General features: G+C 63.1%; 53 protein-coding genes. 36 read left to right on the forward strand and 17 right to left on the reverse strand.

Annotation, left to right across the window (positions count from 1 at the left end; translation table 11 throughout):
- Positions 1 to 314: 314 nt before the first annotated feature.
- Positions 315 to 1001, forward strand: coding sequence for a GNAT family N-acetyltransferase (locus tag PPA02S_RS12590; RefSeq protein WP_028633797.1), 687 nt, complete (start codon positions 315 to 317; stop codon positions 999 to 1001).
- Between the two features lie 33 nt (positions 1002 to 1034).
- Here the strand turns inward: PPA02S_RS12590 and PPA02S_RS12595 are convergent, their stop codons facing one another.
- The 5 genes from PPA02S_RS12595 to PPA02S_RS12615 form a co-directional block, all read right to left on the reverse strand.
- Positions 1035 to 1790, reverse strand: a complete 756-nt coding sequence (locus PPA02S_RS12595) for an ABC transporter permease (RefSeq protein WP_028633796.1) — start codon at positions 1788 to 1790, stop codon at positions 1035 to 1037.
- Complete coding sequence (locus PPA02S_RS12600) at positions 1790 to 2995, reverse strand: ABC transporter substrate-binding protein (RefSeq protein ID WP_028633795.1); 1206 nt, start codon at positions 2993 to 2995, stop codon at positions 1790 to 1792. Before PPA02S_RS12600 ends, PPA02S_RS12595 begins: the two co-directional genes overlap by 1 nt.
- Positions 2982 to 3803, reverse strand: coding sequence for an ABC transporter ATP-binding protein (locus tag PPA02S_RS12605; RefSeq protein WP_028633794.1), 822 nt, complete (start codon positions 3801 to 3803; stop codon positions 2982 to 2984). Before PPA02S_RS12605 ends, PPA02S_RS12600 begins: the two co-directional genes overlap by 14 nt.
- Positions 3800 to 4864: an acyl-CoA dehydrogenase family protein gene (locus PPA02S_RS12610; RefSeq protein WP_028633793.1), complete on the reverse strand. Its 1065-nt coding sequence runs from the start codon at positions 4862 to 4864 to the stop codon at positions 3800 to 3802. The genes PPA02S_RS12605 and PPA02S_RS12610 overlap by 4 nt, the downstream gene beginning before the upstream one ends.
- Positions 4865 to 4963: 99 nt before the next feature.
- Positions 4964 to 5527, reverse strand: a complete 564-nt coding sequence (locus tag PPA02S_RS12615) for a carboxymuconolactone decarboxylase family protein (protein ID WP_028633792.1) — start codon at positions 5525 to 5527, stop codon at positions 4964 to 4966.
- A gap of 102 nt (positions 5528 to 5629) precedes the next feature.
- Between PPA02S_RS12615 and PPA02S_RS12620 the strand changes: the two genes are divergently transcribed.
- Positions 5630 to 6541 carry an AraC family transcriptional regulator gene (locus tag PPA02S_RS12620; protein ID WP_028633791.1) on the forward strand — a complete coding sequence of 304 codons (912 nt, stop codon included), beginning with the start codon at positions 5630 to 5632 and terminating at the stop codon, positions 6539 to 6541.
- 202 nt (positions 6542 to 6743) lie between these two features.
- Positions 6744 to 8369 (forward strand): methyl-accepting chemotaxis protein, encoded by a 1626-nt coding sequence (locus PPA02S_RS12625; RefSeq protein WP_028633790.1) that lies wholly within the window; start codon positions 6744 to 6746, stop codon positions 8367 to 8369.
- 55 nt (positions 8370 to 8424) lie between these two features.
- Here PPA02S_RS12625 and PPA02S_RS12630 read toward each other — a convergent pair whose 3' ends face one another.
- Positions 8425 to 9825 (reverse strand): purine-cytosine permease family protein, encoded by a 1401-nt coding sequence (locus PPA02S_RS12630; protein ID WP_028633789.1) that lies wholly within the window; start codon positions 9823 to 9825, stop codon positions 8425 to 8427.
- Between the two features lie 314 nt (positions 9826 to 10139).
- On the opposite strand from PPA02S_RS12630, the gene PPA02S_RS12635 reads away from it, so the two are divergent.
- The 10 genes from PPA02S_RS12635 to PPA02S_RS12680 all read left to right on the forward strand — a co-directional run bounded on the left by PPA02S_RS12635 (position 10140) and on the right by PPA02S_RS12680 (position 19223).
- Entirely contained in the window at positions 10140 to 10625 is a 486-nt protein-coding gene (locus PPA02S_RS12635) for a flavin reductase family protein (RefSeq protein ID WP_028633788.1), read from the forward strand.
- A 75-nt stretch (positions 10626 to 10700) separates the two neighbouring features.
- Positions 10701 to 11741, forward strand: coding sequence for an LLM class flavin-dependent oxidoreductase (locus PPA02S_RS12640; protein WP_028633787.1), 1041 nt, complete (start codon positions 10701 to 10703; stop codon positions 11739 to 11741).
- Positions 11742 to 12017: 276 nt separating this feature from the next.
- Entirely contained in the window at positions 12018 to 12614 is a 597-nt protein-coding gene (locus PPA02S_RS12645) for an amino acid synthesis family protein (protein ID WP_003256068.1), read from the forward strand.
- 68 nt (positions 12615 to 12682) lie between these two features.
- Positions 12683 to 13516, forward strand: a complete 834-nt coding sequence (locus PPA02S_RS12650) for an alpha/beta fold hydrolase (protein ID WP_028633786.1) — start codon at positions 12683 to 12685, stop codon at positions 13514 to 13516.
- On the forward strand, positions 13513 to 14994 hold the full coding sequence (locus PPA02S_RS12655) for an aldehyde dehydrogenase (protein WP_028633785.1): 1482 nt from the start codon (positions 13513 to 13515) through the stop codon (positions 14992 to 14994). Before PPA02S_RS12650 ends, PPA02S_RS12655 begins: the two co-directional genes overlap by 4 nt.
- 13 nt (positions 14995 to 15007) lie before the next feature.
- Positions 15008 to 15493 carry a flavin reductase family protein gene (locus tag PPA02S_RS12660; protein WP_028633784.1) on the forward strand — a complete coding sequence of 162 codons (486 nt, stop codon included), beginning with the start codon at positions 15008 to 15010 and terminating at the stop codon, positions 15491 to 15493.
- Positions 15494 to 15555: 62 nt separating this feature from the next.
- The gene (locus tag PPA02S_RS12665; RefSeq protein ID WP_028633783.1) at positions 15556 to 15945 is read left to right on the forward strand and encodes a carboxymuconolactone decarboxylase family protein; all 390 of its coding nucleotides are present in this window, start codon (positions 15556 to 15558) and stop codon (positions 15943 to 15945) included.
- Positions 15946 to 16034: 89 nt separating this feature from the next.
- Positions 16035 to 16787, forward strand: coding sequence for a GntR family transcriptional regulator (locus PPA02S_RS12670; RefSeq protein ID WP_028633782.1), 753 nt, complete (start codon positions 16035 to 16037; stop codon positions 16785 to 16787).
- A 2-nt stretch (positions 16788 to 16789) separates the two neighbouring features.
- Positions 16790 to 17353, forward strand: coding sequence for an NUDIX hydrolase (locus PPA02S_RS12675; protein WP_028633781.1), 564 nt, complete (start codon positions 16790 to 16792; stop codon positions 17351 to 17353).
- Between the two features lie 73 nt (positions 17354 to 17426).
- Entirely contained in the window at positions 17427 to 19223 is a 1797-nt protein-coding gene (locus tag PPA02S_RS12680; RefSeq protein WP_028633780.1) for an ATP-binding protein, read from the forward strand.
- Here PPA02S_RS12680 and PPA02S_RS12685 read toward each other — a convergent pair.
- Positions 19220 to 21391, reverse strand: a complete 2172-nt coding sequence (locus tag PPA02S_RS12685) for a response regulator (RefSeq protein WP_042141713.1) — start codon at positions 21389 to 21391, stop codon at positions 19220 to 19222. The genes PPA02S_RS12680 and PPA02S_RS12685 overlap by 4 nt on opposite strands.
- A gap of 85 nt (positions 21392 to 21476) precedes the next feature.
- The gene (locus tag PPA02S_RS12690; protein ID WP_028633778.1) at positions 21477 to 22109 is read right to left on the reverse strand and encodes a LysE family translocator; all 633 of its coding nucleotides are present in this window, start codon (positions 22107 to 22109) and stop codon (positions 21477 to 21479) included.
- 379 nt (positions 22110 to 22488) lie between these two features.
- Between PPA02S_RS12690 and PPA02S_RS12695 the strand changes: the two genes are divergently transcribed.
- Positions 22489 to 23901 carry a purine-cytosine permease family protein gene (locus PPA02S_RS12695; RefSeq protein WP_028633777.1) on the forward strand — a complete coding sequence of 471 codons (1413 nt, stop codon included), beginning with the start codon at positions 22489 to 22491 and terminating at the stop codon, positions 23899 to 23901.
- A gap of 9 nt (positions 23902 to 23910) precedes the next feature.
- Here the strand turns inward: PPA02S_RS12695 and PPA02S_RS12700 are convergent, their stop codons facing one another.
- A complete protein-coding gene (locus tag PPA02S_RS12700; protein WP_028633776.1) occupies positions 23911 to 24615 on the reverse strand; it encodes an NUDIX hydrolase in 705 nt (234 codons plus the stop codon).
- 138 nt (positions 24616 to 24753) lie between these two features.
- Here PPA02S_RS12700 and PPA02S_RS12705 point away from each other — a divergent pair, with 138 nt between their 5' ends.
- The 3 genes from PPA02S_RS12705 (at position 24754) to PPA02S_RS12715 (ending at position 27524) form a co-directional block, all read left to right on the forward strand.
- The gene (locus tag PPA02S_RS12705) at positions 24754 to 25404 is read left to right on the forward strand and encodes an isochorismatase family protein (RefSeq protein WP_028633775.1); all 651 of its coding nucleotides are present in this window, start codon (positions 24754 to 24756) and stop codon (positions 25402 to 25404) included.
- The gene (pncB, locus tag PPA02S_RS12710; RefSeq protein WP_028633774.1) at positions 25401 to 26600 is read left to right on the forward strand and encodes a nicotinate phosphoribosyltransferase; all 1200 of its coding nucleotides are present in this window, start codon (positions 25401 to 25403) and stop codon (positions 26598 to 26600) included. The genes PPA02S_RS12705 and pncB overlap by 4 nt, the downstream gene beginning before the upstream one ends.
- 114 nt (positions 26601 to 26714) lie before the next feature.
- Complete coding sequence (locus PPA02S_RS12715; protein WP_028633773.1) at positions 26715 to 27524, forward strand: class I SAM-dependent methyltransferase; 810 nt, start codon at positions 26715 to 26717, stop codon at positions 27522 to 27524.
- Positions 27525 to 27551: 27 nt separating this feature from the next.
- Here PPA02S_RS12715 and PPA02S_RS12720 read toward each other — a convergent pair whose 3' ends face one another.
- Positions 27552 to 28334 (reverse strand): IclR family transcriptional regulator, encoded by a 783-nt coding sequence (locus PPA02S_RS12720; protein ID WP_028633772.1) that lies wholly within the window; start codon positions 28332 to 28334, stop codon positions 27552 to 27554.
- A 151-nt stretch (positions 28335 to 28485) separates the two neighbouring features.
- Between PPA02S_RS12720 and PPA02S_RS12725 the strand changes: the two genes are divergently transcribed.
- The 5 genes from PPA02S_RS12725 to PPA02S_RS22670 all read left to right on the forward strand — a co-directional run bounded on the left by PPA02S_RS12725 (position 28486) and on the right by PPA02S_RS22670 (position 32451).
- Positions 28486 to 29244, forward strand: a complete 759-nt coding sequence (locus PPA02S_RS12725; protein WP_028633771.1) for an ABC transporter substrate-binding protein — start codon at positions 28486 to 28488, stop codon at positions 29242 to 29244.
- Between the two features lie 45 nt (positions 29245 to 29289).
- Complete coding sequence (ehuD, locus tag PPA02S_RS12730; protein WP_028633770.1) at positions 29290 to 29946, forward strand: ectoine/hydroxyectoine ABC transporter permease subunit EhuD; 657 nt, start codon at positions 29290 to 29292, stop codon at positions 29944 to 29946.
- On the forward strand, positions 29943 to 30686 hold the full coding sequence (locus tag PPA02S_RS12735) for an amino acid ABC transporter ATP-binding protein (RefSeq protein ID WP_028633769.1): 744 nt from the start codon (positions 29943 to 29945) through the stop codon (positions 30684 to 30686). Before ehuD ends, PPA02S_RS12735 begins: the two co-directional genes overlap by 4 nt.
- Positions 30683 to 31969: an NAD(P)/FAD-dependent oxidoreductase gene (locus PPA02S_RS12740; protein ID WP_028633768.1), complete on the forward strand. Its 1287-nt coding sequence runs from the start codon at positions 30683 to 30685 to the stop codon at positions 31967 to 31969. The genes PPA02S_RS12735 and PPA02S_RS12740 overlap by 4 nt, the downstream gene beginning before the upstream one ends.
- Positions 31970 to 32052: 83 nt before the next feature.
- On the forward strand, positions 32053 to 32451 hold the full coding sequence (locus PPA02S_RS22670; RefSeq protein ID WP_080667859.1) for a GFA family protein: 399 nt from the start codon (positions 32053 to 32055) through the stop codon (positions 32449 to 32451).
- Positions 32452 to 32488: 37 nt separating this feature from the next.
- Here the strand turns inward: PPA02S_RS22670 and PPA02S_RS12745 are convergent, their stop codons facing one another.
- Positions 32489 to 33382: a LysR family transcriptional regulator gene (locus PPA02S_RS12745; protein WP_028633767.1), complete on the reverse strand. Its 894-nt coding sequence runs from the start codon at positions 33380 to 33382 to the stop codon at positions 32489 to 32491.
- A gap of 109 nt (positions 33383 to 33491) precedes the next feature.
- On the opposite strand from PPA02S_RS12745, the gene PPA02S_RS12750 reads away from it, so the two are divergent.
- The 6 genes from PPA02S_RS12750 to uvsE all read left to right on the forward strand — a co-directional run bounded on the left by PPA02S_RS12750 (position 33492) and on the right by uvsE (position 40920).
- Positions 33492 to 34553, forward strand: a complete 1062-nt coding sequence (locus PPA02S_RS12750) for a YeiH family protein (RefSeq protein WP_028633766.1) — start codon at positions 33492 to 33494, stop codon at positions 34551 to 34553.
- 103 nt (positions 34554 to 34656) lie between these two features.
- Positions 34657 to 36030 (forward strand): nucleotide 5'-monophosphate nucleosidase PpnN, encoded by a 1374-nt coding sequence (gene ppnN, locus PPA02S_RS12755; RefSeq protein ID WP_028633765.1) that lies wholly within the window; start codon positions 34657 to 34659, stop codon positions 36028 to 36030.
- Positions 36031 to 36185: 155 nt separating this feature from the next.
- Positions 36186 to 36692 (forward strand): (2Fe-2S)-binding protein, encoded by a 507-nt coding sequence (locus PPA02S_RS12760; RefSeq protein ID WP_028633764.1) that lies wholly within the window; start codon positions 36186 to 36188, stop codon positions 36690 to 36692.
- Positions 36689 to 37690: an FAD binding domain-containing protein gene (locus PPA02S_RS12765; RefSeq protein ID WP_028633763.1), complete on the forward strand. Its 1002-nt coding sequence runs from the start codon at positions 36689 to 36691 to the stop codon at positions 37688 to 37690. The genes PPA02S_RS12760 and PPA02S_RS12765 overlap by 4 nt, the downstream gene beginning before the upstream one ends.
- The gene (locus PPA02S_RS12770) at positions 37687 to 39879 is read left to right on the forward strand and encodes a xanthine dehydrogenase family protein molybdopterin-binding subunit (protein ID WP_028633762.1); all 2193 of its coding nucleotides are present in this window, start codon (positions 37687 to 37689) and stop codon (positions 39877 to 39879) included. Before PPA02S_RS12765 ends, PPA02S_RS12770 begins: the two co-directional genes overlap by 4 nt.
- Positions 39880 to 39906: 27 nt before the next feature.
- The gene (uvsE, locus tag PPA02S_RS12775; protein WP_028633761.1) at positions 39907 to 40920 is read left to right on the forward strand and encodes a UV DNA damage repair endonuclease UvsE; all 1014 of its coding nucleotides are present in this window, start codon (positions 39907 to 39909) and stop codon (positions 40918 to 40920) included.
- 20 nt (positions 40921 to 40940) lie between these two features.
- Here the strand turns inward: uvsE and PPA02S_RS12780 are convergent, their stop codons facing one another.
- From PPA02S_RS12780 to PPA02S_RS12790, 3 genes are all read right to left on the reverse strand, one after another.
- Positions 40941 to 41162, reverse strand: a complete 222-nt coding sequence (locus PPA02S_RS12780) for a hypothetical protein (RefSeq protein ID WP_042141717.1) — start codon at positions 41160 to 41162, stop codon at positions 40941 to 40943.
- Between the two features lie 141 nt (positions 41163 to 41303).
- Positions 41304 to 42008: an SDR family oxidoreductase gene (locus PPA02S_RS12785; protein ID WP_028633760.1), complete on the reverse strand. Its 705-nt coding sequence runs from the start codon at positions 42006 to 42008 to the stop codon at positions 41304 to 41306.
- An 80-nt stretch (positions 42009 to 42088) separates the two neighbouring features.
- Positions 42089 to 42994, reverse strand: a complete 906-nt coding sequence (locus PPA02S_RS12790; RefSeq protein ID WP_028633759.1) for a LysR substrate-binding domain-containing protein — start codon at positions 42992 to 42994, stop codon at positions 42089 to 42091.
- Between the two features lie 403 nt (positions 42995 to 43397).
- Between PPA02S_RS12790 and PPA02S_RS12795 the strand changes: the two genes are divergently transcribed.
- Both PPA02S_RS12795 and PPA02S_RS12800 read left to right on the forward strand, forming a co-directional pair.
- Positions 43398 to 43847, forward strand: coding sequence for a GNAT family N-acetyltransferase (locus PPA02S_RS12795; RefSeq protein WP_028633758.1), 450 nt, complete (start codon positions 43398 to 43400; stop codon positions 43845 to 43847).
- 120 nt (positions 43848 to 43967) lie between these two features.
- Complete coding sequence (locus PPA02S_RS12800) at positions 43968 to 45821, forward strand: ABC transporter ATP-binding protein (RefSeq protein ID WP_028633757.1); 1854 nt, start codon at positions 43968 to 43970, stop codon at positions 45819 to 45821.
- Positions 45822 to 45838: 17 nt separating this feature from the next.
- Here PPA02S_RS12800 and PPA02S_RS12805 read toward each other — a convergent pair whose 3' ends face one another.
- Positions 45839 to 46609, reverse strand: a complete 771-nt coding sequence (locus PPA02S_RS12805; RefSeq protein ID WP_028633756.1) for an IclR family transcriptional regulator domain-containing protein — start codon at positions 46607 to 46609, stop codon at positions 45839 to 45841.
- Between the two features lie 152 nt (positions 46610 to 46761).
- On the opposite strand from PPA02S_RS12805, the gene PPA02S_RS12810 reads away from it, so the two are divergent.
- The 4 genes from PPA02S_RS12810 to PPA02S_RS12825 are packed head-to-tail and all read left to right on the forward strand — an operon-like array spanning position 46762 to position 51330.
- Positions 46762 to 47571, forward strand: coding sequence for a shikimate dehydrogenase family protein (locus PPA02S_RS12810; RefSeq protein ID WP_028633755.1), 810 nt, complete (start codon positions 46762 to 46764; stop codon positions 47569 to 47571).
- Between the two features lie 4 nt (positions 47572 to 47575).
- The gene (locus PPA02S_RS12815) at positions 47576 to 49309 is read left to right on the forward strand and encodes an FAD-dependent oxidoreductase (protein ID WP_028633754.1); all 1734 of its coding nucleotides are present in this window, start codon (positions 47576 to 47578) and stop codon (positions 49307 to 49309) included.
- Positions 49294 to 49614 (forward strand): NIPSNAP family protein, encoded by a 321-nt coding sequence (locus tag PPA02S_RS12820; protein WP_028633753.1) that lies wholly within the window; start codon positions 49294 to 49296, stop codon positions 49612 to 49614. The genes PPA02S_RS12815 and PPA02S_RS12820 overlap by 16 nt, the downstream gene beginning before the upstream one ends.
- 36 nt (positions 49615 to 49650) lie before the next feature.
- Positions 49651 to 51330, forward strand: coding sequence for an FAD-dependent oxidoreductase (locus PPA02S_RS12825; protein ID WP_028633752.1), 1680 nt, complete (start codon positions 49651 to 49653; stop codon positions 51328 to 51330).
- Between the two features lie 122 nt (positions 51331 to 51452).
- Here PPA02S_RS12825 and PPA02S_RS12830 read toward each other — a convergent pair whose 3' ends face one another.
- Together PPA02S_RS12830 and PPA02S_RS12835 are read right to left on the reverse strand one after the other, a co-directional pair.
- Positions 51453 to 51968, reverse strand: a complete 516-nt coding sequence (locus PPA02S_RS12830; protein WP_028633751.1) for a ProQ/FinO family protein — start codon at positions 51966 to 51968, stop codon at positions 51453 to 51455.
- Positions 51969 to 52059: 91 nt separating this feature from the next.
- Complete coding sequence (locus PPA02S_RS12835) at positions 52060 to 53274, reverse strand: aldose 1-epimerase family protein (RefSeq protein ID WP_028633750.1); 1215 nt, start codon at positions 53272 to 53274, stop codon at positions 52060 to 52062.
- A gap of 568 nt (positions 53275 to 53842) precedes the next feature.
- Here PPA02S_RS12835 and PPA02S_RS12840 point away from each other — a divergent pair.
- Both PPA02S_RS12840 and PPA02S_RS12845 read left to right on the forward strand, forming a co-directional pair.
- A complete protein-coding gene (locus PPA02S_RS12840) occupies positions 53843 to 54439 on the forward strand; it encodes an NAD(P)H-dependent oxidoreductase (protein ID WP_028633749.1) in 597 nt (198 codons plus the stop codon).
- 23 nt (positions 54440 to 54462) lie between these two features.
- The gene (locus PPA02S_RS12845; RefSeq protein WP_033728047.1) at positions 54463 to 55059 is read left to right on the forward strand and encodes a TetR/AcrR family transcriptional regulator; all 597 of its coding nucleotides are present in this window, start codon (positions 54463 to 54465) and stop codon (positions 55057 to 55059) included.
- The last annotated feature ends 7 nt before the right edge of the window (positions 55060 to 55066 follow it).

Genomic DNA, 55066 nt, shown 5'->3' on the forward strand with positions numbered 1-55066 from the left:
GCTCGGCCTCCTGAAGTCGCAACCTGTGTTGCCTGAACTGCCGCGCGCTTAGAAGCAAGAGCGGTCGAGTTTATTCAGTTAATGCGTGGATATATTTAGAGTTGCAGTTGCCACGCTATAACGCGCCTTCATTAACGCCGAATGAAAGTGGTTCATCGCCTCTTACAGATGACATAAACACACCGACAAAAACCATCAACTTCAACCCTAGCCATCGACGGCACTTTCGCACCCTGCGCAGCAAACGGTTAGACTGTGCCACCTGCCACCTACATTGGCAGGCCCTACCCCGACCCGCCGGAGCCCGTCACCCGATGTTCATCCTGAGCCGCCTCGACAGCGTGCCACCCGAGTCCTTCCAGAACCAGATCCGCGAGCTGGTGATTCATGCCGTGGGCACACTGAGCAGCGTCGCCATCACTGCCGACAACCCCCTCTACCCCCTGTACCAGTACGGCGTCGGCATGGAAGTGCACCAATACCTGCAAGCGCTGGATGGCACACGCGGCCTGTCAGTGGCCCTGACACTGGCACTGGACGCCGATGCACCTGACAAGCTGCTGGGCTTCGCCCTCACCCTGCCCGCCCAGGACGATGACCAGGCGTGCGAGCTGGCCTTCCTGGCAGTGCACCCCGACCACCGCCGCCAAGGGATCGCCCGCGCCCTGCTGGGCGACCTGCAAGGCCGGCAAGCCTGTGTGGAGCTGAATGCCTTCGCCAGCCAGGTACCGTGGTTCGAAGCCATGGGCATGCAGGTGGTGGCCGCCAACGGTCCGCAGGTGCTGATGAGCAGTACCGGTCAACCAAGCGGCGCCCTGATCGGCCGCCTGGACATCGCGCCCATCTACGAAACCACCGAGGTCATGCAGATTCACACCTACCTGCTCAACCAGCAAGGTGAAGATGCCATGATCGAGGCCGAACAGCAGCGCGACGAACGCCTGGACGCGTTGAGCCTGCAGGCCCAGGCCTGTGTGCGCCAGCGCCAGACGGTCCATTAAGGCGGCGCGGGCTGCCTGCGCAGCCCGTTTGTTTCAGGCGTGCACCCAGCGGCGATGCAACCCACGCGCCACGGCATCCAGCGCGAACCCCAGTACACCAATCAACAGCACCATGGCCATCAGCTCGGAGTACGCCAAGCGGTCGCGGGTATCAAGAATGAAGTAGCCCAGGCCCGCACTCACGCCCAGCATTTCGCAGGGCACCAGCACGATCCAGAGGATACCGATGGCCAGGCGAACGCCTGTCAGCACATGCCCGATCACCCCCGGCACGATGACCTTGCACAGGGTTTCCCAACGGGTGGCACTCAGGCTGCGACTTAATTGCAACCAGCGCGGGTCCAGTTGGCGAACACCTGCTGCTGTGTTCAGCAAAATCGGCCACAGCGCGGCGAACGCCAGCAGAAAATAGATAGGCTGGTCCCCTACCCCCATCAGCATCACCACCACGGGCATCCAGGACAGGGGCGAGATCATGCGCAAAAACTGGAACGCCGGTGTGGTTGCGGCTTCCAGGTGACGGTAGCTGCCCACCAGCAAACCCAGGGGTACGCCGATCAACAACGCCAGTAGCAGGCCCACCAGAATACGCTTCAGGCTCACCCAGATGTGCCCGTATACCTCGCCCTGCCCTAACAGCTCGACCAGGCTGGCAAGGGTCGCCGCCGGTGAAAACCGCGCCGACAGCCCATCGGCCTGGCCGAACACTTCCACCCCGGCCCACCACAGCACCAACAGCGCCAGCAACCCGGCCAGCCCGAGGCTGGCGTGAACGACATGCTTGCGCATCAGACCGCGAACTCCTCACTGCGCTCGTAGTTGTCGGCGATGCCGAACACCGAGGGCCCACCCACTGCGGCAATGGCGTTGCGCACAAAGCGGTCATCTACCAGGTCGCGGGCTATGTGGGCAGGGTCCAGATTGGCCAGGAAGCGGTTATCACCCTCGATCAACGTCGTCTTCAGGCGCTTCACCAGTTCTTCGGTATAGCTCGGGTACGGGTAAGGCTGGAAGTCGATACGCTTTTCATCCCACTGCTGATGGCGGATGGCGCCGCTGGCAATGTACCCGGCACGGTCGTCGGCAGCGGGCGCCAGCACCTTGGCCAGCACGGCGGGCTCATGGGGCGTGTACTTGTTGGGGCCGGCCTTGGACAGCAGTGCGGCGGCCTCGGCGCGATGGTCGCGGGTCCATTGCTGGGCCTTGACGATGGCGTTGACCACCTTCTGCGACCACTCCGGGCGGTTGTTGAGGTCGTGCTCGTGCATGAACACCACGCAGCACGCGTGATTGCGCCACACATCGCCGGTAAAGCGCTGCACCCGGCCCACCTTGAGGTTCTCGGCCAGGGCGTTGAATGGCTCGGCAACGATGTAACCGGCGATGCGCTTGCTGGCCAGGGCCGGAGGCATGTCCGAAGGTGGCAGCACCAGCAGGTTGACCTGGTTGGCCGCCAACGGCGCGTTGGCGGGCTTGGAAACGGCTTCAAGGCCGTTGTCGGTCAGCATCTGCTGCAACACCACGTTATGGATGGAATACCAGAACGGGATCGCTACGGTCTTGCCGCCCAGCTGCTTGATATCGGTTATGTCTGGTGCCACCGTCAGCCCCGAACCGCCCACGTGGTTCCAGGCGACCACCTTGGCCGGGACCTTGCTGCCATAGCGCGCCCATACGGTCATGGGCGACAGCAGGTGGATGACATTGACCTGCCCAGAGATGAACGCTTCGATCACCTGCGCCCAACTGCGCAGCAGCACTGGCCGCTCGGCCTTGATGCCTTCGGCTTCGAACAGGCCGTTATTGTGCGCCACCAGCAACGGTGTGGCATCGGTGATCGGCAGGTAACCAATGCGCACAGGCGCATCCGGCTCGGCGGCAGCGCGCGCCTGCAGGCTGGACAGCAGCGGCAAGGCGCCGGCAGCGGTGAACATGGCGCCGAGCTTTAGAAAATCACGGCGTGAAGAAGAGGAGCAGCAGTCATCCATGCACATGGACAGCCTCCGAGGGCAACAGGGTTAGGTGGGGTTCGACTGTGCGGCTTGCCCGCCGAAGGGTTTTCAGAATGTCGATGCGCAAGGCGCCCAGTGCCTCGACCTGCTGCGTCCGCGGTTGCGGCAGGTCGATGGGCCATTGGCCGAGGACATGCGCTGGGTGATCGCCCAGTAGCAATACCCGATCGGACAACAGCAGGGCTTCGTCGATGTCGTGGGTAATCAGCACCGCCGCCGTGTTATGGGTGGCGATCAGTTGCAGCAGCAATTGCTGCATATCGGCCCGGGTCACTTCATCCAGTGCCCCGAACGGCTCATCCAACAGCAGCACCTGTGGCTGGCGCGCCAGGCAGCGGGCCAGCGCCGTTCGCTGAGCCATGCCGCCCGACAGCTGCGCCGGGTACTGGTTGCGCGCATGGCCCAGGCCCACGGCGGCGATGGCATGGTCAACCCGTGCGCGACGCTCGTGCGCGGCCAGGTTGGGCTGGCGCGCAAAGTCCAGGCCGAAGGCGACGTTCTTTTCAAGGTTCAGCCAAGGCAACAGGCTCGGGTCCTGGAACGCCACCGCCAGGCGCGGATGCGGGCCCTGCAACGGTTGCCCATGCAGGCTCACGGTACCGCTGCGGGGCTGCTGCAGGCCCGCCAACACCCGCAACAAGCTCGACTTGCCCACTCCGCTCGGCCCCAGGATGCTCACCACCTCCCCGGGTGCAAGCTGGAGATCGAACTGGGCGAGTACCTGTTGCCAGCCGCCCTCGCGAGGGTAACCCAGGCTGATATCCCGGGCTTCCAGCACTACCTGCGTCATGCCGAGGCGGCCTGGCGCTGCAGTTCGGCGCGAAGCTGCACAAGGCTCGGCGTCACGATCGGCACAAAGGCCGACTCGCGCCAGCGCCGGGCAAAGCCTTCGCCATACTCGCTCAGGTAGGCCTTGCCACCGCTGGCCTGAAGCTCCAGCTGTACAGCATCGGCCGCACACTCGGCCAGGGTGATGCGCAGTTTGAACAGGGCTGCCGGCTGCTGGCGGAAGCGCTCGTCCAACAGCCCCTGCTTGAGCTCGGCAACGGTGTTTTCCAGCCGTGCGGCCAGCACCTGCTGCGCCTCCTCAAGGAACGACGCCCGCCCGTGCAGGTGCAGTTGCACCTCCTGCAACGCCCGGCGCGCAAGGCCGATGGCCATGCCACACTGCAGTGCGAGAAACGCAGGCCGGACCTGAGGCAGGAATTCACGGGCGTTTTCATGCAGCAGCCAGTCGCGGGCCAGTTGTACCTGGTGGAAGGCCAGCGCCGCCGTATTGCTGGACTGCAGGCCCATCAACTGCAGGTCGTCGGACCGTTCCAGGCCCTGTGCCCCGGACGGGATAGCCAGCACGAACGGAGCCCCCCCGGCATCGTCCTCAATGGCTGCGGCCACCACGAAGCCGCTTTTGCGCAAATTGGTCACCCAGTGCAGGCGGCCTTCGAGGTTCCAGCCGTCATAGGTGGGGCGCCCACGCACCTGCAGCGCCTCGATGCCAGACAGGAACTTCATGGCATTGGACAGGCCGGTGGCGCCGGCCAGTTCACCCTTTAGCAGCTGCGGCAGCAGCCGCTCGCGCAGGCCTTGGTTAGGGCTGTGCAGCAGGTACTCGATGAAGGCACGCTGCCCCCAGCACACGAACGCCGTGGCCAGCGAGCGGCCGGCGATGGCGGCAATTGCCTCGACGGCATCGGTGACCTGGCCGCCGACCCCGCCCAACGCAGGGTCAACGCCAACCTGCAACAGCTGCGAGTCGGCAATGTGCGCCAGCACCTGGTGCGGTTCGCACTGGCCCCGGTCGATGGCTTCGGCGTTGGCATCCAGCCACGTCCGAAATGCACAATCTTGCATGATCTTGCTCCTTGTAAAACGCCGCGGCCGCCAGGCGACCCCTCTGCGGCACCAGGCCGCTCCTACACCGACCACCCACCTGGCAGCCCGTTGGGTGAATCAGGCAGACGGCTGATGCCAGCGGTATTTGCCCAGCTCGTCATTGAGCGGCGTCTGGGCGAACACATTAGCAAAGTTGCACAGGGTTGCGAGGCTCACCCCCAGAATCACTTCCAGGGCGTTGCCTTCTGTGAAACCGGCGTCACGGAACGCCTGGTAGGTCGCATCACTGACATTGCCACGGGTGGCGATGACTTCGCGGGCAAAGGCCGCCAGGGTTTCATAGCGTGCATCGGGCAATTCACCGCGAGCACGCAGGGCATCGACCACCTCCTGGGGCAGCTTGGCCTTGTTCAGCGCCACGGCCGTGTGGCCTGCCACGCAGAAGTCACAACCGTGCTGGGTGGCGGCAATCAACTGCACCACCTCGCGTTCGGCGAGGGTGAGTTCCGATTTGCCGTTCAACGCAGAAACGGTCACGTAGGTTTCCAGCGCAGCCGGTGCATTGGCCAGCACCCCCAGCAGGTTGGGGATGAAGCCGGCGTTCTTCTGGGCATTTTCCAAAAACGGCCGGGCCGCCTCGGGGGCGCTTTGCAGGGTGTGTAGGGTAATGCGCGAGGACATGAGGTAGTCTCCATACTTGGGTGTGCCCACAGTCTGTTGGTTATAAGAAGTTCGCTCCATATTCATCAGTCGCTTTTACTTGCTCCAGAGTGTTTGTATTAGATGATTTGCGCCAGCCACCTCGTTGAATGGTTATTAGAAAGCCTGGAACTCGATGCCAGCCTGTTCCACGTGGGCCGCTATTGCGGCGGCTGGCACGCCAGCACCCACGGCATGGGCCACGCCAGTTTTCACCTGGTGGTGCAGGGGCACTGCTGGCTCCACGCAGCCGGGCAAGCGCAACCGGTGCGGCTCGAGCGTGGTGATGCGGTGTTTCTGTTGCGCGACATCGAATACCGGCTGGCCAGTGAGGAGGACACGGCGGGCGCCTGCGCCCAACCGCGCCAGGCCATGCAGACGCTGGATGCCGAGGCGGTGGACGGCGTGGGGCTGGTGTGCGGCTTTTTCCACTTCAGCAGCGGGTTGTCTTCGCTGATTGCCGAAGGGCTGGCCGACCTTATCGTGCTCCGCGCCGACGACCCGGCGGGCAATGCAGCCCAGGCGCTGTTCGGGTTGATCATGGAGGAATGCCGGCGCCAGCCCGGGCCGTCACAGGTATTGTTGGAGCGCCTGACTCATCTGCTGTTCCTGTATGCACTGCGCCAACAGGTGCATGCCGGGCAGAAGTATGGAGGCTTGATCGCCCTCGCCCGCCAGCCCAACTTTGCCGAATTGCTGGAGCAACTGATCGGTGACCCCGGGCAGCCCTGGACACTGGAACGCATGGCGGCGTGCACCGGCCTGTCACGGTCGGCATTTTTCAAACGCTTCAACGACCTGGCCGGTCAGTCGCCCGGCCAGGTACTGCTGGCACTGCGCATGCGCCATGCCAGCCAGTTGCTGCGGGCGGGACATACGGTGGAGCAAGTGGGCGTGCAAGCCGGGTACCAGTCGGTGGCCGCGTTCACCCGGGCCTTCACCAAGGCCATCGGCGTGCAGCCTGGGGCGTACCGGCGCCAGCACGACAGCCGTTAGCAGCGCGAGCTGCCACTCATGCCGTTACGTTGTATGACTGTTCAACAATAATGGCTATATGTAATCATCCAAAGCAAAACAGTATTCGTGAGGGTACGGTCCACTCCCTAATCCGCAGCGCTTCCAGAGCCTGGCGCCTTTCCGGTGACATGGCATTGCGTCACCAGCTCCCGAGGCCTGCCTGCCACCGTAGGAGCATCTGATGCAGTTGAGGAATATGAAAATCGGCGTTCGCGCAGCCAGCGTGTTTGCCGTGCTGGGTTTGCTGGTACTGATACTGGGCATGACCGCCCTGTATGAAACCCAGAAGATGGACCAGTCTACGGATGAAATACGCCTGACCTGGATGCCTACCGTGATGTCGCTCAGCGATATCAACAGCAACCTTGGCCGGGCCCGCGCACTCACCCTGCGCAGCGCACTGGACGACGACCCCGCTGAACGCAGCCGCAACCTGGAGCTGATCCGGGGGGTAGAAGCGCAGTTGCAAAAAGGTATCGAAGACTACGTCGGTACCATCGTCAGCGAAGAAGACAGCGCCCTGTTCGAGACCTTCAAAAGTACCTACCGGGATTACCTGCAAGTCCAGACCGAGGTGCTGCAGGACATCTCGGCCGGCCGCCTGGACAACGCCAAGCAGTCGATCACTGGCCCGCTCACTGACCGCGCCGACACCATGATGCAGGCCATGACCGCCCTGATCACCTTCAATGGCAAAGGTGCCGAAGCCGCTTCCCAGTTGAGCAGTGACGTGGCCGATGAAGCGTATGTGGCCATCATCGGCGCGCTGGTCATCATCATGCTGGCCCTGCTGGCCATCGCCACCCTGCTCACCCGCAGTATCGTGGTGCCCCTGGCAGACGCCGTGGCCGTGGCCGAACGTGTCGCAACCGGTGACCTCACCCAGCAGATCCGTGTGGTCGGCCGCGACGAGCCAGCGTTGCTGCTGGCGGCCTTGAGCCGCATGCAGGGCAACCTGCGCGAAACCATCGGCAAGATCGTCGCGTCGTCCGACCAGTTGGCGTCGGCGTCCGAAGAGCTGCACACCGTGACCGAGGACACCAGCCGCGGCCTCCACCAGCAAAGCGCGGAAATCGATCAGGCAGCCACCGCCGTGAACCAGATGACCGCCGCTGTCGAGGAAGTCGCCAACAACGCCGTGAGCACCGCCGATGCGTCCAAAGGTGCCGACCAGACGACACGCGACGGCCGTGACCGGGTCAACCAGGCGCTGGCGTCCATTGAGCAGTTGGTGGCGGAAGTGACCGGCACCTCCGGCGAGATCCAGCAACTGGCCAGCAGTGCCAACGAGATCAGCCGGGTGCTGGATGTGATCGGCGCCATCGCCGGGCAAACCAACCTGTTGGCGCTCAACGCCGCCATCGAAGCGGCCCGCGCTGGCGAGGCGGGCCGGGGCTTTGCGGTCGTGGCCGACGAGGTACGCGCGCTGGCCCACCGTACCCAGCAGTCCACCGCAGAAATCGAGCAGATGATCACCGGTATCCAGAACGGTACCGAGCGCGCGGTCACCGCCATGGGCAGCAGCCAGGACCGTGCGTCTGGCACGCTTGAAGTGGCGCAGGGTGCCGGCCAGGCGCTGGAAGTGATCGCCGAGGCAATCGCCTCGATCAACCAGCGGAACCTGGTGATTGCCAGCGCATCGGAGCAGCAGGCGCAGGTGGCGCGGGAAGTGGACCGCAACCTGGTCAACATCCGCGACCTGTCCATGCAGACCTCGGCCGGTGCCAACCAGACCAGTGCAGCGGCCCAGGACCTGTCGCGCCTGGCAGTGGACCTCAATGCCATGGTGGCGCAGTTCAAGGTCTGACCCATAAAGACCGGGGGCCGCATGGCGGCCCCCGGTCAACACAGTGGTGCAGGGATCATTTAACTGTCACTGCCCGCCCCACCTTCTCCACCTTGCCCCGGGTTGCCAGGCAGTAATACAGCGGCACCGTCACCAACAGGCCGAACAGCCAGGACAGGTCTGCCCCTTCGACGATGTTCGAGTACGGCCCCACATACAGCGATGTATTGGCAAACGGCAACTGCACCAGAATGCCGCAGGCGTAGGCAATGATGGCGTGGTGGTTGAAGCGGCCATAGATGCCGCCGTCGGCGCTGAAAATCGAGGCGATGTCGTACTGGCCCTTCTTGATCAGGTAGAAGTCGATCAGGTTGATCGATGCCCAGGGTACGAGCACCAGCAGCAGCGCCAGGATCAGGCCGATGAACTGGCCGATGAAGTCGGCCGACGCATTCAGGGCAACCAGGCCGCAACCCGCCAGAATCACGCTGGCCAGTACCACACGTACCTTGATGCTGGGCGTCCAGTGGGCCACGAAGGTCTGGATGGCGGTCACGATCGACAACACGGCGCCATACAGGTTGAGGGCGTTGTGGCTGATGATGTTGAGCAGGAACAACACCATCAGGATCGGCCCCAGCCAGCCAGTGGCCTGTTTCACTGCATCCATCGCATCAGTGCCTTCCGGCACGCACAGCACCGCCACCGTGCCGAAGCTGAAGCACAGGATAGTGCCCAGGGTGGCGCCGAAATAGGTGGCCCAGAACGGCTTGGCGATACCGACCTCACGGGGCAGGTAACGCGAATAGTCCGAGGTGTACGGCGAGAAGCTGATCTGCCAGATGATGCCCAGCGAGACCGTGGCGATGAAGCCGGACAGGTTGAAGGCCCCGCGGGTAAGGAAGTCGGCGGGCAGGGTCTGGGCGAACATCATGATGAAGCCGGCCAGCAGCGCCGAGCCCATCACCCAGGTACCGATACGGTTGAGGGTATGGATGAAGCGATAGCCGATGACGCCGATGGCCGTGGCGCTGAGGGCACCGATGACGATGGCCCCCGGCATCGGCACGCTCGGGGCAATGCCATGAATGGTCTTGCCTGCCAGCACGATGTTGGAGATGAAGAAGCCGATGTAGATCAGCGCGGTAAAGAAGACGATCAGCAGCGCACCGTAGCGGCCGAACTGGCCACGGCTCTGCACCATCTGCGGAATGCCCAGCTGCGGTCCCTGCGCAGAGGCAAGGGCGATGACCACGCCCCCGACCAGATGGCCCAGCACGATAGCGACCAGCCCCCACAGCAGGTTCAGGTGAAACACCTGGACCACCATGGCGCCGGTGACGATGGGCAGTGGCGCGATGTTGGTGCTGAACCAGAGGGTGAACAGGTCGCGCGCCTTCCCATGGCGCTCGGCAGGTGGAACGTAATCGACCGTGTGATTCTCGACAAACTGGTGTTGCGACGACGGTTGGGACATGGTTTTTAGCTCGAAAGGTCGTTTTTATCTTTGTAGGAAACCGCATCAAGGCGGCCTCTCAGCTGCGGACCATATTATGGTATTCCAAACTTTTGACAACACTGATACGCATTAAAAAAACCCAGCTGATCCGTTTCCGCAGCCCCTGGAAAAAATCAACTTGGTGCTCAACCCCTTTATATACGTGGCCTGCAGCCGTTCATCGCGCATATTCCAGGTACAAAAATTCCGCTTGCAAAATAGGTATTACGGTATACCATCAGACACATCAACGATAAAAACCGCGGCCCACCGCAGCTTTAGAGGTACACAAGATGATCGACGCAACCGTCTACAAAAACGTCCTGGGTTCCTTCCCGTCCGGCGTTACCGTCATCACCACCCTGGACGACGACGGCGCGGTCGTCGGCCTGACCGCCAGCGCGTTCTCGTCGCTGTCGATGGACCCGCCACTGGTCCTGTTCTGCCCCAACTACACGTCTGATTCCTACCCTGTGCTCATTCGCCAAAAGCGCTTTGCCATTCACCTGCTCTCCGGTGAACAGCAGGCGCAGGCTTATGCGTTCGCCAAAAAAGGCAAGGACAAGGCTGCCGGCATCGAATGGTCGCTGAGCGCCTTGGGCAACCCGATTCTTGCCGGGGCTACCGCCGTGATCGAGTGCGAGTTGTGGCGCGAGTACGAAGGCGGTGACCACGCCATCATGGTCGGCAAAGTGCACAACCTGATTGTCCCGGATGAAGCACCGCGGCCAATGGTGTACTGCCGCGGCAAGATGGCCACCCTGCCGGCGTTCGCCTGAGCCCTTCCCCGTATCAAAGCCCATGGCGCCAGCCCTGCCCGGCGCCAGACATTTTCAAGCGTTGAGGAACCCCCCATGAAATTTTCGTTGTTCGTGCACATGGAACGTTGGGATGAACAGGTCAGCCACCGCCAGTTGTTCGAAGACCTCACCGAACTGACCCTGATGGCCGAAGACGGCGGTTTCAGCACCGTGTGGATTGGCGAACACCACGCCATGGAATACACCATCTCGCCAAGCCCCATGCCACTGCTGGCCTACCTGGCGGCACGCACCGAGAAGATTCGCCTGGGCGCCGGCACCATCATCGCGCCGTTCTGGAACCCCATCCGCGTGGCCGGCGAGTGCGCCCTGCTCGACGTGATCAGCAACGGCCGCATGGAAGTGGGCCTGGCCCGGGGTGCCTACCAATTCGAATTCGACCGCATGGCCGATGGCATGCCCGCAACTGACGGCGGCAAGGCCCTGCGCGAAATGGTGCCGGTGGTGCGCAAACTGTGGGAAGGCGACTACGCCCATGAGGGCGAGGTGTACAAGTTCCCCACCTCCACCAGCGTACCCAAGCCCTTCAACGCCACGCCGCCGATGTGGATCGCCGCCCGCGACCCAGACTCGCACAACTTCGCCGTGGCCAATGGCTGCAATGTCATGGTCACCCCGCTGATGAAGGGCGACGAGGAAGTGCTGGACCTGAAGAACAAGTTCCAGGCAGCCCTGGACAACAACCCGGGCGTGCCGCGCCCACAACTGATGGTGCTGCGCCACACTCACGTGCACAGCCCAGACGAGCCGGAAGGCTGGAAGGTGGGCGCGCAGGCCATTTCGCGCTTCTATCGCACCTTCGATGCCTGGTTTGGCAACAAGACCGTGCCTGTGAACGGTTTCCTGGCGCCGAGCCCGGAGTCGAAGTTCGCCGAAGTGCCGGCGTTCCAGCTGGAGAATATCCGCAAGAACACCATGATCGGCACGCCGGAAGAAATCATCGCGCGCATCCGCTACTACCAGGAGCTGGGCGTCGACGAGTTCAGCTTCTGGTGCGACAACAGCCTGCCCCACGCCGAGAAGAAAAAGTCGCTTGAACTGTTCATTAAGGAAGTGGTGCCGGCGTTCGCCTGAATTCCCATTGCCTGATTGATTGCGGGATACGCCCGCTCCCGTGAGCCCTAGCGGCCCGCGCGAGCGGGCTTTTTAGGTCCAGAGGCAGCACGCCTGCGAGCTGCCTGTGGCAGCGGGCTTGCCCGCTACAGGGCCGGCACAGATGCCTTGAAAATCAGCGCACCAGCCCACCTTTCGTCCCCGCGAACGAGAAATTTCCAGGCCCCTCTTGCACAACAAATATTATGGTATACCATCAGACAACAAGAACTGATCAACCTCACCAGGAGCCAATCCATGAGTTTCGAAATTCGCAAGATCGTCACCTATTCCGAAGAGACCCGCATCGAAGGCGGCAAGGCCACCGACAAGCCCGTGACCATGGTCGGGCTGGCAGTGGTCATCAAGAACCCTTGGGCCGGTCGCGGTTTTGTTGAAGATCTGAAGCCCGAGATTCGTGCCAACTGCTCGGAGCTGGGTGCACTGATGGTAGAGCGCCTTACCGCTGCCATCGGCGGTGCCGACAAGATCGAGGCCTATGGCAAGGCCGCCGTGGTCGGTGCAGACGGCGAAATCGAGCACGCCTCGGCCGTGATCCATACCCTGCGTTTCGGCAACCATTACCGCGAAGCGGTCCAGGCCAAGAGCTACCTGAGCTTTACCAACAAGCGCGGTGGCCCTGGCACCTCGATCCAGATCCCGATGATGCAGAAGGACGACGAAGGCCTGCGCTCGCACTACATCACCCTGGAAATGCAGATCGAAGACGCGCCGCGTGCCGACGAGATCGTGGTGGTGCTGGGCGCTGCCGACGGTGGCCGCCTGCACCCGCGTATCGGCAACCGCTATATCGACCTCGAAGAACTGGCTGCCGAAAAAGCCAACGCTCAATAACAATAACCAAGACGGGCCGGGGCGTGGCGTGTGTACCCGCCGCGCCCGACCTTCAAGGAGCGCCCTCCATGATTCAGCCTGTCGCTGAACGCACCCCCGCCGGCACCAGCTACCTGAGCGTGGGCCAGGGCCAACCTGTGGTACTGATCCACGGCGTGGGCCTGAACAAGGAAATGTGGGGCGGGCAGATCGTTGGCCTGGCCAACGACTACCGCGTCATCGCCTACGACATGCTCGGCCACGGCCAAAGCGCCCTGCCAGCTGCCGACACCGGCCTGGAGGGTTACGCCGCCCAGCTGGCCGAGTTGCTGGACCACCTGCAGATCCCCCAGGCAACCGTGATCGGTTTCTCCATGGGTGGCCTGGTGGCCCGTGCCTTCGCCCTGCATTACCCACAGCGCCTGGCTGCGCTGGTGGTGCTCAACAGCGTGTTCAACCGCAGCCCCGAGCAGAGCGCCGGCGTTATCGCCCGTGCCGCACAGGCCGCGGAGCTTGGCCCTGACGCCAACGTCGACGCCGCGCTCGAGCGCTGGTTCAGCCGTGAATACAAAGCGGCCAACCCCGCTCAGGTGGCCGCCATCCGCCAGGTGCTGGCCGGCAACGACCCGCAGGGCTACCACACCACCTATTCACTGTTCGCCACCCAGGACATGTACCGCGCAGGCGACCTGGGCAGCATTCAGGTGCCCACGCTGATTGCCACCGGCGAGCTCGACGCCGGCTCCACGCCCGCCATGACCCGCCAGCTTGCCGCCAGTATTCCAGGCGCCCACAGCGTGGTCCTTGCTGAACAACGGCATATGATGGCAGTGGAAGCACCACGTGAAGTCAACAAGATGCTGCTGGACTTTCTTGCAAACGCCCGCAGCCTGACCGAATCCGCCAAGGGGATTGTTGCATGACCCTCGTTCGTTTCCAGATGTGCATCGACGGCCAATGGCACGATGCCCAGAGCGGCAAGACCTTCGACAGCCTCAACCCGGCCACGGCCCAGGCCTGGGCACAGCTGCCCGACGCCGACGAGGCCGACGTGGAACTGGCTGTGCAGGCCGCCCAGCGCGCCTTTGACAGCCCGCAGTGGCGCAGCATTACCGCCACGGCACGTGGCAAGCTGCTGCGCCGCCTCGGGGACCTGATTGCCGAGAACAAAGAGCACCTGGCGCAGCTGGAGAGCCGCGACAACGGCAAGCTGATCCGCGAAACCCGCGGCCAGGTCGGTTACCTGCCGGAGTTCTTCCACTACACCGCGGGCCTGGCCGACAAGCTCGAGGGCGGCACCCTGCCCCTGGACAAGCCGGACCTCTTCGCCTACACCGTGCACGAGCCCATCGGCGTGGTAGCCGGCATCATCCCGTGGAACAGCCCGCTGTACCTCACCGCCATCAAGCTGGCCCCTGCCCTGGCGGCGGGCAACACCATCGTGCTCAAGCCTTCCGAGCATGCCTCGGCCACCATTCTGGAGCTCGCCCGCCTGGCGCTGGAGGCTGGCTTCCCTGCCGGCGTGGTCAACGTGGTGACCGGCTACGGCCCCAGCACCGGCGCTGCCCTCACCCGCCACCCGCTGGTGCGCAAGATCGCGTTCACCGGTGGCGCCGCCACGGCACGGCACGTGGTGCGCAGCAGTGCAGAAAACTTCGCCAAGCTGTCGCTGGAACTGGGTGGCAAGTCGCCGAACATCATCTTTGCCGACGCTGACCTGGACAGCGCCATCAACGGCGCAGTAGCCGGTATCTATGCCGCCTCCGGGCAAAGCTGCGTGGCCGGTTCGCGCCTGCTGGTACAGGACGAGATCTTCGATGAGTTCGTCGAACGCCTCATCGCCCGGGCCAAGCGTATCCGCATCGGCAGCCCGCAGGATGACGCCAGCGAAATGGGCCCCATGGCCACGGCGCAACAGCTGGCAGTGGTCGAAACCCTGGTGGCCGCAGCCAAGGCCGAAGGCGCCAAGCTGCACATGGGGGGCAAGCGTGCCGAGGTTGAAGGCGACGGCTGGTTCTACGAGCCCACCCTGTTCGAGTGCGACAGCAACTCGATGACCATCATGCAGGAAGAGGTGTTCGGGCCTGTCGCTGCGGTGATCCGCTTCAAGACCGAAGAAGAAGCACTGGCCATCGCCAACGACTCGCAGTTCGGCCTGGCGGCCGGCATCTGGACCCGTGACCTGGGCCGCGCCCACCGCCTGGCGCGCGACGTGCGCTCGGGCATCATCTGGGTCAACACCTACCGCGCCGTCTCGGCCATGGCACCGATCGGCGGGTTCAAGAACAGCGGCTACGGCCGTGAAAGCGGCATCGATTCGGTGCTGGCCTATACCGAGCTGAAGACCGTGTGGATCAACCTGTCCACCGCGCCCATGCCCGACCCGTTCGTGATGCGCTAAGAGGTAACACCCGATGATCGAACCTGGCATCTACAAAGACGTGATGGGCTCGTTCCCGTCCGGCGTGACCGTGGTCACCACCCTGGACGCGGATGGCGGCATTGTCGGCATCACCGCCAGTGCCTTCAGCGCGCTGTCGATCGACCCGGCGCTGGTGCTGTTCTGCCCCAACTACGCGTCCGATACCTACCCTGTGCTGCGTGACAGCAAGCAGTTCGCCATTCACCTGCTGTCTGCCGAACAGACCGCAGAAGCCTATGCCTTCGCCGGCAAGGGCAAAGATAAAGCCAAGCACGTGGAATGGCACCTGAGCGAACTGGGCAACCCGCTGCTGGCCAAGGCTACCGCGATCATCGAGTGCGAGCTGTGGCGCGAGTATGACGGGGGTGATCATGCGATCATCGTCGGCGCCGTGAAAAACCTGGTGCTGCCGGCCGAGCCGGTGACGCCCATGGTTTATCACAAGGGCAAACTGGGCGCCTTGCCGCCCCTGGGCTGACGTTGGCATAGCCGGGTTCGCCGTACAGCCCCCGGCCACCCAATCACATAGGAACACCGCGCATGAGCAACGAAAAATACGAGAAAGGCCTGCGAATCCGCACCCAGGTACTGGGTGAGGACTACGTCAACCGTTCTATCCAGAACGCCGACGAATTCACCAAACCGCTGCAGGAACTGGTCACCGAATACTGCTGGGGGCACGTGTGGGGCCGTGAAGGCTTGTCGCTCAAAGAACGCAGCATGATAAACTTGGCCATGATTTCCGCACTCAACCGGCCCCACGAGCTCAAGCTGCACATTCGCGGTGCACTGCGTAATGGCCTTAGCCGCGAGCAGGTACGCGAAATCCTGCTCCAGGTCGGCATCTACTGCGGCGTACCGGCCGCGGTGGACAGCTTCCGCCTGGCCCGGGAAGCGTTTGCCGAGGCCGATGCGGAGCCCACCCGTTAACACCGGGCTGTTCGAACCCGCGCAAGGAGCACCCCGGTTCATGGTGCTGTTGCGAGCGTGATCGGGCAGCCTCTTTCAGAGCGCACTTGATGAAACGCCAGCCACTCGACGACAGCTTCAAGGTCAACCGCAACCCCGTCACCCTGCGCGAAATCGTGCTCGACAAGCTGCGCGGTGCGATCATGAATTTCCACCTGCTGCCGGGCGATCGCCTGGTCGAGCGCGACCTCTGCGACCGCCTCGGGGTCAGCCGTACTTCGGTGCGTGAGGCCCTTCGCCACCTGGAGTCCGAAGGGCTGGTGGAGTTCGCAGACGCCAAGGGCCCTCGCGTGGCCATCATCACCCTCGAGGATGCCCGCGATATCTACGAGCTGCGCTGCGTGCTCGAGGGCCTGATCGTGCAACTGTTCACCCTCAACGCCAAGGCCAAGGACATCCGCGCCCTGGAACGTGCGCTGGAGGTAAACCGCGAGGCCCTGGAAGAAGGCGAACTGCAGCAAGTACTGGATTCGGTGCAGGGCTTCTACGACGTGTTGCTTGAAGGCTCGGGCAACCAGGTGGCAGCCCAGCAGTTGCGCCAGTTGCAGGCGCGCATCAGCTACCTGCGGGCAACCTCGGTGTCGCAAGTGAACCGCCGCGGCGCCAGCAACCTGGAAATGGAAAAGATGGTCGAGGCGATCAAGAGCGGTGACCCTGTGGTGGCCCACCAGGCCTGCGTAGAGCACGTACGCGCTGCGGCCAAGGTCGCCCTGGAATACCTGCGCCAGAAGCAGGACGACACCACCAAGGTGCGCGACATCGTCGAGCCCCTGGCCCTCAAGGAACCCCGCATAGGTCGCTGATCATGCCCAATGCCCCGCGCTACTGCCCACACTGCACAACGGAACTGGCACGGGGCGTTCCCACCGGCGATACCCACGAACGCTTGCACTGCAGCGGCTGTGGCTACATTCACTACATTAACCCCAAGATCATCGCCGGCTGCATCATCGAACGCGATGGCAAGTACCTGCTCTGCCAGCGCGCCATTCCACCGCGCCCGGGCACCTGGACCCTGCCCGCCGGTTTCATGGAGGCCGGCGAAACCACCGAGCAGGCAGCGCTGCGCGAGGTGTGGGAAGAAAGCGGCGTACACGCCGAAATCGTTTGCCCCTATTCGATTTTCAGCGTGCCGAAGATCAGCGAGGTGTACATCATCTTCCGCGCCATCGCCACCGAGGAAACCGGCCAGTACGGCCCGGAAACCCTGGCCTACCGGTTCTTCGAGCCCGACCAGATCCCCTGGGACGACATCTACTACCCCGCCATCCGGCAGATCCTCGAGCGCTATATTCTCGAGCGCCAGGCCGGGGTATATGGCATCTACACGGGCAATGACGACACCGGCAAAGTGCACTTCATTCGCTAGCGCACAAACTGCTCGCCAACCACGTGTTCTCGGTGCACCCTAGGGGCCTTTGTATTCACGACCGGCAGAACACATGGCGAAGTGGCTAGAGGGCGGTGGCCTCATGGGCGAGCGTATCCGTCAGCATGACTGGGCATCCACCCATCTGGGCCCGCTCGATGGCTGGCCCGATGCGCTCAAGACCACATTGGCACTGTGCCTGGCCTCGCGGTTCCCCCAAGCGGTGCTGTGGGGCCCCGACCTGACTACCTTTCACAACGACGCATTCTTGCCGATTCTCGGCGAGAAGCCGCTGGCGCTGGGCATGCCTTTCAGCGAAGTCTGGCGCGAGGCCTGGTCGGACATTCGCGTGCTGGCAGACCGCGCCATGGCCGGCGAGGCGGTGTTCATCGAGAACTTCCCACTGGTGATCAACCGCAATGGCACGCCGGAGCGGGCCTATTTCACGTTCTGCTACAGCCCCATCCGCGGCCATGACGGCACAGTGCTGGGCATGCTCGACACCGTCACCGAAACCACCGCCAACGTGGTCAGCAACCAGCGGCTGAAGTTTCTCGACAGCCTGGCACGGGCAGTCGCTGAAGCTTCAGCGCCCGAAGACATTCTGGCGATTACCACGCGCATGCTGGTGGAACACCTTGAGCTGTCCAGCTGCGCCTATGCGGTGATGCAGGCCGACCAGGACACCTTCACCATCTGCGGCGAAGCGGTGGCCCCCGGGGCCCCTCACCTGCTGGGCGATTACCAGTTGCATGACTTCGGCCGCCTGGCGGTGAACCGCCTGCGCAACGGCCAACCCCTGATTATCCACGACAGCCACCGCGAACTGGCCCCCGACGAGGCCGCCACTTTTGCGGCCATCGGCATCGCGGCCACCTGCTGCATGCCGCTGATAAAAGCCGGCAGGCTGACCGCGCTGATGGCCATCAACAACGGCGCGCCGCGCGCCTGGACCCCCTACGAGCGGGCGCTGATCAGTGAAGTGACCGAACGCAGCTGGGCGCATATCCAGCGGGCTCAGGCCCACGGTGAAGTGCAGCAGGCAATCGCAGCGCTGGAAACCCTCAACGCCAACCTCGAGCAGCGGGTCCAGGAGCGCACCGCCCAGTTGCTGCACACCGAGGCTGAGTTGCGCCAGGCGCAAAAACTCGAAGCCATCGGCCAGCTGACTGGCGGGGTAGCACATGACATCAACAACCTGCTGACCATCATCCGCGCGTCGCTGCATTTTCTGCAGCGCCCCAACCTGGATGATCAGCGGCGCGATCGCTACATCAAGACCATATCCGAAACCGTGGAACGCGGCGCCAAGCTCACAGGCCAGTTGCTGGCCTTTGGCCGGCGCCAGGCGTTGAACCCGCAGGTGTTCGAAGCCAGCGAGCGGCTGGAGGCAATGGCCGACATGTTCGATACGGCGGCGGGTGCGCGCATCCACGTGCAACTGCAACTGCCCGAGGCGCCCTGCCATATCCGTGCCGACATCAGCCAGCTGGAAACCGCCGTCATCAACCTGATGCTCAACGGCCGCGATGCCATGGGCGGAGCAGGCACACTGCAGCTGCGCCTGCTGGCCGATCAGCACCTGCCCGCAGCACAAGGCCAGGCGCCACAGGCAGGTGCCTTCGCGGCCATTTCGGTGAGCGACACCGGGGCCGGTATCCCTACGGAATTGTTCGAGCGTATCTTCGACCCCTTCTTCACCACCAAGGCACCGGGTGAAGGCACTGGCCTGGGCCTCTCGCAGGTGTTCGGCTTCGCCAAGCAGTCCGGGGGTGATGTCAAGGTCAACAGCATTGAGGGCCAGGGCACCACGTTCACGCTGTACCTGCCCCAGCAGGCGCAAGACGCTGCGTTACCGGGCGAACGTTAACGCTTGGCCGCCAGCAACTGCGCCACACTCTGCGCCAGTTCCATGCGCCGGTAAGGTTTGCGCAGTACCTCAAAGCCGCTCAACTGGGACGGCGTAAGGTTGGCGTAGCCGGTGATGATCAGCACCGGCAACTCGGCATGCCGCTGGCGCATCTGCTGGGCAAAACGCACCCCAGTCATGTCCGGCATCACGTGGTCGGTTACCAGCAGATCCGGCAACCAGCCCTTGTCTACCAGGCGCAGTGCGGCGGCCGCACTCGCCGCCTCGGTCACTTCATAGCCCAGGTCGCGCAGCTGCAGGGCTGTGGCATGGCGCACGATTTCCTCATCGTCCACCAGCAGCACCCGGCTCGGACGGGCGGCCGTCGGTGCTTCAGCGCTTTCACTGCCGCGGCAGGCAGCCGAGGCGTCGCTGGCCGGCAGCCACAGGGTAGCCTGGGTGCCCTGCCCCGGCGTTGAGCGGATGGCAAACCCTCCGCCGGACTGTACCGCCAGGCCCTGCACCATCGGCAGCCCCAACCCAGAGCCCTTGCCGATCCCCTTTGTCGAGAAGAACGGCTCCATGCAGCGGCGCACCTGCTCTTCGTCCATGCCGCAGCCATTGTCCCTGACCTCGATCCACACCAGGCGCTCTGCGGCCATGCCTTCTGGCGGTACAGGGCAATGCGGGTCATGCCCGGCAACGATCTGCAGGTAGCCCCCGTCCCCCGTGGCATCACGAGCATTGACCACCAGGTTGAGCAACGCCAGCTCCAGCTGGTGAGGGTCGACCACCACAGACGGCAGTGCCGGGTCGATATCCACGTGCACGGTCAGGGTGGGCCCGATGGAACGTGCCATCAGCTCACGCATGTCGTCCAGCAGTGTCGCCAGGCACACGGCCTGGGGCTTGAGTGTCTGGCGGCGGGCGAAGCTCAGCAGGCGCGCTACCAGGTTGCGGGCCCGCTCTGCAGCTTGCAGCCCGCCGTCGATCAGCCGCGGGGCACGCTCGGCGTTCGGCTGGCGGTGCAACAGCTCGAACGAGCCGATGATGGGCGTGAGCATGTTGTTCAGGTCGTGGGCGATGCCGCCAGTCAATTGCCCGATCATTTCCATCTTGTGGGCTTCATGCAGTTGCACCATGGCCGACTCACGCTGCGCCAGTGCGGCCGCCACGCGTTCTTCCAGGCTCTGGTTGAGCAAGTGCAAGGCACGTTCGGCGCGGGCATGAATGATGGCGGCCCAGGTTTGCTTGGCGGTTTCTTCCACCAATTGGCAGTCTTCCTCAAGGCACTTGCGCGCGTCGCGGAAGTACACGCCCAGCACCGCTTCCAGGCGGCCTGCACGCACCACCGGTACATGCAGGGCAGCGCCCAGGCCTGCCAGGTGCGGCGGTGCCTTGTCATACACCTGCAGCACCGTCTGCTCAGCCGCCAACTGCTCATGGAAGTCAGCACCGAAGGCCTGGTACGGGTGGGTACCGACCACTGAGGGCACACCGTCGACCCAGTCCTGGCTGACCGTGAAGCACTCGCCATCACCCTGGTCTTCCCCAAAACAGACCCGCGCAGCGCCAAGTTGCTCGGCCAGGCGTTGCACAGCGTAGGCCTCGATGCGCTCGGCACCGCCCAGCCCGGGCAACGTACGGCCCAACTCCAGCAAGAAGGCCTGGCGCTGCTGGAAGCGCACCCGCTCGGTGGTTTCCGATACCAGGCACAGGATGCCACCCACGCTGCCGTCTGCCTCGCGCACCGCGGAATAGGACACGTCGAAATACACCGTCTCGCCATGCCCACTGCGTTCTATATAGAAAGGGCGATCCTTGGCCGAGAATGTCTGGCCCGTTTCGCGCACCCCACGCAGCAACGGCTCAAGGTCGTCCCACAGCTCAGACCAGTTCTCCTGGGCGGGCCGGCCCAGGGCTTGGGGGTGTTTGTTGCCGATGGTGGGGGCGTAAGCGTCGTTGTACAGCGCTACATAGGACTCGCCCCAGAACAACACAACCTGCGCCTGGGCGGGCAACAGGGTGGCCATCACCGCTTGCAGGTGCGGTGACCAGCCATGGGGCGGCCCGAGCGGTGAATCGCCCCACTGCATCGACTGCATCAAACCGCCGATGGTGCCGCCGTTCAGCAGGAAGCACAGCGGTGGTTGCCCTGCATCCACAGGTAGTTGTTGAAGGGATTTCATTTCGGGGGAATCCGCGGCTTGTGCCATCCGTCTTCGGATAAGAGCGGCGCAACCGGCGTTCGTTCCACGTTCATTGAACGCTCGTTCAACGCCGACCTTCGGCGAGCATCCTTACAGCCAGTGCCGCCAGCACCGTACCCATCAACCACCGCTGAACCTGCTGGAACAGCGGGCGCCCCGCCAGGAATACGGCGATGGAGCCGGCCATCACCGCGATCAGCGCATTGACCGTTACGCTGATGGCGATCTGCAGCGAACCCAGTACCAAGGATTGTGCCAGCACACTGCCGTGCTCCGGGCTGATGAACTGCGGCATCAGCGACAGGTACATCACGGCGATCTTCGGGTTGAGCAGGTTGGTGACAAAGCCCATGGCGAACAAGCGGCGCGGGCTGTCGGCAGGCAGATCACGCACCTGGAACGGTGAGCGCCCACCGGGTTTGACCGCCTGCCAGGCCAGGTACAGCAGGTACAGGGCGCCGCCAATGCGCAAGCCGTCGTAGGCGTAAGGCACAGCCATGACCAGGGCAGTGATCCCCAGGGCCGCACAGAGCATGTAGAAGACAAAACCCATGGCCACACCGCCCAACGAGATCAGGCCGGCCATGCGGCCCTGGCAGATGGACCGCGAGATCAGGTAGACCATGTTAGGCCCGGGGGTGAGCACCATGCCCAGGGATATCAGGGCGAAGGCCAGCAGTTGGGTGGTATCGGGCATCAGGCACATCCTTGTCGCGCAATGGGAGGTGCCAGCTTAGCCGAAGCTGTTGCGCACGGGAATTCACCAGCGTACCGCCGGTACAGCTGTTTTTTCATGCCCTGTGTTGGCCCGCCACGCACCAGTTCGGCCCATGGGCAAGCAGGCGTCATCGGGCGAGGGGCTCTGCAGCGGGGCCTTCAGGGCACTGGCACCCTTCTTGCTGCCGTCCACCGCTTAAGCTTTTGTCAGCCTTAGGTTTTTTAAGGTTTATGGGTACATATTTACTAATTTCTCGTTACCCCCGCGCCCCGCATCATCGCTCCAACAAGAACGCGTTGCCCTTCGCCGGCACGCCCCCGGGCAGTTCCCGATGCCCTACCTTGCCTTGGAGTCAGTCATGACCAGTGCAGCCAGCTCGGCCCCCCTCATCGAAAAACACACGATCGGCTATGTGCCCCCGCAAGACCGCCATGGAAAGGTAAGGGATCTGTTCACACTGTGGTTCGGCGGCAACATCGCGCCGCTCCCCATCGTCACCGGCGCCCTCGGCGTGCAACTGTTTCACCTGAACCTGGTGTGGGGCATCGTTGCCATCCTGGTGGGCCACCTGGTTGGTGGTGTGCTGATGGCGCTGCATTCTGCCCAAGGCCCGCAAATGGGCATCCCGCAGATGATTCAAAGCCGCGCCCAGTTCGGTTCGCTCGGCGCGCTGCTGGTGGTGGTGATCGCCGGGGTGATGTACATCGGTTTCTTCGCATCCAACATCGTGCTTGCCGGCAAGTCCCTGCATGGCGTAGCCGAATCGGTACCGGTGCCCGTGGGTATCGTCATCGGTGCGCTGGGGTCGGGCATCATCGGCATCATCGGCTACCGCTTCATCCACGTGCTCAACCGTATCGGCACCTGGGTGCTGGGCATCGGTATCGTGGTGGGCTTCGGCTACATTTTCAGCCATGTGCAGAGTGACGACTTCCTCACCCGCGGCGGCTTCAACCTGGCCGGCTGGCTGGCCACCGTTTCACTTGCAGCCCTGTGGCAGATCGCGTTCGCCCCTTATGTTTCGGACTATTCGCGCTACCTGCCGGCTGATGTGAAGGTCAGTTCGACGTTCTGGACCACCTACCTCGGTTCGGCCCTGGGCTCCAGCCTGTCCTTCATATTCGGCGCCGTCGCTGTGCTGGCGATCCCGGCTGGCATGGACACCATGGAGGCGGTGAAGCTGGCCACCGGCAGCCTAGGCCCGCTGATGCTGGTGCTGTTCCTGCTCAGCGTCATCAGCCACAACGCCCTCAACCTGTATGGGGCAGTGCTGTCGATCATCACCCTGGTGCAAACCTTCGCCTACCGCTGGATCCCCACAGCCAGGAGCCGTGCGGTGCTTTCATTGATCGTGCTGGGCGCTTGCTGCGTGGCGGCGGTGTTCGCCTCGGCCGATTTCATCGGCCACTTCGTGGACATGGTGCTGGTGTTGCTGGTGGTGCTGGTGCCCTGGACGGCCATCAACCTCATCGACTTCTACGCCATTCACAAAGGCGACTACGACATTCAGTCGATCTTCCAGGTGGACGGCGGTATCTACGGCCGCTACAACCCGCAAGCCCTGCTGGCCTATGCGATCGGTATCGCCGTGCAGATCCCGTTCATGAACACCCCGCTGTATGTAGGCCCGATCTCCGAGCACATCAATGGCGCCGACCTGTCCTGGCTGGTTGGCCTGGCGGTCACCTCGCCGCTGTACTGGTGGCTGGCGAGCCGCGACAGCGCCTACCGTCGTCGCCAAACCAGCGCCAAGGTAGCACTGGGCCACTGACCGTACCGCTCAGCCGCCCTCAGGCAACAGGCTGCGGTCGAACATGAACGGCCGCTCGCCCTGAGGCGTGTACTGGTACAGCTGCTGCGGCCGCCCCAGCCGCGGCTGATTCTTCTGCCCGGTGTCCCTCACCCAGCCCAGCTCGCGCAGGCGCTCCAGCCGCTTGCGCAGCGAGGTGCCATTCACCGGCTGCCCCAGGCACGCCTGCACGGCGCCCAGCGCATCCAGCACGGTGAACCTCTCCCCCATCAGGTACAGCGGCAGGCTGCTGTATACCGTCTTGGCGGCCAGCCGATCACGGGCACCCTGCACCAGCAGGTTGTGGTCGAACGGCAGCAGCACCTTGCGGTCAACCACGCTGCCCAGGTCGAAGAAGCCCAGTTGCTCACCGTCTACCGCCTGTTGCGGGCCCAGCAATGCCAGGTAGCAGGTGCTAAGCGACCAGCCCCGCGGGTCGCGGAAGGCATTGCCTTCGGTGCCCACCTGCTCCAGGTAGCAGGGGGTTACCCGGGCTTTTTCACGCAAGGCGCGATCGGCAGCGCCATCCAGGCTGGTGTCAGGGATACGGCCATTGATGATGACCCCGGGCAATGCCCACTGGCCTGCATGGGGTTCACGCTCGCGGCGGTGCAGCAGTACCTGCAATTGCTGGCCATCGGGCGACAGGCGCAAGGCGACGATGTCGACGCTGGCCAGTACTTCGGCTGTACTCAAAGGGTGGCTCCTGGTTGATGGCCGTGATAATTCACCAGAGCAGCAAAGTAATGCAAGCTTAAAGCAATTATCAGATGCGGCTTGACACACATAATACACCAGGTGGATTATGTAGCCATTCCAGCGAGGAGATCCGCCATGAAGATCGCCAGTTTCGATGTCGATGCGCAAAACGGCTTCACCGCCAACGCCCCTCACGAACTGCCGGTGCCCGACGGCAACGAGATCGCACCCGACCTCAACGCCATGGCATTGCGCGCTGACGTGCGCCTTGGCAGCAAGGACGCCCACCCGGCCAACGCCAACTGGGTTGTGGCAGACCCTGCACATATGCTGCAACCGCTGAGCATGGCCAACGCCGACCTTACCTGGGTCAGCCACTGCGTACCCGGCACCCCCGGTTTCGAGCTGCTGCCGGGGCTGCCCGCCCCTATCGACTACGACTACTTCGTGTGGAAAGGCGTCGAACCCGACCTGCACCCCTACGGCGCCTGCTATCACGACCTGGCCGAGCGCCGTTCCACCGGTGTGATCGAATACCTCAAGGTGCAGCAGGTAGGTGCAGTAATCGTCGGCGGCCTGGCCCTGGATTACTGCGTCAAGACCACCGCCCGGCAATTGCGCCAGGCGGGCTTCCAGGTGCTGCTGTACCTGCCGGCCTGCCGCGCCCTCACCCAGGCCGGTGCCATCGAAACCTGCGGCGCGCTGGCAGCAGAGGGTGTGGTGCTGTGCGGCGATGAAGCCGCCCTCGACCACCAATTGGCTTTGATCAAGGAGCAGCGCTCATGAGCGACAGTGTTTTCGGCCCACGCATCATCCAGAATTTGCTGGACACCGACTTCTACAAGATCACCATGATGCAGGCGGTGCTGCACAACTACCCCAATGCCGAGGTGGAGTGGGAGTTCCGTTGCCGCAACGGCGAGAACCTGGCCCCATACCTGGCCGAGATCCGCTACCAGGTAGAGCAACTGGCCGAGGTCAGCGTCACCCAGGACCAACTGGCCTATCTGGAAAAAATCCCGTTCATCAAACCCGACTTCATCCGTTTTCTAAGCCTGTTCCGTTTCAACCTGCGCTACGTACAGGTTGGCCTGGACGATGCCGGGCAACTGGCCATTCGCGTTCGCGGCCCGTGGCTGCACGTGATCCTCTACGAAATCCCGCTGCTGGCCATCATCAGCGAAGTGCGCAACCGCTATCGCTACCGCGAAGTGGTGATCGAACAGGTGCGCGAGCGGTTGTACCAGAACCTCGACTGGCTCAAGGCCGAGGCCAGCGCCGACGAACTGGCGGGCTTCCAGCTGGCCGACTTCGGCACCCGCCGGCGGTTCTCGTACCGGGTGCAGGAAGAGGTGGTGCACATCCTCAAGCGTGACTTCCCCGGCCGCTTCGTCGGCACCAGTAATGTGCACCTGGCCCGCGAATACGAACTGCGCCCCATCGGCACCATGGCCCACGAATGGTTCATGGCCCACCAACAGCTGGGCCCGCGCCTGGTGGACAGCCAAGCTGCAGCCTTGGAGTGCTGGGTGCGCGAGTATCGCGGCCTGCTCGGTATCGCGCTGACCGACTGCATCACCATGGATGCCTTCCTTGGGGACTTCGACCTCTACTTCGCCAAGCTCTTCGACGGCCTGCGCCACGACTCCGGCGACCCACTCGCCTGGGCAGAAAAGGCCATCGCCCACTACGAGAAACTGGGTATAGACCCCATGAGCAAGACGCTGATCTTCTCCGACGGGCTGGACTTCACCAAGGCCCTGGCACTGTACCGGGCGCTGCACGGGCGCATTCAAGTGAGCTTTGGTATCGGGACCAAGCTGACGTGCGATATACCGGGCGTGGAGCCGATGAACATGGTGATCAAGATGACCGCGTGCAATGGCGCCCCGGTGGCCAAGATCTCGGACAGCCCGGGGAAGACGCAGTGCCGGGATGAGAACTTTGTGGGGTATTTGCGGCATGTGTTCAAGGTGGCGTGAACGGTTGCAGGGACGGCGGAGCGTAACTGAGGCGTGACGTTCGTGCTTAAGTAGGGCCACCCCCTCATGTTATGCTCTGACCCCGATTAGCCCGACTCAGGACGACATTCGACAATGATTTCTTTCAAGGACGTGATAACCGGAAATCGCGATGCCTGGAACGCGTCTGCGGCCCTCCATCGAAAAAGTGCAACTTGGCAGCATCTCGTCGAGAACGTAATCCGTGATGACTTTTCCTGCCTGGACTCGACGCTGACCGCGGCGCTCGAGCAGGTCGGTCTCTCTCAGAAATCGGTTGTGCAACTTGGGTGCAATAATGGCCGGGAGGCGCTTTCACTTTTTGCCCTCGGCGCCACTCAGGTGGTCGGTGTGGATCAATCCAGTGAGTTTCTAGCGCAGGCCAGGGAGCTGGCAGCGCTGTCGCCGCACTCGCCAGTGTTCATCGAAGCGGATATTCACAATCTTCCGAGCGATCTCGATGGCCGGTTCGACGTAGCCCTGATAACTATCGGCGTCCTCAACTGGATGCCAGACATGAGGGTATTTTTCACTCATGTTGCCAAGGTGCTGAAACCGGGTGGCGTCCTGCTGGTTTATGAAACCCACCCGTTTCTAGAGATGCTGAACCCTGGATCGGTCGATCCTTGGCGGGTTGAGCACTCCTACTTCCAAACAGAACCCTTCATAGAGACAAGTGCGATCGTGTACGAAGGGGAAGGTGCGGAAATTGAACATCCATCGTATTGGCATATTCACACCCTGGGTGAGGTATTGACCGGCATAGCCAAGGCTGACTTCAGGCTCATCCGTTTCACTGAATTCCCCCACTCCAACCGTGAAGAGACTTACGCTGTTTATGAAGACCCGCGCACCCAGGTACCGATGTGCTTCATCCTGATTGCAGAAAATCGCTCGGGTGTCTGACGCACCAGGTGAACGCCTCAACAGTGCTCACAACTGCAACGCCCGTATCGAAGTTGTAATCGCCCGCGCGCACTCCAGCACTGCGGGCCCTAGCCGCCGCTCCGCTTCCTCCACCGTCCACCGGCTGGTGGGCGCCACCACGTGCACTGCCGCCACGGGCAAACCCTCGCTGTTGCGCACGGGCGCCGCCAGGGCCATGTCCCCGAGGAACAATTCCTCGCAGTTGGTCGAAAACCCGTCCCTGCGCGCCAGGTCGACTTGCTCGATGATGTCGTCCAGGCCAACCCGTGTCTGGCGCGTGTGCTGCACGAAGGTGCAGCCGCTCAGGTGTTCATGGGCCTGCTCGCGCGGCAATGCGCTCAGGTATGCACGCCCGGAGGCCGTGCAGTACATGGGGATACGGCTCCCAAGGGGCATATGGATGGGGATGAACTTGGGGCCCACGAACCGGGCCACGTAGATCATGTCGTCTGCCACCGGCTCGGTCAGGTTGGTGGTTTCGCCGGTCACCTGGGCAAGCTCTGCCAAAAACGGGTTAGCCACGTCTACCAGGGTGTTCGATGCCAGGTAGTTGTAACCAATCTCCATCACTTCGGGCGTTAGCTGAAAACGCTTGGTGATTGCGTTCTTGCGCACGTAGCCAAGGGCCTCGAGGGTGTGGACCATGCGCTGGGCGGAGCTTTTATTGATGCCGGCTGCCTGGGCAACTTCAGCCAGGTTCATTGTTCTGCGCCGCGCATTGAACGCCTTCAAAACCGCCAACCCCTTCTCAAGGGATTGATTAAACAGGGCATTTTCAATGTCACTCACGGTTTTTCACCCCATGCATATCGGTATGCGATATTTATAAATCTCTTTACGATCTTTGTAAATCAATTATATTCGACTCAAGGCCCCTGCCCTGATCCAAGGCCTCACTCTTTCGATAACGACAAAAATCACGAAATCAGGAGTCCACCCCATGCGTTCACAACTTCGTGCACTCACTTGCGCTGCAGCCCTGGCAGCCAGCTTCATTACCGGCACTGCCTTCAGCGCAGACACCTACCGGGTCGGTGCCACCGCCACCGGCGTGCCTTTCACGTTCCTGGATGTGAAGAGCAACCAAATACAAGGGATGATGATCGACTCAGCGCAGGCCATCGCCAAGGCAGGCGGGTTTGACGTGACCATCTTGCAGAACAACTTCTCGGCACTGATCCCCTCACTCACGGCCAACAAGATCGACATCATTTCTGCAGCCATGCTTAAAACCCCAGAGCGGGAGAAAGTGGTGCAGTACTCCAAGCCGGTGTATGAGTACGGCGAGGCGCTGGTGGTCAACCAGGATGACAACGGCACGTACACCAGCATGGACGACTTCAAGGGTGAAGTGGTAGGCGCGCAAGTCGGCACGGTGTTCATCGACGAGCTCAAGCGACGTGGCATCTACAAGGAAGTCAGGGGGTATGACTCCATCTCCGACCTGCTGCGCGACCTGGCCCTGGGGCGAATCAAGGCGGGCTTTGCCGACAAGCCAATCCTCACTTACCAGGCGTCTCAAGGCCTGCTGAAAAAAGTACGCCTGGTTGACGGCTACAAACCCAGCCTCAACGGCGAAGTGTGCCTGATCGTACGCAAAGGCGACCAACAGCTGCTGGAACAGATCAACCGCGGCATCGATGCGGTGAAAGCGGACGGCACGCTGGATGCGATCATCGCCAAGTGGCACATCAACTGACGCCATCACGCGCGTCAGGCGCCTACCGGACAAGCGGGTACTTCTATGTTTCTGCAGAACGCTCTGGACTTTCTCCCTGTGTTGCTGGAAGGGGCAGTGGTCACGGTTAAAGTGACTGCGCTGTCGTTCATTCTAAGCTCGGTCATCGGGCTGGTGTTTGCCCTGATGATGGTGTCGAACAGCAAGCTCATCGCCAGGACCGGCTACACACTCGTCAACATCATCCGCGGGCTGCCGATCATCGTGCAGCTGTTCTACATCTACTTCGTGCTGCCCGACTTCGGCATACAGCTGAGTGCGTTTCAAGCGGGTGTGATCGGCCTGGGCATCGCCTATTCGGCTTACCAGGCCGAGAACTTCCGCGCGGGTATCCAGGCAGTGCAGCAAGGGCAGATCGAGGCCGCCGAATCGATCGGCATGCGCGGGGCGATGATCATGCGCCGGGTAGTGCTGCCACAGGCCTTCAAGATCGCCCTGCCACCCTACGGCAATACCCTGGTGATGATGCTCAAGGATTCCTCGCTGGTGTCCACCATCACCGTGGCGGAAATGACCCGGGCCGGCCAGCTGATCGCATCGTCCACCTTCGAGAACATGACGGTTTATACCTTGGTGGCCCTGCTCTACCTGGCGTTGAGCCTGCCACTGTCGTATGGGTTGCGGCGGCTGGAAGCCCGCCTTGGGACGAGGAACACTGCATGATCAGTATCAAGGCGCTGCACAAAAGCTATGGGTCCACCCGCGTGCTCGAGGGTATCGACCTGGAAGTGAACAGCGGCGAAGTGGTGTGCCTGATCGGGCCCTCCGGCTCGGGCAAGTCCACCCTGCTGCGCTGCATCAACGGCCTGGAAACCTACGAGGGTGGCGACATTCTGGTGTCGTCCGAGCGGGTAGACCGGCACGCCAGGTCGATCCACACCATCCGTACCGAAGTGGGCATGGTGTTCCAGCGCTTCAACCTGTTCCCACACCGCACTGCCCTGCAGAACGTGATGGAAGGCCCGGTGTACGTGAAGAAAGAGAGCCCGACCGCCGCCCGCGCGCACGCGGTGGAACTGATGGAAAAGGTGGGCCTTGGCCATCGCCTGGATGCCTACCCGGATCAACTGTCGGGTGGCCAGCAGCAACGCGTGGCGATTGCACGGGCCTTGGCCATGCGGCCCAAGGCGATTCTGTTCGACGAACCTACCTCCGCGCTCGACCCCGAACTGGTGGGCGAAGTGCTGGGCGTTATGCGCACCTTGGCCAAAGAGGGCATGACCATGGTAGTGGTCACCCACGAGATGGCCTTCGCCAGGGAGGTTTCCGACAAGGTGTGCTTCCTGTACGGCGGCAAGATCGTGGAAGCGGGTGTGCCCCAGGATGTGTTCGGCCGCCCTGCTCACCCGCGCACCCAGGATTTCCTGCGCCGTCTTCTCAACAGCAGCGAGCCACAGGCATGAGCGTACAGTCATTTTCCATGCCCCCGTCCCTGTGGGCTGCCACGGCGCAGCCAGGGCCGCAAACGCCGCCGCTGACAGAGGACAAACAGGTCGATGTGGCCATTGTCGGGGCCGGTTATACGGGCCTCACCACAGCGCTGCATTTGGCTAGCGCCGGCACAGCCACCTGCGTACTGGATGCAGGTGAGCCAGGCTGGGGTGCCTCGGGGCGTAACGGCGGGCAAGTGATTCCGGGCCTGAAGTACGACCCGGACGAGCTGATGAAGCTGTTCGGTGATGAAAAAGCGGAGGCGATCATTCGCGTTGCCGGGGGTGCTGCGGATGAAGTGTTCAAGCTGATCGACCGCTACGGCATCGACTGCGATGCGGTACGCCAGGGCTGGATACAACCTGCCTGCACCCCAGCGGCCATGCGCGCCATCGAACAGCGGGCCCAGCAGTGGCAGCGCAGGGGCGTTGCGGCTGAGCTGCTCGATGCACGCGGCGCTGCTGCCCGCATCGGCAGCCAGGGCTACCTGGGCGCCTGGGTCGACCCCCGCGCCGGCAGCGTGCACCCGCTGAAGCTGGCACGGGGGCTGGCCCGTGCCGCACTCCATCACGGCGCTGCAATACATGGCCGTACCCGCGTCACCGGCCTTAAACGCGAGGGCAGCCAATGGGCGCTCACCACCGAACAGGGCGCCCGGGTCACCGCGCACCGTGTGGTGCTGGCGACCAACGGCTATTCGGATGACCTGTGGCCCGGCCTGAGGCAAACCCTCATCGCGGCCAACAGCTTCATCGTGTCCACACCGGTGCTACCCACAGCACTGGCGCAGCAGATCCTGCCGCAGGGCGAAGTCTGCTCGGATGCCCGCCGCTTGCTGCTGTACTACAAAAAGGACGCGCAAGGGCGGCTGCTGCTAGGCGGCCGCGGGCCGTTTTCCGAGCCGCGCTCACCAGACGACTTCAACCAGCTCAAGCGCGCCGTCACGGCCTTGTTCCCGCAGCTGGAAGGGATCGGCTTCGAGCATCACTGGAGCGGCAGGGTGGCACTGACCCGGGACTTCCTGCCGCACGTGCACGAGCCGGCGCCAGGGCTCAGCATTCTGCTGGGCTACAACGGCCGCGGCATCGCCATGTCGACAACGCTGGCCCGGCATTTGTCGGGTCACCTGCTGGGCGCCTCGAATGACCTGGTGTTTCCGGTCACGCCCGTCAACCCGATCCCGTTTCATGGTTTGCAGCGCCTGTACCTTGGCGCGGGCATTGCCTGGTATCGGTTGCTGGACACCTTTGGTTGAACGGTCAGCTGAACAAATAGCCGTCGCAGTGGCGCCGCTGCGGCTAAGCTTGCATCTCTCGCACACGCTGAAGAGGACTGGGTATGCAAAGCACTGCCTACGAAGGTGGCTGCCTGTGCGGCTGGATCAGGTACAAAGCCCTGGCCCCCGTGATACAGCCACACACCTGTTCGTGCAAAACGTGCCAGCGTCATACCGGTGCCGTGACGGCGGTATGGGTAGAGTTCGCACAGCAGAGCGTCTCATGGTTGGGTGCGGGTGGCGTGCCTTCCTTATTCAGGTCATCAGATTTCTCTAGCCGGGCGTTTTGCAGCCGGTGTGGCAGTTCCGTCGGAGCCATTGACGATGATTCGACGGTCGCATTGCTCGTGGGTGGTTTTGACGACAATGACCTGGCAGAGCTGCAACCGAGGTTTCATGCGTTCGAAGACAAGCAGCCCCGGTGGTGGTGTGACGCCGGCACGAGATCGGGGCTGCTATAGGTTGCAGAACAAACAGCACTGATGTCCCGTACACCGCTCAACGCGCTTCAGACCCCACCTGCCCGATACAGAGCTCGTAAAACCGCGCTGCCACCCGCGATGGGCTGGCAGCATGGGGCATCAGGATTGAAAACCGCCTGACCAGCGCCTGTGGCGCGATGGGTATTCTGCACAGGGCGCCATCCTCGTGCCGGATCGACATGGCCGATACAAAGCCGATGCCCATGCCCGCACGCACCGCCTCCTTCACCCCTTCTACCCCCGCAATCTCCAGGGCCACTCGCATCGCCACCCCACTGCGGGCGAAGGCCCGCTCAACGATCTGCCGCACCCCGGAGCCACCCTCGCGCAGCACCAGCGGGTAAGCCCCCAGTGCTGCCATGGTTTGCGAAGCCGTGCCAGCCAGCGGGTGGCCGCTAGGCACGATGGCGACAATCTCGTCTTCGCGCCACGCTGTGACCTCGGTGCCCACGGGCAATGCCTGGCCAGCCGGGCCCTCGATCATTGCGATGTCTACGTTGTCCAGCGCTGCCAGAATCTCGGCAGTGTTGCCCTGGGTGGTGGTGATGAGCACGTCAGGGTAGCGCGCCTGGAAGTCGGCAATCAGATAGGGCAGCAGGTAGCTGGCTGGCGTGGTACTGGCACCGATGCTCAAGGTGCCCCGCTCCAGCCCGCGCATGGCTTCCCGCAGCGCCTGGGCCTGGCGGTAGGTGTCGCGCAGGCGTGTGGCGTGTGCCAGCAACTGCAGGCCGGCGTCGGTGAGCTTTACCCCGCGGCCCGCCCGTTGATACAGAGGCTCGCCAAAGGTCTCCTGCAGCACCTTCAACTGCCCCGACACGGCGGGCTGGGACAGATGCAGTGCCTGCGCCGCGTGGCTGATGTTGCCATACTGGGCGACGGTGGCGAAGGTTATAAGCTGGTCTGGTGTCATGAAAGTAAAGTATCAGCTGTGGAGATATTTGCCATTTCAAATTGCGATTTTTTATAAGCTTATAACCAGATTATCGTGGCCCTGTCTTATCCCCTGCCAGGTGAATGCCATGATCACGTCTTCCACCCCCTCGGCGGCAACCCCGGTACTGACCACCCGCGGTCGGCTCAACGGTGTGCTGTTCGTGGCACTCTTCGCCCTCGCTGTCACCCAACTGGCCGCCATGCCCTTCATCGCCGGCCTTGGCATCAGCCCGCTGATCGTCGGCATTGTTGCGGGTGCCCTGTATGGCAATGCGTTGCGCGAGGGGCTGCCGGCCAGCTGGGCTGCAGGTGTGAACTTTTCTGCACGCGGCCTGCTGCGTATCGCCGTCGCCCTGTTCGGGCTGCGGGTAAGCCTGCAGGAGATCGCTCAGGTGGGTTGGCCAGGGCTGCTGGTGTCTGTACTGGTGGTGGGTAGCACACTGTTGATCGGCCTGTGGTGCGGCACCCGGCTGCTGGGACTGGACCGCGACACAGCCCTGCTCACGGCCGCAGGCAGCGCGATCTGCGGCGCTGCGGCAGTGCTGGCATTCGAGTCGGCGCTGCGCAGCGCGCCACACAAAAGTGCCATGGCGGTGGGCAGCGTGGTGCTGTTCGGTACCGTGTCAATGCTGCTGTACCCGGTGCTGGTCAACAGCGGCTGGCTGCACCTTGATACCCTGGCCGCCGGGCTGTGGGTGGGCGGCACACTCCACGAAGTGGCGCAAGTGGTGGGAGCAGCCAGCAACATCAGCCCGCAGGCTACCCATATTGCCACGATCGTGAAGATGACCCGGGTCATGATGCTGGTGCCGGTGCTGCTGCTGGTGGGTGTGTGGGTGAACCGCACACGCCAGGCCGGGCTGGCCCAAGGTAAAGGCCGCATCAACGTGCCGTGGTTCGCCTTTGGCTTCCTCGCACTGGTGGTGGTGAACTCGCTGCAGGTACTGCCGGCAAGCTTTACCCAGGCCGTAAATGGGTTGGACACCTTCGCGTTGACCATGGCCATGACTGCCCTGGGCATGGAGACGCGTATCGATCAGATCCGCCAGGCAGGGCCGCGGGCACTGATTACCGGGGCGATCCTGAACCTGTGGCTGCTGGTCGGCGGCCTGGGCATCACACTCGGCGTGCTGAAGCTGCTGGGGTAATGGGCCATTTGGAGGCTTTTTTTCTACCCCCCTCGTTGCCGCCCACATTTCTCGGTATGGTGTTGTCAAAGAAGGATGTTTTACCCGCACAGGAAAGACTTAGATGCCTCAACGCCATGTCATCAATGCATCCGTCAGCCCCAAAGGCAGCCTGGAGACGCTGTCACAACGTGAAGTGCAGCAACTGAGCGAAGCCGGCTCCGGCAGCCTCTACACCTTGTTCCGCCAGTGCGCCCTGGCCATTCTCAACACCGGCGCCCATGTCGACAATGCCAAGACCATCCTCGAGGCCTACCAAGACTTCGAAGTGCGTATCCACCAGCAGGACCGTGGCGTACGCCTGGAGCTACTGAACGCCCCCGCCGACGCGTTCGTCGATGGCGAGATGATCGCCAGCACCCGTGAAATGCTGTTCAGCGCCCTGCGCGACATCGTCTACACCGAGAGCGAACTGGCCAGCCAGCGCATCGACCTGGAAAGCTCCCAGGGCATTACCGATTACGTCTTCCACCTGCTGCGCAACGCCCGCACCCTGCGCCCGGGCGTGGAACCGAAGATGGTGGTGTGCTGGGGTGGCCACTCGATCAGCACCGAGGAATACCAGTACACCAAGAAGGTCGGCCACGAGCTGGGCCTGCGCAAGCTGGATATCTGCACCGGCTGCGGCCCGGGTGTGATGAAGGGCCCCATGAAGGGCGCCACCATCGCACATGCCAAGCAGCGCATGCCGGGCAGCCGTTACCTGGGCCTGACCGAGCCGGGGATCATCGCCGCCGAGGCGCCTAACCCGATCGTCAACGAGCTGGTCATCCTGCCGGATATCGAAAAACGCCTTGAAGCGTTCGTGCGTGTCGGCCACGGCATCATCATCTTCCCGGGCGGTGCGGGCACGGCGGAGGAATTCCTCTACCTGCTGGGCATCCTCATGCACCCGGACAACCAGGATGTACCGTTCCCTGTGGTACTGACCGGCCCCCGTAGCGCCGAGCCCTACCTGCAGCAATTGCATGCGTTTGTCGGCGCGACCCTGGGCGAGGCAGCGCACCGGTTCTACCAGATCATCATCGACGACCCGGCAGAGGTTGCCCGGCACATGGTGGAGGGGCTCAAGCAGGTGAAGCAGTTCCGCCGTGAACGTAACGATGCGTTCCACTTCAACTGGCTGCTCAAGATCGAAGAAAGCTTCCAGCGGCCGTTCGATCCCACGCACCAGGCAATGGCCGACCTGGCGCTGCGCCGCGACCTGCCGCCGCACGAACTGGCGGCGAACCTGCGCCGGGCGTTTTCGGGCATCGTGGCGGGTAACGTGAAGGACAAAGGGATCCGCCTGATCGAGGAGCACGGGCCCTACCAGATCCGCGGCGACAGCGCTGTGCTGGACCCGCTGGGGCGTTTGCTGCAGGCGTTTGTCGACCAGCACCGGATGAAGTTACCCGGTGGGGCGGCGTACGTGCCTTGTTACCAAGTGGTGACCTGACCCACCCAACTGCCGCTGCATAAAAGGCAAACCACAGTACTCACGGGCAAAAATAACTGCGCCTGGGCACACAGGCTGAACGTTCCTGGCCCCACGCAAGTCGCAGCACTAAGACACAGACCACTGTGCGCACCCGACCCGTGAGGACCTGCACCATGACCGCAACCCCTGACCAGGGCGCCCTACAGCGCCCTTTGCAGATGACCATCAACGGTGAGCACAAAACGCTGACCGTACACCCCTGGACCACCCTGCTCGACCTGCTGCGCGAACAGCTGGACCTGGCCGGCACCAAGAAAGGCTGTGACCACGGCCAGTGTGGCGCCTGCACGGTACTGCGCGATGGCAAGCGAATCAACGCCTGCCTGACCTTGGCGGTGATGTGTGAAGGTGCCGAGCTGGTCACTATCGAAGGCCTGGCCGACGGCGACCGCTTGCACCCCATGCAGCAAGCCTTCATCACTCAGGATGCGTTCCAGTGCGGGTATTGCACCCCAGGGCAGATCTGCTCGGCGGTGGGTCTTGCCAATGAAGGGCGTGCCCACAACCGCGATGACATCCGTGAACTGATGAGCGGCAACCTGTGCCGCTGCGGCGCCTACAGCAACATCGTTGCTGCGGTGGAAGAAGCCTTGCCCTTGATCAAAGGGGCACGCCCATGACCCCTTTCAGCTATCACAAGCCGGCGTCACTCGATGAGGCCGTGAGCCTTGCAGGCCCGTCATCACGCTTCATTGCCGGGGGCACCAACCTGGTCGACCTGATGAAGGAAAACGTCGAGCGCCCTGAACACCTGATCGACATCACGGGGCTGGCCCTGAAGGCGATCGAGGAAACGCCCGAAGGTGGCGTAATGATCGGCGCGCTGGTCAGCAACGCCGACCTGGCCTGGCACCCGCTTGTCGAAGCGCGCTACCCCTTGCTGGCCCAGGCCATTCTGGCCGGCGCGTCCCCGCAGCTGCGCAATATGGCCAGCACCGGCGGCAACCTGCTGCAACGCACCCGTTGCTATTACTTCTACGACACCGGGACCCCTTGCAACAAGCGCGAGCCAGGCAGCGGATGCCCCGCGCGCCAAGGCCTCAATCGTATGCACGCCATCCTCGGCGCTAGTGATGACTGCGTAGCCACACATCCTTCGGACATGTGCGTGGCACTGGCCGCACTCGCGGCAGTTGTGCACGTTCACGGGCCCGCAGGGGCGCGGCAAATACCGTTTGCCGATTTCCATCGCCTGCCTGGGGACACGCCGCAGCGCGACAACCAGCTTGCCCAGGATGAGTTGATCACCGGCATCGAGCTGCCCGCTGAGCCGTTTGCAGCGCACTGCCGCTATATCAAGGTGCGTGACCGCGCTTCGTATGCCTTTGCCCTTGTGTCGGTGGCGGCTGCGTTGCAGATCGAGAAGGGAGTTATTCGCGAGGCGCGCCTGGCGTTGGGTGGTGTCGCACACAAGCCATGGCGAGACCCGGCAGTGGAAGCCCTGTTGCAGGGTAAACCCGCCAGCACCGAGCTGTTCACTCACGCTGCCGATGCCCTGCTGCAGGCGGCAAAGCCGCTTGCCCAGAACGGCTTCAAAGTGTCGCTTGCGCGCAACGCCATTATCCGCGCACTGAGCGAGGCCTGCGCAGCCGACAACAGCCTGGGGGAGATGCAATGAACAGTGTCGTGGGAACACCCATGGACCGCGTGGACGGCGCGGCCAAAGTCACCGGCCAGGCCCGTTATGCCGCCGATTACCCGCAAGAAGGCCTGCTGCATGCCAGCGTGGTGTCCAGCACCATCGCCCGTGGCCGGGTGGTGAAGGTGAACAGCGAAAAGGCCCTGCAAGTGCCGGGCGTGGTCGCCGTGCTGGACCATACCAACCGGCCGCACGTGTCCAGCTACGATGACGACTACAGCGACGACGACGCCGCCGAAGGCTCGCCCTTCCGCCCATTGTTCAATGATCGCGTACTGTACAGCAGCCAGCCGCTGGCGCTCGTGATTGCAGACACCCTGGAGCTGGCCCGCTACGCCGGCTCACTCGTGACCATTGAGTACAGCCAGCAAGCGCATCAATCCGACTTGCTCGCTGCGCTACAGCAAACCCACGAAGCCCCCGCTGAAACACCAGAACCTCGCGGTGATTTTGCAGGGCATTTCGCGGGGGCCGATGCCAAGGTGGACGTGACCTACCTGACCGCCAACGAGCATCACAACCCCATGGAGCCCCACGCCTCGACGGTGTGCTACCAGGCCGACGGCAGCCTGGTCATCCACGACAAAACCCAGGGCACGCAGAATTGCCAGGAATACCTGCACAACATCTTCGGCCTGCCCAAAGACAAGCTGCGGGTCAAAGCGGCTTTCGTCGGTGGCGCTTTCGGCTCCGGCCTGCGCCCGCAGTACCAGCTGCCGCTGGCGGTGATGGCCGCGCTGCACCTCAAGCGGTCGGTGCGGCTCACCCTCACGCGCCAGCAAATGTTCACTTTCGGCTATCGCCCACGCACCCAGCAACGCCTGCGCCTGGGCGTGGATAAACGCGGAGCCCTGGTCGCCATCGGGCACGATGCCATCGGCCAGACATCGCGCTTCGAAGACTTCACCGAACACCTGGTGGAGTGGAGCGGCATGTTGTACCAGTGTGACAACGTGGCGTTGAGCTACCGCCTGGCGCCGCTGGATGTCTACACCCCCCTGGACATGCGCGCCCCAGGCGCAGGCTCCGGGGTACTGGCATTGGAGTGCGCGATGGACGAACTGGCCAGTGCCGCCGGGCTGGACCCGGTGGAACTGCGCAAGCGCAACTTCGCCAGCCACAATGGCAACGAGGGCAAGCCCTACTCGAGCAAGGAGTTGCTTGCCTGCTACGAGCAGGGTGCCGAGCGCTTTGGCTGGGCCCGGCGGCAGGCCACGCCCGGGTCCATGCGCGACGGTAACCAGCGCATCGGTTGGGGCATGGCGGGTGGTGTGTGGGAGGCCATGCAGATGAAGGCCAGTGCCAAGGCCAGCCTGGACAGCACCGGGCACCTGACTGTCAGCAGTGCGACCACTGACATCGGCACAGGGACGTACACGGTGATGACCCAGATTGCGGCCGATGCCGCGGGTATCGACGTAGGTAAGGTGACGTTCAAACTGGGCGATTCTTCGTTGCCTACCGCGCCGTTGCAAGGGGGCTCGTTCACCGTGTCTTCGGTTGGCTCTGCGGTACGCCAGGCGTGCCTGACGTTACGCGAGCGGCTGATCGAACGTGCCCGCCAGCAGCGGCCTGACTTGGCAAGCGAAGCGGATACCGCTTTCACCCTTGAAAACGGCCAGGTGAAGGCCGGCAAGCATTCAGTCCCGTTGGCTGAACTGCTGGCCGTGGACCCGCAGCAATGCCTGGAGGTGCAGGTCGAAGCCAACCCGGACGACAAGCGCAAGCCCTACTCCACCGCTACCCACTCGGCCGTGTTCGTGGAGGTGCAGGTGGACGACGACCTGGGCACGGTCCGCGTTACCCGAGTGGTCAGCGCGGTGGCGGCCGGGCGCGTTGTCAACCCAAAGACCGCACGCAGCCAGATACTCGGAGGCGTTGTCTGGGGCGTCGGCATGGCGCTGCATGAAGAAAGCCAGACCGACCATGCCCTGGGGCGCATCCTCAACCACAACCTGGCTGAGTACCATGTGCCGGTGAACGCCGACATCGGCGACATCGACGTCATCTTCGTCGAGGAAGACGACCGCGTGGTCAACGCGCTCGGTTCCAAGGGGGTGGGTGAAATCGGCGTGGTGGGGGTGGCGGCAGCGGTGGCCAATGCCATCTACCATGCCACCGGCAAACGCGTGCGTGAGTTCCCCATCACGCTGGACAAACTGATCTGAACGGGCTGGGCCCTCTGGAGCATTCCCATGTCACGCTTGGGCTTTGCCTGTATGTACCGGCACCCTCACCGCAGCCTGGCGGTGAAGGCGCTGGAAACCATCGAACGCACGTTCAACCCGCGGACCACCACCTTGCGTTGGGTCAGCGGGGCCAGCCAGGAGGCGGCCCGCGCCAAACTGCTCGAGCTGGTGCAGCACAACCTCGACGCCCAGCTTCGGCTGCTGGCCTATGTCAGCGAGCTGCCCCCTGCCCTGCGCATGTTGCGGCTGAGCAGTGACCTATTGCCTTTGTACAGCCACCCCAGCGTGGCGCATGTGTACCAGGAAGCCGATTTTCAGGGTCTGATGGCTGAGCGGTTTGCGGCGATCGGTGCCCTGGCGCGCCAGCAGGATATTCGGCTGTCGTTCCATCCTGGCCAGTACTGCGTACTGGGCTCGGATCGCCCGGAGGTGGTGGAGAACAGCCTTGCCGAGTTCGAATACCACGCAGACATGATCCGCATGATGGGCTACGGCAAGGTATTCCAGGACTTCAAATGCAATATCCACATTGCAGGCCGCCTGGGGGGTGAAGGCATCCGGCATGTGTGGCCGCGGCTGTCTCAGGTGGCTCGCAACGTGATCACGTTCGAGAACGACGAAAAAACCTATGGCCTGGATGACTGCCTGGCACTGGCCGACCTGGCACCGGTGGTGCTGGATATCCACCACTGCTGGATTCACGAGGGCGATTACATCGACCCCGCCGACCCACGGGTGGCGCGGGTGATCGACAGCTGGCGCGGTGTGCGCCCCACGATGCACTACTCGCAACCCCCTGAGCACCTGCAGGCATTAGGCTTCACCGCCGAGCGCAAACTTGTGATGGATGAGTTGCTGGCGCAGGTGAACAAGCGCGACCTGTATGCGCACAGCGCAATGATGTGGAACGACTGGACCAACCGCTACGCGCTGCAGTTCACCCAATGGTTCGACATCATGTTCGAATGCAAGGACAAGAATCTGGCAACCCTGGACTACTACCACCGTTACCTGGCCTGAGCTACGGCCCCCGGCAGCCTTCACTCGCTGCCGGTTCGGCCCTCGGTTTCCACACAGCCATTGCGGCACGTGCACTCGTATTCCGCCTGCGCGCGGGTGGGCAGGTTCAGGCTCAGCCGTATTTTGTCCTGGGTATCGTAGAGGTCATACCCTTCCCCCAGTGCGGATGGAAAGCCGATGCGTCGTGGGTGTATTTCTCGTATCAACGGTACAGCGGGAACCACAACGAAGCGCGTCTGCATGATCGTCCCTCTCCGGCAGTACCTTAGTATTAGTCCTGCTATGAGAAAGCATCAAGCATACTCATGCAATTAGGCGCCCGATTGCCGGTTGCACTGACCTACGGTTAGTGGCTGGCCCTGACGCATCGTTCAACGGCAGTTTCAGACGCTGCGGGTAAGCCCGCCATCCACCCTGATGTTCTGGCCTGTTATATAGGCGGCGCCGTCGCTGGCCAGGAATCCGACCGTGGCGGCAATCTCACCGCTGCTGCCGTAACGCTTGAGCGGCACGCTGTCGCGGCGCTGATCGGTGGCGGGCAAGCTGTCGATCCAGCCTGGCAACACATTGTTGATGCGAATGTTGTCGGCGGCGTAGGTGTCGGCGTAGATCTTGCTGAAGGCAGCCAGGCCCGCGCGCATCACCGCCGAGGTGGGGAACAGGTCACTGGGTTCGAAGGCCCAGGCGCTGGAGATATTGATGATGACCCCGCTTTGCTGACGCTGCATCACCGGTGTCACCAGCCGCGTGGGGCGGATCACATTGAGCAGGTAGGTATCCATGCCCAGGTGCCAGTCGTCATCACTGATGTCTAATATCGGCCCCCGGGGGCCATGGCCGGCACTGTTGACCAGTACATCGATGCGGCCCCACTTGCGCACCACTCCCTCGACAAGGCGCTGGAGGTCATCTACCGACTGGTTGCTGCCAGTGATGCCGAAGCCACCCAGCTCCTCAGCCAATGCTTCGCCCTTGCCAGATGACGACAGGATGCCGACCTTGAAACCGTCCTCGGCAAGCCGGCGGGCTGCCGCTGCGCCCATGCCGCTACCGCCTGCCGTGATGATCGCTACCTTTTCAGTTGCCATGTTGCCTCCAGTATTCGCGGTAAATGCGTGAACTCACGGTAGCAGCGATACCAAGGTGCAGGTAGGCAGCCGGCACTGGGCTAGGCAGTAGGTTTTCTATCGACGGCTTCGGTTTGCAACCAGTCGATCACCGCCTGCAACGTAGGGTGAGGCCGGCCCTTGCGCGGCCAGACCAGATAGAACGCCTTGTCCAGCTGCAGTTGCTGGGGCAGCGCCAACGCCAGCCTGCCGGCGGCAACGTCGTCGCAAATAAACGCGTAACTTGCCAATGCGATACCCTGCCCGCCCACCGCCGCCTCAATCGCCAGCGAGGTCTGGTTGAAACGTACTGATCGGGCCGCGGCCGGCGGGTGGCCGGGGAATGCCGTGGCGCAAAACGAAGGCCAGAAGTCATGCGCATCGTGCAATGCCACGTAGCGTTGCAACGCGGCAAACGTCTCTGGCGGCCCGTTTTCGCTTAGCAACCTTGGGCTCACCACGGCAACGATGGGCTGCTCCATCAGCAGCAGGGTTTCCAGCCCAGGGCCAAATGGCGGACGACCGTAGCGCACCGCCAAGTCCACGCCATCGGTATGAAAATGTGAAAGCCGGTCGGTGGCCAGTACCCGCAGGTCAATCCCAGGGTGTAGCTCTGCAAGCTGGCCCAACCGTGGGATCAGCCATTTGGAGGCGAACGTCGGGGTCACGCTGACCGTAAGGTGCAAGGCCGCCGGCCGCAGCGACCGTGTTGCATCGTCGATCATGGCCAGGGCGCTGCGCACGCTGTGGCTATAGGCACGCCCTGCATCGGTCAGCCCGAGCCCGCGTGGCAACCGCTCGAACAGGCGTACCTGCAGGGTGGCCTCCAGCCCACGCACCTGCTGGGCAACGGCCGCCTGGGTTACGCCTATTTCTTCGGCCGCGAGGCGAAAGTTGAGGTGACGGGCCACCACTTCAAACACCCGCAGTGCGTTGAGCGATGGCAGTTCAGGGAAACCGACAGGCATGGGTTGAGTATCTGGGGCTGAAGGAGGGTTTGCAGGCTAGCGGCAATGGGGCGGGAAGTCGATCTTGGCCTGGGATGGCAGCGCAGGGTTTCGGATTTTCCAAGGCCGGCGCCCCCATGCCTACCGGTTTGCGGGTAGACGGGTGTGTAGGCTTACAGGTGCCCGCCTTGAGGGTTTTTTCGCCTGTGAGATCGAGCGCCGCCCGCGCGGCGCATCGCGAGCTGCGCTCGCTCCTACATTTGTTTCGGGCCAGTAACGGCTGTGTGCAACGCAGCCTGCTCCAGCACCAAGTGCCTGCGGATATTTGGCGTGACGGCAAGGCTACTTCTAGAATGCCCCCACACTCGCCCCCGAGGTGACCGTAAACCGCCCTGCTGACCATTTGCCGAAAAGGACCTCCCCCATGCAAATACGCCCGCTCTGCCCAGACGACCTGCCCCACGCCAGCGCCTTGTGCCTGTCAGCATTCACCCAGGCTGTTGCGCCCACGCTATCGGCAGAGGGTGTGACCACGTTCAGCGGGCTGGCTACTGCCCAAGCTTTCAGGGAACGCCTGCGGGGCGACAACGTGATGCTGGCCTGCGTGGCAGAGGACGAACTGGTAGGCCTGGTGGAACTCAAGGAGGGCCGCCACATTGCCATGTTGTTTGTCGCCCCGGATTGGCAACGGCGGGGGGTGGGCGCGCGCCTGATCAACGCTGCGCTAACCCACGCCAGAACTGATGTGGTCACCGTCAAGGCTTCGCTGAATGCGGTAGCGGCGTACCAACGGTTCGGCTTTGCGTTGGCAGGCGATACTGGCGAGTTTGCCGGCCTGGTCTACCAACCGATGGAGCGGCGCCGGCACGCCTGAAGTACGCCCGATAGACGAAGATTGGATCGGATCGCCCTCGCACCTGTCTACCTGAAGGCGAACCGGCCCAACTGCTGTATGGTGGCCCGCCAAGCGAACCCTGATTTCCGGAGACACTGCATGCTGCGTATGTTTGAGCGCCGGCTCGATCCTTTCCCTCCCGACGAAGCACCGCCACCACCGATGGGCTTGTTGCGCTTCATGTGGGCCTGCACCCGCGGCGCCCGCGGCTACATCCTGGCACTGGCGCTGTTGAGCGCTGGCGTGTCGATCTACGAAGCCTGGTTGTTCTCGTTCCTGGGCCAGGTGGTCGACCTGTTGTCGGCCTGGAAGGCCGGTGATACCACTGGTCCGCAGGAAAGCCAGGTGTTGTGGGGCATTGGCAGCGTGCTGGTGATCAGCATCGTGCTGGTGGCCCTGCGCACCATGGTCCAGCACCAGGTGTTGGCTATCAACCTGCCGCTACGTCTGCGCTGGGACTTCCACCGGCTGATGCTGCGCCAGAGCCTGTCGTTCTTTTCTGACGAGTTCTCGGGCCGGGTCACCACCAAGGTGATGCAGACCGCACTGGCCGTGCGCGAAGTACTGTTTACCGTAATCGAGATTCTGCCTGGCATCGGCGTGTACTTCATCGCCATCATCGCCCTGGCCGGGGGCTTCGACCTGAAGCTGATGCTGCCCTTCATCGCCTGGGTGGCCTTGTTCGGGCTGGCGATGCTGTATTTCGTGCCACGCCTGGGCAAGGTCGGCCAAGAGCAGGCCAACGCCCGCTCGTCCATGACCGGGCGGGTATCGGACGCCTACACCAACATCACCACCGTCAAGCTGTTCTCCCACTCCAAGCGCGAGGCGCATTTCGCCCGTGCTGCCATGGAGGATTTCAAACAGACCGGTTTCCGCCAGATGCGCCTGGTGAGCCAGTTCGAGATCGTCAACCAGGCACTGGTGGTGGGGCTGATTTTTGGCGCCGGCGGCTACGCATTGTGGCTGTGGCACCAGGGCCAGGTAGGCACTGGCGCCGTCGCGGCCATTACCGCCATGGCGTTGCGAATCAACGGCATGTCTCACTGGATCATGTGGCAGATGACTTCGCTGTTCGAGAACATCGGCACGGTGCAGGATGGCATGGCCACCCTCACCCGCGGGCCCAAGGTGCAGGACGCACCCGGCGCAGGCGAGCTGGTCACCCGCGGTGGCGCCGTCACGTTCGACAAGGTCAGCTTCAACTACAACGGCGAGCGCCAGGTGCTGACCGACCTCAGCCTGCAGATCAAGCCTGGCGAAAAGGTCGGCCTGGTGGGCCGTTCCGGGGCCGGCAAGTCCACGCTCATCAACCTGCTGCTGCGCTTCTACGATGTGGACAGCGGCGAGATCCGCATTGATGGGCAGAATGTGGCGAAGGTCACCCAGGACAGCCTGCGCAGCGCCATCGGCATGGTCACCCAGGACACCTCGCTGCTGCACCGCTCCATCCGTGACAACATCGCCTACGGCCGCCCGGACGCCACTGATGCGCAGATCCGCACTGCCGCCGCCAACGCCCAGGCCGACGGCTTCATCAGCCAGCTCAGCGACCGCCAGGGGCACAGCGGCTACGACACCCTGGTGGGCGAACGCGGCATCAAGCTGTCCGGCGGCCAGCGCCAACGCATCGCCATTGCCCGGGTCATGTTGAAGAACGCGCCTATTCTGCTGCTCGACGAGGCCACCAGCGCGCTGGACTCGGAGGTGGAGGTGGCAATCCAGGAGAGCCTGGACGAAATGATGGAAGGCAAGACCGTGATCGCCATCGCCCACCGGCTGTCGACCATCGCGGCCATGGACCGGCTGATCGTGATGGACGACGGGCGCATCATCGAGCAAGGCACCCACGCGCAGTTGCTAGCCAAAAATGGCACCTATGCGCGCTTGTGGCAGCACCAGAGTGGCGGGTTTCTGGGCGAGGACCAGGGCGTGGCCCAGGTACTGGACTGACAGCAACGGCCGGTGCGCTAACCCAGCACCGGCCGCAGCAGCGCCTGGGCTTCGAACAAGGGTGCCAGGTAACGCATGCGAATCTCGTCAACGCTGGAGCGTGACACATGGGTCGTGAGGGTGAGGGTAGCCTTCAATTGGCCGGCCCTGTCCAGCAGCGGCACGCCCACTACCCGCATGCCCACTTCATATTCCTGATCGACCACGCAAAAGCCTTGTTGCCTGACCTGCTGCAACTGCGCCAGCCACTGCGCCGGGTCGGTCTGCGTGTAGGGCGTCAGCGCCTGCAACGGGTTGCGCAGCAAGTAGGCGTCCCGCGCTGCCTCGTCCTGCCAGGCCAACCAGACACGCCCGCCTGCCGTGCAGTGAATGGGCACCCGCGAGCCGGGACGAATAGACAGCGATGCTACGTGGCTGTAGCGGCTGCGCAGCAGATGGATGATTTCGTCGCCATCGCGGGTGCCTACCGACACATGCTCCTGCGTTTGCCGGGCGACCTGCTCGACGATGGGCCGCAGCATGCGCGGTAACTGGGCTGAGTCCACATAGGCCTGGCCGATGCGTAGGGCTTTGGGCGTCAGCCAGTACTCACGGTTGTCGGTTTCAGCGAACCCTTCATGCACCAAGGTCAACAGGAACCGTCGCGTAGCACTCGGCGTCAGCCCCGACAAGCGGGCTGCGTGGGCGACGCTGAGGCGAGGATGGTCGGCGCTGAACAACTGCATCAGGGCCAGGCCCTTCTGCAGGCCGGCAATCAGGTCACGGGGGTGGATGTCAGGGGTGCTCATAGGGATCACGCTCAACGGATCGAAATAGTCCCAATCATGCGATAAACGCGCTCACATTGCGATAATCGCAGAATCAAAAGCCGTGCGGCGTTGATCGCCGAGGGTGTCTGCCACACCCTTGCCTCCACAACAACATCAACAAGGAGGCCGCGATGATCCGTGGTGCTTTTGAACTGGTTGCCATCGTCGGCTCACCCATTGCCCAGGTGAAATCACCGGAAAACTTCAACACCTGGTTCGTCAACAACAACCGCGCTGTGGCAATGCTGCCCATCGACTTGCACGCCCAGGCGCTGGATAGCTTCGCCACCACCCTGCGGGGCTGGCAAAACCTGCGTGGCTGCGTGGTCACGGTCCCTTACAAGCAGGCCATGGCAACCTGTGTGGACAGCCTGAGCGTGCGCGCCGCTGCGCTGGGCTCGGTCAATGTGATCCGCCGTGAGCCTAATGGCCGGCTGCTGGGCGACAACGTGGATGGCGCGGGCTTCCTTGGCGCTGCCCTCAAGCATGGCTTTACAGCAAGCGGCCGGCGCGCCCTGGTGGTCGGTTGCGGTGGGGTCGGCAGCGCCATCGCTTACGCCTTGGGTGAAGCCGGCATCGCCAGGCTCAGCCTTACCGACCCCAGCAGCGCACGCTGCGCGGCACTGTGTGAGCTGCTCGGCCACACGTTTGCAGAACTCGAGATCGACACCCAGGTGGACGACCTGGGTGCATTTGACCTGGTCGTCAATGCCTCACCCGTGGGCATGGGCGACGACGCCCAACTGCCCCTGCCCGCTGCGCTGGTGGCCACCTTGCAACCTCATACGCTGGTGGCCGACGTGGTCACCTCGCCCGAGATCACACCCTTGCTGGCACGTGCGCGGTTGGCGGGTTGCCGTATCCAGACCGGCGCGCAGATGGCGTTCGCCCAACTCGGCCACCTGGGCGCCTTCATGGGCGTCACCCCGCTGGAGATCTAAGCCCATGAACACGCTCGAACCCGATCAGCACCCCATTGATGTGATCGTACTGGGCAGCGGCGCCGCCGCGTTTGCCAGCGCCGTAACGGCTGCCAGCCAGGGCCTGAACGTTGTGATGGTGGAGAAAGCCGCGCAATTTGGTGGCACCTCGGCCATTTCCGGTGGGGCGGTGTGGCTGTATGGCACTGACCAGGCGCGAGCAGCCAAGGTAAAGGACTCTGAAGAGGCCATGCGCACTTACCTCAAGCACGTGATCGGTGACGGTTACGACTCGACATTGGTCGATGCCTTTATCGAGCATGGCCACCAGGCGCTGCGCTGGCTGGAACACCACACCGAACTGCGCTATGCGCTACGCCCTCATTCCCCGGACTACTACCCGGACGCCCCTGGGGCCACCGAGTGCGGTCGGGCGCTGGAAATGGTCGAGTATGACGGTAGGCGGCTGGGCGCTCGCCTCAAGGACCTGCAAATGCCCCCGCCCGGCATGCTGCTGTTCGGCGGCATGATGGTGAACCGTTTAGACATCCAGCATTTTCTGAGTGTGCGCCGCTCGCCCAGGTCGCTGTGGCACTGCCTGCGGCTCTTGGCGCGCTACGGCGTAGACCGCCTGCGTCATCCCCGCGGCACGCGGCTGACCACGGGCAATGCGATGATCGCGCGCCTGGCCACCAGCGCTTTCGCCAAGGGCGTGCAACTTTGGCTGCGCAGCGAAGCAGAGGAACTGATCGTCGAACACGGTGCAGTCACGGGTGTGGTGATAAGACGCGGCGGGCACCGGCATCGGTTGCTGGCAAAAGGCGGCGTGGTCTGCGCGATGGGAGGCTTTGCGGCAGGCCGGCTGGCAGCCAGCTACCGGCCAGATTTGCCCGGGACGCACTTGACGATGTCACCTGCCAGCAACGACGGTGCGGCCCTGCGCCTGGCCCGTGCGGTACAGGCTGCAGTGGGCCGGGGCCTTGCAGCCAACTTCTTCTGGGCACCGGTTTCTCAGGTTCGTCACAGCGATGGCCAGTACGAGCGCTTCCCGCACCTGGTCACGGACCGGGCCAAACCGGGGGTCATTGCCGTCGACAACAGCGGGCGGCGTTTCGTCAACGAAGCAGACTCCTACCACCACTTCGTAGAAACCCTGTTCGCCAAGGGCATGGCCAGTTGCTGGCTAATCTGTGATGCCCAGGCCATGAACCGCTATGGCCTGGGGCTGGCGCGGCCAAAACCGGTAAACAACCAGGCATTGATCGACGCAGGCTACCTGTACCGTGCCGACACCCCCGAGGCACTGGCCCAGGCGATCGGCGTCGATGTGCAAGGCCTCGCGCACACCTTGCAGGCCTTCAATGCCGACGCCCAGGCCGGCCTCGATCCTGTCTTTGGCAAAGGCGCCAATGCCTACAACCGCTACATGGGCGACCCGCAGCACCGGCCCAACCCCTGCCTGGCGCCGCTGCAGACTGCCCCCTATTACGCCATACAGCTGCACACCGGTGACCTCGGCTCGGCGTGCGGCCTGGTGACGGACGCCAACGCCAATGTACTGGATGAGAGCGGCCAACCCATCACCGGGCTGTACGCCGTCGGCAACGACATGAATTCGATGATGAAGGGCACCTATCCGGGTCCCGGTATCACCCTGGGCCCTGCCCTCACGTTTGGCTGGCTTGCGGCCAACCACATCACAGCGCGCCTGCAAGCGCCGTCAATCCTCAAGGAGCACACCGCATGTACTACGAAATGAGAACCTACACCCTCGACCCCCTGAAAATGGCCGACTGGCTGGCGCTGTATCAAAGCCATGCGCTAGCCGTGCAACGTGAGCACCTGGGCAACCTGGTGGGGTTCTTCACCAGCGAATTCGGTGAAGTGAACCAGGTTGTGCACCTGTGGGGTTACGCCAGCCTGGACGATCGCATGGCCCGGCGTGCGGCCATGGCAGCCGACCCACGCTGGGCGGCGTTTTCCAAGCGCAATCGCGAGCTGGGGGCGGTGTTGAACCTGCAGTCACGGCTGCTGCGCCCTACTGGCTTTTCGCCCTTGCAGTAACTCACGCACGTTCTTTGACCTTGGGGCAGATTCGACATGCAAGCGCTTGAGTGTGACGTTCTGGTGATCGGCTCCGGGGCTGCCGGCCTGGCTGCTGCGGTAACGGCGGCCCATCACGGCCTGCGGGTGATCGTGGCGGATAAAGCCAGCCAACTGGGCGGTACCAGCGCCTGGTCGGGTGGCTGGCTGTGGGTACCGCGCAACCCGCTGGCCATCGCGGCAGGCCTGGTCGAGCCGGAAGCTGACCCGCAGCGCTACCTGTGCGCACAGACCCACCGTGCAACACTGGACCCGCGCCAGCAGGCGTTTCTGCGGCACGGGCCGCAAATGGTGGCGTTTTTCCAGCAGCATACAGCGGTGCGCTTCCAGTCCGGCAACCACGTGCCGGATATGCACGAGGGGCCTGGCAGTGCCGCCGGGGGGCGCTCGCTGTGTGCGCTACCTTACGACGGGCGCCTGCTGGGCCCATGGCTGGCCAAGCTGCGCCCCCCGTTGGGCATTGTCAGCCTCGCCGGCATGGGCATCGCCGGGGGTGCCGACATGGCTGCGTTCCTCAACGCCACCCGCTCCCCCAAGGCAGCCTGGTACGTGGGCAAACGCCTGCTGCGCCACGCACACGACCTGGTGATTCATCGCCGGGGTACGCAGTTGGTCAACGGTAATGCCTTGGTGGCGCGGCTGCTGCGCAGTGCCCTGGACCTGGGCGTGACGCTACTGACGGACAAGGCGGCTATTAAGCTATTGGGTCAAGGCCGTGTGGATGGCGCGCGGTTCGCCGATGGCCAGGTGATCCGTGCCGGGAGGGGCGTGGTACTTGCCTGCGGTGGTTTCCCTCACGATAGCGAGCGCATCGCCCAGTTGATGCCTCATGCACCTGATGGTCGCGAGCACTATTCAGCGGCGCCCAGCACCAACACCGGCGATGGTTTGCGCCTGGGTGAACAGGCAGGTGGCGTAGTCGATGCCGGGCTGGCGCATGCCGGCGCGTGGGCGCCGGTGTCGCGGGTGCCGGAGGCCGATGGGCGCTTCAGTCACTTCCCGCACCTGGTCGACCGTGCCAAACCGGGGTTCATTGCGGTACGCCGTGACGGGCGCCGGTTCGTCAACGAAGCGGATTGCTACCACGACTTCATGAATGCACTGTTCGCGGCCACGCCGGTGGGCGAGCCGGCGCAGGCGTGGCTGATCTGTGATCACCGCGCGCAACGGCGTTACGGGATCGGCTGGGCGAAGCCGTTTCCGTTTTCGACAGGTTTCTATCGCAGGCGGGGGTATTTGCACTGTGCGAGAACGCTGGCGGAACTAGGCCGCCAATGCGGGATCGATGGGGCGCAATTGCAGCAAACGGTGGCGGCGTTCAACCGGCATGCTGTGGAAGGTGAGGACCCTGAGTTTGGTCGGGGGGTGTCAAGGTACAACCGTGTGCAAGGTGAGCCGTTGCACGTGCCTAATCCGTCACTGGGGCCGCTGAAGCAGGGACCATTTTATGCGGTGAAATTGGTGGCGGGTAGCCTTGGGACTTTCGCTGGTCTGGCTACGGATGATTGTGCGCGGGTGCTGGACTTGCGGGGGCAGCCGATTGGGGGGCTGTTTGCGGTGGGCAATGATATGAGCAGTGTGATGGGGGGCTATTACCCCAGCGGGGGTATTACGTTGGGGCCCGGGATGACGTTTGGGTACATCGCTGGAAATGTTTTAAGTGGTCGGGATGGCTGAGCGCGTGCCGGCGATTACGCCAGCACGCGCTCATCAATACATTGACCTGTAATGGCTTTCGCCTGGGCCGGTGTTGCTTCGACCGCTTTCCATGAGCCCGGTTTGGCGGGCTCATCGGCTGCTCAGCCCGGCGTCTGCTCTGTACTGACCGCAGCCGCAGCCGCTGCCTCAGGTGCAGCGGCTTTGGGTTTTGCACGGTTGCGGCGGGCCTGGTTGAAGTGACGCGCGGCTTGCTGCTTGGCGTGCAGCGCCTGGGCGGCGGTCACACTGCCCGCGGCCTGCCCGTTCAAGTCCAGACGCGGGGCGTTTTCCACCATGCAGGCCCAGTAGCGCGTGCCTTTGCACCAGGTGGCAATACCCAGTTTGAGCTGTTCACGGGTCAGGCCGAGCAGCTCCAGGTGTTGCTCGGCATCCTTGAAGATGCCCTCTTTGAGCGGCACCTTGGGTGCAGGGTTGACCGGGAAAGCCAATGGAAAATGCTTTTGCAAAGGCCATATGGCTTCCACTGCGGGATCCTGGCGGCGCGGGGTCGCCTGGGAGGGCGATTTGCGCGGCGCCGGCTTGGGCCGCTCGGCCTTGGCCTGTTCCTTTTCTGCCCGCAGGCGGTCACGGAGCTCCGCTAGTTGTTCAAAACCCATAGTTCAGTTCACTGCTTAGAAATTGATTTCGGTGTGCAAGGATATGCCATACGCGGCTCCGGGGCACCCCAAACCGTTGCTTTTACCCGCCCTACTCTTTGCTCAGGTCGACCAATGGCACCTGACGCACCTCGGTTTCGCACCCGCCCTGGATCTCGCTCACCTGCTGCAAAGCCTTGTCCACGGCCGTTTTGTCCGCCAACAGGCTGTAACGGATGTGGAACTGGCGCTGCTCTTTTGGGCCAATCGTCGGGACCAGATTCAGAGGCCGCTGGTAACGACGGTTGTAGGAAAAACTCGTCCCAGGCTCGAGGCCGGTGACATACCCCTGGCCCTGGGTGTCGGTGTTCTTCCACAGCGAGAACACCGGCAGCGTGCGGGTATTGAAGCCTACCGCAACGCCCAGGCTGCCTGCCTTGTTGTGCAACACGGTCAGGGTATCGCCCTTGGCATCGGCATACGGCACCACGTTGTAGACCGTTTCATCGTAGTCCTTGGTGGGCGCGCGGTAGGTTTGCCAGTCAGGCAGGTCGCCCTTGGCCTTGTCGTTGAACGGTGACACCTGCTTAACCGGGGCGGCGAAACGCGCCCCCTGCTCCAGAAACGGGGTGCTGAAGTTGCTGTGGTACAGCGCCTGGTATTCCTTGGGGTAATCGCCCTGGTTGGTGAGGGTGTCGTTGATGGCAAACGCCACGCTGCCCGGTTCGGTGACTACCTCGGTCGCCACGGCAAAGTCCACCTTCTTGAACGCCTGCTCTTTCAGTTCGCCACGCAAGGTGATGGCGTACGGCGGTTTCTCGTCGATGTGCAGGGTGACCTTGCTGGCCGGGATGTTGGCAGCACGGCCATGCAGGGTCAGCAACTCACCGTTGTCGACGCCGGGGTGGCCCACCCATTCATAGCCGCAGCGAGTGACCAGTTCGTTGAAGCCTTCCAGCCAGCCCAGGCCGTTGCGGCCATTGAGTTCGATGAAGGACGGGTTCACCACCTCGGTAACCGGCGAGTCCCAGCCCATGCGCACCGGGCCGACCGAGGCCTTGAGGATGTTCATGCCACGTGTGGGGACTACCGAGAGTTTCAGGGTGCCATTGTCGATATCCACGATACTCACGCCCTCCTGCCGGCCTCCGTGCAGGGTGCGCAGCGTAACGCTGAAGGGCGTGTCGGTTTTCACACCGAGCGACTGGCTGGTGACCTGCCAGTTCTGGGCAGCTTTGTCGGTGTCGAGCAATACGTAGTCCCAGGCCAAGGCGTGGGAAGTGGCAGACAGGGTAGTGAGCGCGACGATCAGTTTCAAAGGGGACATGGTGGTGGCCTTTCTTGGTGTTATGGATTGCTTATAGAGCGAAAGAAACGATTCAGCAAGTTTGCATTCGCCGTTCCGGGCCAATTAAACCTGCGCCATCTGCGCACGAACGCCTTGGCGTATGACGCAATATCGTGCCGTACCAACAAGGCGGTCGCGCGCGCCCGCCACAAGCGTGACTGGCCCGAAACAACCGTAGGAGCGAGCGCAGCTCGCGATGCGCCGCGCGGGCGGCGCTCGATCTCACAGGCGAAACAAACCTCAAGGCGGGCACCTGTAAACCCTAACCCCCCTTCCCCGCAAACCGGTCAGTGTATGGGTCGACGCAGATCGCGTGATGGCAACCAAGGGCATGACGAGGTTGTTGTGCTGGTGCGCAGACCGAGCGCCGCCCGCGCGGCGCATCGCGAGCTGCGCTCGCTCCTACGGTTGTTTCGGGCCAATTGAGCCTGCGCCGTTTGCACGCGGCCCCCTGACGCGTGATGCACAGCAAACACAAAAATAGACAACCTACTACTCGTAGGTTACCTTTGGTAGGTAATCTTCCATCCATCCAAGGACCCTACCCATGCACACCCTGATCGTCACCGCCCACCCCGACCCTCACTCACTCACCCATGCCATCGCCCAAACGATCGCCGAAAGCCTCACAGCCTCCACCCCGCAGCACACTGCCGAACTCGCCGACCTGGCCACCGAGGGCTTCGACCCCCGTTTCAACCTGGCGGACCACCACTTGTTTCTCAAGCAATCCCCACCCCCCGCTGATGTCGCAGCTGAACAGCGACGGCTCGACCGCGCCGACGCACTGGTGCTGGTTTACCCCATCTACTGGTGGTCTTTTCCGGCCCTGCTCAAAGGCTGGATCGATCGCGTGTTCGCCCAAGGCTGGGCCTACCAGGACAACAACGATGGCAAGGTGACCAAGAAGCTGCAACGCCTGCAGGTGCACCTGGTGGCCATCGGCGGTGCCGACCAGGGCACCTACCAGCGCCATGGCTACGGCGCGGCCATGAACACCCAGATCGACCACGGCATCTTCGATTACTGCGGCGCACCGGTGCGCAGTTCCACCGTGCTGCTGCCATCTGAAGGTGACTATGCCCGGGCTCATCTGGAAACCGCCCAGGCCATCGGTGCCAGCATCTTCGCTTCCCAGAGCTGAACCACAGTGGGACAATCGCGCCCATGACCGACACAAACCCACCCGCACGCCGGCGCCTGCCCCGCGAAGCCCGTACCCGCCAGTTGCTGGAAACCTCCTGGGCATTGATTGCCGACGAGGGGACCGATGCGCTGACCCTAGGCCGACTGGCCGACGCGGCGGGCGTGACCAAACCGGTGGTCTACGACCACTTCGGCTCCCGCGAGGGCTTGCTGGCTGCGCTGTATGAAGACTACGACGTTCGCCAAACGGCCTTGTTCGATAGCGCCATCGCAGCCGCGCAACCTACGTTGCCAGACAAGGCTGCGGTGTTTGCCAGCGCTTACGTAGATTGCGTGATGACCCAGGGCCGTGAGATTCAGGGGGTGCTGGCAGCCCTCAGCGGGTCGCCTCAACTGGCGGCGGTCAAACGCAAGTACCAGACAGCCCTGCTGCAGAAGTGCGCCGGCATATTTGCCCCCTTCGCCGGCACAGGCGGCGTTTCCGGGGCCAGCCTGTGGGTTTTGCTAGGTGCCGCAGACGCCGTGTCGGAAGCTGCCGTGTCGGGGGAGATCACTGCTGACCAGGCAAAAGAGGCATTGCACCTCACCGTGATCGAGGTGGTCCAGCGCACCAGGTGAAGGCCGA

Origin of the sequence: Pseudomonas parafulva NBRC 16636 = DSM 17004, from assembly GCF_000730645.1 — a bacterium.
Taxonomy (GTDB): domain Bacteria; phylum Pseudomonadota; class Gammaproteobacteria; order Pseudomonadales; family Pseudomonadaceae; genus Aquipseudomonas; species Aquipseudomonas parafulva.

Excerpts from the sequence above, each read along its gene's own strand:
- PPA02S_RS12785 (WP_028633760.1), bottom strand. The coding sequence starts at position 42,008 with ATGGCAACTGAAAAGGTAGCGATCATCACGGCAGGCGGTAGCGGCATG.
- PPA02S_RS12635 (WP_028633788.1), top strand. The coding sequence starts at position 10,140 with ATGATCGACGCAACCGTCTACAAAAACGTCCTGGGTTCCTTCCCGTCC.
- PPA02S_RS12800 (WP_028633757.1), top strand. The coding sequence starts at position 43,968 with ATGCTGCGTATGTTTGAGCGCCGGCTCGATCCTTTCCCTCCCGACGAA.
- PPA02S_RS12830 (WP_028633751.1), bottom strand. The coding sequence starts at position 51,968 with ATGGGTTTTGAACAACTAGCGGAGCTCCGTGACCGCCTGCGGGCAGAA.
- PPA02S_RS12705 (WP_028633775.1), top strand. The coding sequence starts at position 24,754 with ATGAAGATCGCCAGTTTCGATGTCGATGCGCAAAACGGCTTCACCGCC.
- PPA02S_RS12690 (WP_028633778.1), bottom strand. The coding sequence starts at position 22,109 with ATGCCCGATACCACCCAACTGCTGGCCTTCGCCCTGATATCCCTGGGC.
- PPA02S_RS12820 (WP_028633753.1), top strand. The coding sequence starts at position 49,294 with ATGTACTACGAAATGAGAACCTACACCCTCGACCCCCTGAAAATGGCC.
- PPA02S_RS12745 (WP_028633767.1), bottom strand. The coding sequence starts at position 33,382 with ATGACACCAGACCAGCTTATAACCTTCGCCACCGTCGCCCAGTATGGC.
- PPA02S_RS12615 (WP_028633792.1), bottom strand. The coding sequence starts at position 5,527 with ATGTCCTCGCGCATTACCCTACACACCCTGCAAAGCGCCCCCGAGGCG.
- PPA02S_RS12680 (WP_028633780.1), top strand. The coding sequence starts at position 17,427 with ATGGCGAAGTGGCTAGAGGGCGGTGGCCTCATGGGCGAGCGTATCCGT.
- PPA02S_RS12650 (WP_028633786.1), top strand. The coding sequence starts at position 12,683 with ATGATTCAGCCTGTCGCTGAACGCACCCCCGCCGGCACCAGCTACCTG.
- PPA02S_RS12660 (WP_028633784.1), top strand. The coding sequence starts at position 15,008 with ATGATCGAACCTGGCATCTACAAAGACGTGATGGGCTCGTTCCCGTCC.
- PPA02S_RS12735 (WP_028633769.1), top strand. The coding sequence starts at position 29,943 with ATGATCAGTATCAAGGCGCTGCACAAAAGCTATGGGTCCACCCGCGTG.
- PPA02S_RS12780 (WP_042141717.1), bottom strand. The coding sequence starts at position 41,162 with ATGCAGACGCGCTTCGTTGTGGTTCCCGCTGTACCGTTGATACGAGAA.
- PPA02S_RS12600 (WP_028633795.1), bottom strand. The coding sequence starts at position 2,995 with ATGTGCATGGATGACTGCTGCTCCTCTTCTTCACGCCGTGATTTTCTA.
- PPA02S_RS12620 (WP_028633791.1), top strand. The coding sequence starts at position 5,630 with ATGATTTGCGCCAGCCACCTCGTTGAATGGTTATTAGAAAGCCTGGAA.
- PPA02S_RS12790 (WP_028633759.1), bottom strand. The coding sequence starts at position 42,994 with ATGCCTGTCGGTTTCCCTGAACTGCCATCGCTCAACGCACTGCGGGTG.
- PPA02S_RS12595 (WP_028633796.1), bottom strand. The coding sequence starts at position 1,790 with ATGCGCAAGCATGTCGTTCACGCCAGCCTCGGGCTGGCCGGGTTGCTG.
- PPA02S_RS12675 (WP_028633781.1), top strand. The coding sequence starts at position 16,790 with ATGCCCAATGCCCCGCGCTACTGCCCACACTGCACAACGGAACTGGCA.
- PPA02S_RS12840 (WP_028633749.1), top strand. The coding sequence starts at position 53,843 with ATGCACACCCTGATCGTCACCGCCCACCCCGACCCTCACTCACTCACC.
- PPA02S_RS12825 (WP_028633752.1), top strand. The coding sequence starts at position 49,651 with ATGCAAGCGCTTGAGTGTGACGTTCTGGTGATCGGCTCCGGGGCTGCC.
- PPA02S_RS12795 (WP_028633758.1), top strand. The coding sequence starts at position 43,398 with ATGCAAATACGCCCGCTCTGCCCAGACGACCTGCCCCACGCCAGCGCC.
- PPA02S_RS12815 (WP_028633754.1), top strand. The coding sequence starts at position 47,576 with ATGAACACGCTCGAACCCGATCAGCACCCCATTGATGTGATCGTACTG.
- PPA02S_RS12605 (WP_028633794.1), bottom strand. The coding sequence starts at position 3,803 with ATGACGCAGGTAGTGCTGGAAGCCCGGGATATCAGCCTGGGTTACCCT.
- PPA02S_RS12725 (WP_028633771.1), top strand. The coding sequence starts at position 28,486 with ATGCGTTCACAACTTCGTGCACTCACTTGCGCTGCAGCCCTGGCAGCC.
- uvsE (WP_028633761.1), top strand. The coding sequence starts at position 39,907 with ATGTCACGCTTGGGCTTTGCCTGTATGTACCGGCACCCTCACCGCAGC.
- PPA02S_RS12845 (WP_033728047.1), top strand. The coding sequence starts at position 54,463 with ATGACCGACACAAACCCACCCGCACGCCGGCGCCTGCCCCGCGAAGCC.
- PPA02S_RS12715 (WP_028633773.1), top strand. The coding sequence starts at position 26,715 with ATGATTTCTTTCAAGGACGTGATAACCGGAAATCGCGATGCCTGGAAC.
- PPA02S_RS12835 (WP_028633750.1), bottom strand. The coding sequence starts at position 53,274 with ATGTCCCCTTTGAAACTGATCGTCGCGCTCACTACCCTGTCTGCCACT.
- PPA02S_RS12765 (WP_028633763.1), top strand. The coding sequence starts at position 36,689 with ATGACCCCTTTCAGCTATCACAAGCCGGCGTCACTCGATGAGGCCGTG.
- PPA02S_RS12670 (WP_028633782.1), top strand. The coding sequence starts at position 16,035 with ATGAAACGCCAGCCACTCGACGACAGCTTCAAGGTCAACCGCAACCCC.
- PPA02S_RS12625 (WP_028633790.1), top strand. The coding sequence starts at position 6,744 with ATGCAGTTGAGGAATATGAAAATCGGCGTTCGCGCAGCCAGCGTGTTT.
- PPA02S_RS12740 (WP_028633768.1), top strand. The coding sequence starts at position 30,683 with ATGAGCGTACAGTCATTTTCCATGCCCCCGTCCCTGTGGGCTGCCACG.
- PPA02S_RS12590 (WP_028633797.1), top strand. The coding sequence starts at position 315 with ATGTTCATCCTGAGCCGCCTCGACAGCGTGCCACCCGAGTCCTTCCAG.
- PPA02S_RS12695 (WP_028633777.1), top strand. The coding sequence starts at position 22,489 with ATGACCAGTGCAGCCAGCTCGGCCCCCCTCATCGAAAAACACACGATC.
- PPA02S_RS12655 (WP_028633785.1), top strand. The coding sequence starts at position 13,513 with ATGACCCTCGTTCGTTTCCAGATGTGCATCGACGGCCAATGGCACGAT.
- PPA02S_RS12770 (WP_028633762.1), top strand. The coding sequence starts at position 37,687 with ATGAACAGTGTCGTGGGAACACCCATGGACCGCGTGGACGGCGCGGCC.
- PPA02S_RS12760 (WP_028633764.1), top strand. The coding sequence starts at position 36,186 with ATGACCGCAACCCCTGACCAGGGCGCCCTACAGCGCCCTTTGCAGATG.
- pncB (WP_028633774.1), top strand. The coding sequence starts at position 25,401 with ATGAGCGACAGTGTTTTCGGCCCACGCATCATCCAGAATTTGCTGGAC.
- PPA02S_RS12665 (WP_028633783.1), top strand. The coding sequence starts at position 15,556 with ATGAGCAACGAAAAATACGAGAAAGGCCTGCGAATCCGCACCCAGGTA.
- PPA02S_RS12630 (WP_028633789.1), bottom strand. The coding sequence starts at position 9,825 with ATGTCCCAACCGTCGTCGCAACACCAGTTTGTCGAGAATCACACGGTC.
- PPA02S_RS12750 (WP_028633766.1), top strand. The coding sequence starts at position 33,492 with ATGATCACGTCTTCCACCCCCTCGGCGGCAACCCCGGTACTGACCACC.
- PPA02S_RS12685 (WP_042141713.1), bottom strand. The coding sequence starts at position 21,391 with ATGAAATCCCTTCAACAACTACCTGTGGATGCAGGGCAACCACCGCTG.
- PPA02S_RS12805 (WP_028633756.1), bottom strand. The coding sequence starts at position 46,609 with ATGAGCACCCCTGACATCCACCCCCGTGACCTGATTGCCGGCCTGCAG.
- PPA02S_RS12645 (WP_003256068.1), top strand. The coding sequence starts at position 12,018 with ATGAGTTTCGAAATTCGCAAGATCGTCACCTATTCCGAAGAGACCCGC.
- ppnN (WP_028633765.1), top strand. The coding sequence starts at position 34,657 with ATGCCTCAACGCCATGTCATCAATGCATCCGTCAGCCCCAAAGGCAGC.
- PPA02S_RS12610 (WP_028633793.1), bottom strand. The coding sequence starts at position 4,864 with ATGCAAGATTGTGCATTTCGGACGTGGCTGGATGCCAACGCCGAAGCC.
- ehuD (WP_028633770.1), top strand. The coding sequence starts at position 29,290 with ATGTTTCTGCAGAACGCTCTGGACTTTCTCCCTGTGTTGCTGGAAGGG.
- PPA02S_RS22670 (WP_080667859.1), top strand. The coding sequence starts at position 32,053 with ATGCAAAGCACTGCCTACGAAGGTGGCTGCCTGTGCGGCTGGATCAGG.
- PPA02S_RS12810 (WP_028633755.1), top strand. The coding sequence starts at position 46,762 with ATGATCCGTGGTGCTTTTGAACTGGTTGCCATCGTCGGCTCACCCATT.
- PPA02S_RS12640 (WP_028633787.1), top strand. The coding sequence starts at position 10,701 with ATGAAATTTTCGTTGTTCGTGCACATGGAACGTTGGGATGAACAGGTC.